Below are 57671 nucleotides of genomic sequence, written 5' to 3' on the forward strand. Positions count from 1 at the left end.
CATTGCGCGCGAGCGACGCGAGCCGTGTCGCGCCGCCCGCGAGCGTCAGCACGCAGGCGGCCACCGCAAGCCGGCCGACCAGCGCCGGCGCGAGCCACGCGGCGCACGCCGTCGCCAGCGTGCAGCCTGACGCGCAGCCGAGCAGCACGAAGTTCACGAGCGTCAGCGGGCTTGCCCATTCCTGCAGGAAGCGCAGGCACGCGTAGATCATCGCGGTGCACACGAACAGCGCGACGCTTGCAAGCGCGCCCACCGCGCCGATCAGCAACGTGCCGGGCCAGCCGAGCAGGTGCGCCGCGCCATACGCGAATGCGCAGGCGAGAAACACCGGCAGCGCGATGCATTCGCGTGACAGCCACGACGTGCGCCACATCGCGATCGCACGCCACGCGCGTTCGGGGTGGCCGAGATGGAAGAACGACGCCAACAGGCCGAGCGCGCCGAGCGCGACCGACAGCGCGGCGCCCGTCACGTAGAACGACGCGGCGATATCGACGCCTGCCGCGCGCGCCAGCGTCTCGACGATCACGAGCGTCAGCAACAGACCCTGTGCCGCACCGCACAGGGTGGTGAGGAAAACGACCGAAAAGGCTGGGCGCATGGGGACTCCGGTTTTTCGTATGAGTGAAGGGCTTGGCGTTCAGCGCTGCGTCGCGAGCGACACGAGATCGATGTCGCCGCGTGCCGCGCGGGCCTCGAATGAATCGTCTTCGCCGATGCCGTTCGATGCACTGCCGCACCCGCCGCTACTCCCGCACCCGCACGAGGCTTCGGTCTTCACGCGCGGCAGGTAGTGGTTCGACGGCCGCGTGCCCCATTCGGGCATCAGCTGATAGCCGCCGCGTTCGCGGATCGCGCGCGACACGTCCGACTCCGGATCGTGCACGTCGCCGAACAGCCGCGCCGACGTCGGGCACGCGAGCACGCAGGCCGGCTTGCGGTCACGCTCGGGCAACGCCTGGTTGTCGATGCGGTCCGCGCACAGCGTGCACTTCGTCATCTCCTTGCGGCCTTCGTCGAGCTCGCGCGCACCGTACGGGCATGCCCACGCGCAGTACTTGCAGCCGATGCACTTGTCGTAGTCGACCAGCACGATACCGTCCGACTTGCGCTTGTAGCTCGCGCCGGTCGGACATACCGGCACGCATGGCGGATCCTCGCAGTGCAGGCACGACTTCGGGAAGTGAATCGTGTCGGTCATCGGGAACACGCCCGCTTCGTAGGTCTGCACGCGGTTGAAGAACGTGCCGGACGGATCGTCGTCGTACGGGCGCATATCCGCGAGACTGCCGGCTTCGCCCGACGTGTTCCATTCCTTGCAGCTCGTCACGCAGGCATGGCAGCCGACGCACACGTTCAGGTCGATGACGAGGGCCATCTGGGTCATGGGGTGCTCCTTCGATCAGCGATCTTCAGACTTCGGGCCGGCGGACGCCGCGCGCCGCAACCGCGCGGCGAATGCGCCGGTTCCCGCGAAATACGCCTGCACGCGCTGCAGCACGCGCGGCGTGCCCGGCAGCGCCGGCATCGGCGCGAACTGCGGCAAGGTCGTCGCCGCATCGGCTTCGGCCGGATAGATCCGCACCTGCACGTCGTACCAGCCGGCCTGCCCCGTGACCGGATCGGAGTTCGACATCCGCGCACCGCCGCGCGCCGCATCCGGCAGCTCGTCGGTGATCACGTGGTTCAACAGGAAGCCGCGCTGCGATTCGCCCGCCTGCGGCCCCAGGTTCCACGCGCCGGCCGCCTTGCCGATCGCGTTCCAGGTCCACACGGTGCCGGGCTCGACCGCCTCGCTGTAGCGCGCACGGCAACGCACCTTGCCCCACGGCGATTCGACGTAGATCCACGCGCCGTCGTCGATCTGCTGGGCGGCGGCCGTGACCGGGTTCACGAACAGGTGGTTCTCGCCGTGGATCTGGCGCAGCCACGCGTTCTGCGAATCCCACGAGTGGTACATCGCCATCGGCCGCTGCGTGATCGCCGCGAGCGGATAGCGGCCCGCATCGGTCAGCCCGCTTTCGAGCGAGCGATGCCAGAACGGCAGCGGATCGAAATAGCGCGCGATGCGCTCGCGCAGATGGTCGGGCGGCTGGCGGCCCGATGTGCGGCCCTGCGCGGCGAGCCGGAATTTCTGCATCACGTCCGAGTAGAGCTGGATCACGATCGGCACGCCGAACTTGCGCATCCCGTTGTCGACCGCCCACTGCATGTACGGCCCGTTGCAGTTGCGCATGTACTGCAGCGGCTCCGGCAACCGGTGGTGGTACACGCAGTTGTTCTCCGCGTAGCGCTTCCATTGCTCGGGGTTCGGCTCGCCGACGACGGCCTTGTCGCCGTCCTTGCCGCGCCAGCCGATCAGGAAGCCGGTGCCGGAATCGGGCGCGGTCTGGAAGTTGATGACGAAATCCGGATAGTCGCGGTACTTGCGCCGCCCATCCGCGGTCGTGAAGGCCGGAAACTTCAGCCGGCTCGCGAGCTCGATCAGCACTTCCTGGAACGGCTTGCATTCACCGGTCGGCGGCACCACGGGCACGCGCACCGAGTCGACCGGCCCGTCGAATTCGGAGATCGGCCGGTCGAGCACCGACATCACATCGTGCCGCTCGAGGTAAGTCGTGTCGGGCAGGATCAGGTCGGCGAACGCCGTCATCTCCGACGCGAACGCATCGCACACGACGAGGAACGGGATCCGGTATTCGCCGTCGTCGCGCTTGTCGACCAGCATCTTGCGCACTTCCGTCGTGTTCATCGACGAATTCCACGCCATGTTGGCCATGAAGATCAGCAGCGTGTCGATCGGATAGGGATCGCCGCGCCACGCATTGGTGATCACCGAATGCATGAGCCCGTGCACCGCGAGCGGGTATTCCCACGAGAACGCCTTGTCGAGCCGCGCGGGCGTGCCGTCCGGATGGACGAACAGATCCTCGGGGCCGGCGGGCCAGCCGAGCGGGCCGGTGGCGAGCGGCGTGTTCGGCTTGATCTGCGCCGGGTCGTTCGGCGGTTTCGCCGATGGCGGCACCGCGCGCGGATACGGCGCCTTGTGCCGGAAGCCGCCCGGCCGGTCGATCGTGCCGAGCAGCGACATCAGCACGGCAAGCGCGCGGATCGTCTGGAAGCCGTTCGAATGCGCGGCGAGCCCGCGCATCGCATGGAACGCGATCGGCACGCCCTTCACCGATTCGTGTTCCTTGCCCCACGAATCCGTCCAGCGCACCGGCAGCGCGATCGCGTGGTCGCGCGCGACCGTCTCCATCTCGCGCGCCAGGCGGCGGATCGTGTCGGCCGCGATGCCGGTGATGTCGGCCGCCCATTCGGGCGTGCAATCGGCCACCTGCTCGCGCAGCAGCGTGAACGACGGCGCGACGGGCGTGCCGTCGTCGAGCGTATAGCGGCCGTCGAGTGCAGGCTCGGCGCCTTCCGTGTGATGCAGCACCGCGCGGTTCGTCTTCGTGTCCCACCACATCCGGTTCTGCGGATACAGCGCGTTGACCTCCGGCGCGCCGGCGTCGCGCACGAACAGCCCGAACGTGTCGGCGCCGTCGCGCTGGTCGACCAGCTCCGCCGCGTTCGTGAAGCGCGACACGAATTCGTGGTCGAATGCGTCGCGCGCGATCAGCTCGTGCATCAGCGCCATGAACAGCGCGCCGTCGGTACCGGGGCGAATCGGAATCCATTCGTCGGCAATCGCCGCGTAGCCGGTGCGCACCGGATTGATCGCGATGAAGCGCCCGCCCGCGCGCTTGAACTTGCCGAGCGCGATCTTCAGCGGATTCGAATGGTGGTCCTCGGCGGTGCCGATCATGAAGAACAGCTTCGCGTTGTCGAGATCGGGGCCGCCGAATTCCCAGAACGAGCCGCCGATCGTGTAGATCATCCCGGCCGCCATGTTCGCCGAGCAGAACCCGCCATGCGCCGCATAGTTCGGCGTACCGAACTGTTTCGCGAACAGGCCGGTGAGCGCCTGCATCTGGTCGCGGCCGGTGAACAGCGCGAAGCGCTTCGGGTCGGTGGCGCGCAGGTGCGCGAGACGCTTTTCGAGCACGTCGAACGCGACGTCCCACGACACCGGCTCGAACTGCGCATCGCCACGCTCGGCGCCCGGCTTGCGCATCAGCGGCTGCGTGAGCCGCGCGGGCGAATACTGCTTCATGATTCCCGACGAACCTTTCGCGCAGATGACGCCCTGGTTCAGCGGATGCGCGGGATTGCCGTCGATATAGCGCACCTCGCCGTCGCGCAGGTGCACGCGGATGCCGCAGCGGCACGCGCACATGTAGCACGTCGTCGTCTTGATCTCGGCCTGCTCGTCCCGCTCGCGTGCCCGATGTTCCATCGTCTGTCCTCGTTCGCGGATTCGCGGATGAGGGCGCGCCCGGCGGGGCGCACCCGTGAATCGGTTCATGCATGCTATGCCGGCACGCGGCCGACATAAAGTCGCATCCTCTGATCGATGCTATCGGTCGTCCCGATAGTTGCTCCGGCGATCAATCGGCTCGGGCCGGCATCCGCATGCACGAAGGCCCGGCACGCGGGCCGGGCATTCGGCGTCAGGCGTTACCGCGCATTACCGTGCATCACCGCGGCGGATAGGCGAGCAGTTCGCTGTCGTCGAGAGGCTCGCGGCGGCTGCGGCGCGTGAGCCCGTAGGCGACGACCAGTACGCCGAGGCTGGCGACACCGAGCCACAGCGGCTTGCGCTGGTCGGGGATGAACGCCATCGCGACGAGGATGCCGACCATGCCGGTGATCGCGACCCAGGTGAGGTACGGATACGCCCACATCCTGACGCGCAGCTTGCTGGCGGCCACCGGGTCGAGGCGCTTGCGCAGGCGCAGTTGCGAGAACGCGATCAGCACGTACACGAACAGCGCGACGGTGCCGTACGAATTGACGAGGAACGCGAACACGGTATCGGGCGACACGTACGACATCACCACCGACACGTAACCGAACACCGTGCCGAGCAGGATCGCGCGCACCGGCACGCCGCGCTTGTTGACCTTCGCGAGCGCGGCCGGCGCGTCGCCGTGGCGGGTCAGCGCGAACAGCATCCGCGACGCCGCATAGAGGCCCGAGTTGAGCGCGGACAGCACCGCCGTCAGCACGATCGCATTCATCACGTTGGCGGCAGCGGGCAGGCCCATCACTTCGAGCGCGCTCACGTACGGCGTGGCCATCTGATGCGAATTCCACGGCACCAGCGCGACGACGAGCGCCACCGAGCCGACGTAGAACACCAGCACGCGCGTGATCACCGAGTTGGTGGCCTTGGCGACCGCTTTCGCCGGTTCCTTCGCCTCGGCCGCCGCGATCGTGACGATCTCGGCGCCGAAGTAGAAGCCGGTCGCCGCGACCGCCCCGCTCATCACCGGCCCGATGCCGAGCGGCATGAAGCCGCCGTGGCCGAGCAGCGTCGGCAGCACCGACGTCGTGTGCATCGACGCGGGCCACAGGCCGAGCACGTAGAGGCCGCCGAGGAACAGGAACACGATGATCGCGCCGACCTTGATCGACGAGAACCAGAACTCGAACTCGCCGTAGCTGCCGACCGAGATCAGGTTCGTGAGCGTCAGCACGACCAGCAGCGCGAGGCTGATGATCCACGCGGGCGTATCGGGTAGCCAGAACTGGATCAGCTTCGCGCCCGCCACCGCTTCGAGCGCGACGACGATCACCCAGAAATACCAGTACATCCAGCCGGTCAGGAAGCCCGCCATCTTGCCGGGCCCGCGCCAGTTGCCGAACGCGAGCCGCGCGTATTCGTAGAACGAACCGACGGCCGGCATCGCGCATGCCATCTCGCCGAGCATCCGCATCACGAGCACGACGAGCCCGCCCGTGATCAGGAACGACAGGATCGCGGCCGGCCCGGTCTGCTGAATCACCACGCCGCTGCCGACGAACAGCCCGGCACCGATCACGCCGCCAAGCGCGATCATCGTCATGTGGCGCTGCTTGAGCCCACACTTCAGGTCACTCTGATTCGAGGGTTGCATGTCTTCTCCATATCCAGTTGTCCGGGCGCCGCCCGCTCGCCACCATCGGGTGAGCGCGGGCGCCGCCGGCGACGGCGCGTGCAGGGGCGCCTGCCGCCCCGGCCGCACGGATTTCTATTGCTTTTATTGTGTTCGACCGCCCGGCGCGCGTTGTGTCACGCCGGGCGATATGCACTACGTTCAGGGCTTTTCGTCGTTCCTGAAGTAAGACAGGTAGAGCATCCGTTGCCCGAGGCGCCGGAACGGCGCGAACGGGTGGCCAGGCAGCGGGGACGTGAAGATCGGCAGCGTCTGGCGGGCGCCCTTCCCCGCGATCTGCTCGGCCAGCCGGCGGCCGGCCTGCTGCGAGTACGACACGCCGTTGCCGCCGTAGCCGAGCGCGTAGTACACCGACTGCCGCGGGTCGGGCTGGCACACGCGCGGCATCATGTCGTGGCTCACGTCGACCCAGCCCCACCACGAATAGTCGATCTCCACGCCGCGCAGCGCGGGAAACTTGCGCGCCATCCCTTCCTTCAGCAATTCGAAGTGACGCGGGTTCGGCGCATCGTCCCCGGTGATCGCGCTGCGGCTGCCGATCTGCAAGCGGCGATCCGGCAGGAAGCGGTAGTAGAAACGCAGCGTGCGCGTATCGGTCAGCACCTGTGTCGTGCGGAAATTGCATGCGTCGATCTCCGCGTCGGTGAGCGGGCGCGTGACCATCGAGTTCGACAGGATCGGCATCACCTTGCTGCGCAGCGACGGATGCAGCGTCTGCGCGGTGTACGCGCCGGTTGCGATGCCCACCGCCCGGGCCCGCACGACGCCGCCGGGCGTGCGCAGGTGATGCACGCCGTCGATCGTCTCGAAGCCGAGCACCGGGCTGCTCGTATGCACCTTCGCGCCGGCTTCGCGCGCGAGGCGCAGATAGCCGAACGCGAGCTTCAGCGCGTGGATGCCGATGCCTTCCGGCTCGTGCAGCGCGCCGGCCGCTTCGTGGTCGTTGATGAATTCGCGGCGGAAGGTTTCCGCGCTCAGCAGCTCGGACGGATAGCCGAACACGTCCTTCCACACCTTCGCCTCGGCCGCGAGCTTGGCCATGATGCGCGGACGATGCGCGATCAGGAAATGGCCGCCCGGCTGCGGGTCGCAGTCGATTTCCGCGACAAGCGACTTGAAGTGCTCGAAGCCTTCGAGGATCTCGTCGTGCATCTTCAGCGCGACGTCCTTGCCCCAGCGCTCGATCCACTGCGAGCGCGACAGCCGGCCCGATGCGTTCTGCCCCTGCCCGCCGTTGCGGCTGCTGCAGCCCCAGCTCGTGCGGTTGGCTTCCAGCACGACGGCCTTGATGCCGTGGTCCCGCGCGAGGCACAGCGCGGTCGCGAGGCCCGTGTAGCCGGCGCCGATGATCGCGACGTCGACATCGAGATCGCGCGTCACGGGGCCGTCGTCGGGCGGCGGGGTGCCGGCCGTCGCGACCCAGTAGGTCGGCGCGTACTGCCTGCCGCACCCGGGCCCCGGCGACACGAGCGGATCGTAGGTCGGGTCGTAACGCGTATCGTTCGGCCGGCCGCCGGCGAAGCCGCTCGTGGTGCGTTCGATGGAAGGGGTCGACATGCTCAGACCTCCGACGCGGGCTGGCCTGCCGCGCCGCAACGGGCGCACGAGGCGATTCGACTGACTGATGCGGGGCGCGCGCTCGCCGCACGGGCGAATGCTGCCGACTGCCTGTTGGTCATGCCTGTCTCCTGATCGTTCTCTTCGGGTCGATCGTGTGCAGATGCTTCAATGCGGCGATCTGTCGAGGAAAGTGTAGGCAGGCCGATTTGTCGCAGGTAGGGCCAGTGGGCCGGATTCGCTTGGACCAGCACGGGGGCGGCGAACGGCGTGCGGCAGCGGGCGAGAGGGGGACCGTGACGGTCAAAAAGGATCAGCGGCGCGGGCGCGACGCCGCCGAGCGACCGGGACGCCGGATGGCGAGCAACAGCGGGCAGACGGTGTGGGTCGCAATCGGCAGGGGTGCACAGCGTGGGCCTGACGCCACCGGGAGACCGAACAGCCGGCAGCATCGGACGACCGGCTGACGGCAAGGGTCAGAGGCACGGCATAGGCATAGGCATGGGCGTCGGCGTGGCCGTGGCGGTGGCCGTGGACTCGGGTATGGGCACGGCACCGACCGACGACCGCACCGCCGATACGACCCGGCCCCCCACCCCACCCGCCGTCACATCGCGCGCACCGCGACGCCGTCCACGCCGCCGCGCTTCTCGATCGCCCGCGCGGACACGATCGACAGGAGTGCAGACAACATCACGTAAACCCCGACGAGCCACGGCGCCCCGCCGTTCACGCGCAGCAGCGCGGTCGCGACGATCGGCGTGAGCCCGCTCGCGAAGATGCCCGACACCTGGTAGACGAACGAGATGCCCGTGTAACGCACGTTCGCGTCGAACAGCTCCGCGAACAGCGCGGCCTCCGGCCCGTACGCCATCGCGTAGAAGATCCCGAACGGGATCACCAGCGCGAGCCACACGGCGAGCAGGTGGGTCGACTGCGTCTGCAACAGCCAGAACGCGGGCAGCACCGACAGCCCGCACAGCGTCGCGCCCCACCGGTACACGCGTGCGCGGCCGAGCCGGTCGGACAGCCCGCCGAACACCGGGATGAACACGCACATCACGACCGCCGCGCTCATCACGCCGAGCAGCGCGTCGCCGCGCGAGATCGACAGGTTGCGCGTCATGTAGCCGATCGAGAACACCGCGAACACGTTGAAGAACACGCCGTCGATATAGCGCGCGCCCATCCCGAGCAGGATCGCCCGACGATAGTTGGCGAGCAACTCGACGACCGGCAGCTTCGTCGCGCGCCGCTGGCGCTTGAGCGCGACGAACTCGGGCGTATCGGCCACGCGGGTGCGGATGTAGAAGCCGACCGCGACCAGCAGCAGCGACGCCGCGAACGCGACGCGCCAGCCCCACGCGAGAAAGGCGGCATCCGGCAGCGCACGCGACAGCGCCGCGACCACGCCGGCCGCGAGGCACAGCCCGATCGCGAGCCCGATCTGCGGCAGGCTCGCATACAGCCCGCGCCGGTGCGGCGGCGCGTACTCGTACGCCATCAGCACCGCGCCGCCCCACTCGCCGCCGAGGCCGATGCCCTGCAGCACGCGCAGCGTCAGCAGCAGCACCGGCGCCCACATGCCGATCTGCGCATAAGTCGGCAGGAACGCGACGCCGGCCGTCGACACGCCCATGATCAGCATCGTCAGGATCAGCGCGGACTTGCGCCCGACGCGGTCGCCGAGATGGCCGAACAGCAAGCCGCCGAGCGGGCGCGTGATGAAGCCGACCGCGAACGTCGCATACGCGAGCATCGTCGACACGAACGCGTCGCCGGCCGGAAAGTACTGCTTGTCGAACACGATGCCGGCGACCACGCCGTACAGGAAAAAGTCGTACCACTCGACGGTCGCGCCGATCACGCTGGCCGCGGCCACGCGTCGGACGACCCGGGAATCGATTGCCATGCGAGCTTCTCCAGGTAAGGATGCGCCGCAACCTGCCCCGACGCCGTACCGGCGGGGGCATCGATGAACGCGCGGCGGCCGTCCGGGCGCAGGCGCACGGGCCACGCGAGTGATGCGTGGCGACGCGCTACGCGAGCGCCTCGGCGGCCGGCGCGACGCTGTGGCCGCGATCGGCCTCGCGCGCGTCCTCGAGGATCATGTCGGACGCCTTCTCGGCGACCATCACGATCGGCACGTTGGTGTTGCCCGATACGAGGGTCGGCATGATCGAGCAGTCGACCACGCGCAACCCGCGCGTGCCGTACACGCGCAGCCGCTCGTCGACGACCGCGAGCGGATCGCTCGCGACGCCCATTTTCGCGGTGCCGGACGGATGGAAGATCGTCTGCCCGTATTCCCGGCAGAACTCGAGCAGTTCGTCGTCCGTCTGCGCGTCCGCGCCCGGCCGCACCTCGCGCTTCATCAGCGGCGCCATCGGCTCGGTGGCCGCGACGCGGCGCGCAAAGCGCACGCCGGCCACCGTCGTGCGGCGGTCGCGCTCGGTGTCGAGATAGTTCGGCTGGATCGACGGCGCGTCGCGCGCATCGTCGGTGCGGATGCACACGGTGCCGCGCGATTCGGGCCGCAGCTGGCAGATCGAATACGTGCAGCCGGGAAACGGATGCACGCTGCCGCCGGCCGAATCGGCCGACAGTGTCGAGAAATGGAACTGGATGTCCGGCGTCGCCGATTCGTCCGGCAGCGCACGGCAGAACATCCCGCCCTGGTTGATGCCGATCGCGAGCGGGCCGCCGCGGAGCAACGCCCACTGCAGCCCCATCTTCGCGCGGCCGATCCACGAATGCAGTTCGTCGTTGGTCGTGATCGGCTTCGTCACTTCGTAGATCAGACGAATCTGCAGGTGATCCTGCAGGTTCTCGCCGACGCCCGCGCGATCGGCGACGACCGGAATCCCGTGCCGGTTCAGGAGCGCGGCCGGCCCGACGCCCGACACCTGCAGCAGTTGCGGCGACTGCAGCGCGCCGGCCGCGAGAATCACCTCGCGCAGCGCGCGCACCTCGTGCACCTTGCCATGCTGGACGTACCGCACGCCGGCCGCCTGCGCGCCGTCGAACAGCACCTTCAGCGCCTGCGCATCGGTTTCGACATGCAGGTTCGGCCGCCCGCGCGCGGGCTTCAGGTACGCCACCGCCGTCGAGCAGCGCAGCCCGTTGCGCGTGGTGAGCTGGTAATAGCCGACGCCTTCCTGGTCGCCCGTGTTGAAATCGTCGACCGTGCGCACGCCGAGCCGGTTCGACGCGGCCACGAACGCATCGACGAGTTCGTGCCGCTGCCGGATCGCGGACGCCCACAGCGGGCCGCCGGTGCCGCGCGTGGGCCCTTCGCCGAGCGTGTTGTGTTCGAGCTTGCGGAAATACGGCAGGCACTCGCGCCAGCTCCAGCCGCGATTGCCGAGTGCGGCCCAATGGTCGTAGTCCTGCTGCTGCCCGCGCACGTAGATCAGCCCGTTGATCGAGCTGCAGCCGCCGAGCGTGCGGCCGCGCGGCCAGTACAGGCGGCGGTTGTGCATGTTCGGATCGGGATCGGTGTGGAAGCCCCAGTTGTACACGGGATGAAACATCGTCTTGCCGTACCCGATCGGCACGTGGATCCACATGTAGCGGTCGGCGGGGCCCGCTTCCAGCAGGCACACCGTATGGCGGCCGCCGTCGGACAGCCGGTTGGCGAGGACGCAACCGGCCGATCCCGCGCCGACCACGACATAGTCGAAGCTGCGTGTCATTCGTGTCTCCGTTCCGGGGTTTTGAAAAAATCCGGTATGTTTCGTCCAAATTTATTGAGCCCGCGGAACGCGTACAAGCCGATTTATTGTCCACGCCGCGAATGTGGTACAAAAACCGTTCAATTCGTTTCATTTCCCTCGCACACACCATCCCGGGACGCACGCCGATCCCGACGGAGGAGACACATGCGCGACACCGCCCCCGCGCCGCCCGATGGCGCGCCCGCCGACGACGCGCGCGTCCTGCGCGCGCTCGCGGTGCTCGAAGCACTCGCGTCGGCCGGCCAGCCCTACACGCTGTCGCAGCTCGCCGCGCGGCTGCACATTCCAAAGGCGACGCTGCTGCGCCTGATCGAATCGCTCGAAACGCGCGGCTACGTGATCCACCTGCCCGACTCGCGCGGCCACGATCGCGGCATCGCGCTCGGCCCGCGTGCCGCGCAGTTCGCGCTCGCGGCGCTGTCGAACAACACGTTCACGCGCGGCTGCCGCTCGGTGCTGCGCTCGCTCGTCGACGTGCTCGGCGAGACCTGCAACCTCACCGCGCTCGACGGCGACACGGTGCTGTACGTCGAACGCGTCGAGACGACCGAGCCGTTGCGGCTCGAGATGCGGCCCGGCATGCGCGTGCCGCTGCATTGCACGGCGAGCGGCAAGCTGTTCCTGTCGCAGCTGAACGCGCTGGAGCGCAACGCGATGCTCGCGCGGCTCACGCTGAAGAAGATGACCTACCGGACACTGACCGATGCGCAGTTGCTCGCGGCCGAGCTCGACCGGCTCGCCGCGCGCGGCGTCGGGATCGACAACGAGGAATTCGTGCGCGGGATGGTGGCGGTTGCAGTGCCGGTGAAGGAGGCAGCAAGCGGCCGCGTGCTCGCGGCGCTCGCCGTGCATGCGCCGACCGCGCGCGCGACGCTCAACGACCTGCTGGAGAACGTGCCGAAGATGCGGGAAGCGGCTACGCGGCTCGCGCCGCTGCTGCATGCGGCCGAAGGCGCGCCGCCGGGTTGATTGCCGTGATGCGCCAAAGCGTCGAAACGTTCACGCGAGGTGGTAGCGCAGCCAGAAAGTCTCGCGGCACGCGTTGTCGAACGTGATCCGCGTCGGGCCGATCGGTTGCGCATCGGGATGACGAAGCACGTCGTAGTCGATCCAGCATTCCGCGCACAGCAGGTCGGACGGCGCGCGATCCTGCTCGACCGAGCGGCGCACGATCGCGCCGTTGTCGAAGCGGTATTCGGTTTCGTCGCGCGTGACTTCGACCTCGTCGTCGGTCCAGCGGTCGTGCGACGTCGTGTGCGACACGATCGCCACCGGGCCCGGGAGTCCGTGAATCGCGGCAACGTAGGAAATGAGCTTGTCCATGGCGAGGCGGCAAGGAAACGAATGGCCGCATCGCGCAACGCGTGCTGCGCGATACGGCCCGAGCGGCGAGTATAGCCGCGTGCCGAAGACCTTGCCGCCGGCGGGGTTTCGCGCGCTACGCCTCCAGCGCGAGCAACGCGAACGTCGCGAGCCAGTGCTCGCCCATGTAGTCGCCAGCCACGTGCGCGAGTGCGCTCGCAAGATGCCGGTCGGCCGCGTCGAGCAGCTTCGCGCGCCGCGCATCGCCTTCCGGCAGCGCGCCGGCCAGCGAGCGCTGGCACCACGCGCGGCTCAAGTTCAGCCCGTCGAGGTGCGCGATCTTGCCGTCGCTGCGGTCGCTGACCGTCGCCGGCTCGAACAGCGTCGCCGGTTCGCCGCGCGCGAGATCGGGCAGGAAGCGCGCGAACCAGCCGTCGAATTCGGCAGCCGGCAGCACGCGCCGCATCAGCTCCGCCTCCATCAGCGCGGGCGACAGGAATTCGTCGCCAGACGGCTCCCACGCCTGGCATGCGACATCGTTCAGGTGCCAGCGCTTCGCGGTATCGACGATCAGCGCCGCGAGCCCGTCGCGCTGCGTGTCGCGCGCGAAGTCGAGCGTGAGCGCCAGCGCGAACGCGGTGTTGAAGTGCGTGCCGACGCGCAGCGGATAGGTCGCTTTCGGCAGGAAGGTCTCGAAGCGCGACACGAACAGGTCGGTCAGCGGCGCCATCGTCTTCGCCCAGCGCGCGGCCTGCGGCATCGCCCCCTTCAGCGCGAGCCGCTCCAGTTGCGCCGACAGCGCGAGCAGCCACGCCCAGCCGTACGGCCGCTCGAAACCGGCGTTGTGCGGCCGCGCGAGATACGCGCGCTCGCCGGCGACGTTCGCGTCGGTGAAGTGCGCGTCGACGATCGCGACGATGCGTTCGGCCTCCGGCAATGCCGGGTAGCGTTCGAGCACGCGCAGCACGAGCCAGTAGCCGTGCACGCACGAGTGCCAGTCGTAGCTGCCGTAGAAGATCGGGTGCAACGCGCGCGGCCCCTGCACGTCGTGCGGGCCTTCGAGCGCATGCGTGAGCTTGTTCGGATATTCGCGGGTCAGGTGCGCGAGCGCGAGCGACGCGAATTTCGAGGCGAGTTCGGGGGTCAGTCGGTCGGTCATGGGGATCTCGTCAGAAGCGGAATGCGAACGCGTACATCAGCAGCGTGTTCACGGCGAGCAGCAGCAAGGCCGTCGGCCACTGCACCTTGATCACGCCATTCTTGTCCTTCAGTTCGAGCAGCGCCGCCGGCACGATGTTGAAGTTCGCGGCCATCGGCGTCATCAGCGTACCGCAGAAGCCGCTCAGCATCCCGATCGCGCCGACGATCGCCGGGTTGCCGTGGAACTGGTGGACGATCAGCGGCAGGCCGATGCCGGCCGTCATCACGGGAAACGCGGCAAAGCCGTTGCCCATGATCATCGTGAACAGCGCCATGCCGACCGTGTAGGCCGCGACCACCGCGAACGGCGAATCGATCGGCACCCACTCCCTTACGAGCCCCGACACCACGCCGCCGACACCCGCGACCGCGAACAGCGCGCCGAGCGCCGCGAGCATCTGCGGCAGGATCGCGGCCCAGCCGACCGCGTCCATCGTATGGCGTGCCTCCTTCACCGCATGCACGGGCGAATCGCGCAGCATCGCGAGCGCGACGGCGAACGCGACGAGCGTGCCGAGCACGAGCGAGATCAGCGTCACGCTCTTCTGCTCGACGAACGGCACGAGCTTCAGCGCGAACGTGCCGATCAGCGTGACGACCGGAATCAGCAGCGCGGGCAGGAACAACTTGTTGCCGAAACGCTGCGCGAGCGTCTCGCGCCGCACGGCCGCGGCCTCCCCGGCTTCATCGGACTTGCCGCGCCCGAGCTTGCCCGAGCCGGCAATGACCGCGAGCGCGATCGCAAGGCAGCCCGTCACGAAATGCGGCAGCAGCGCGCCGAACAGGAACGTGAGCGCGTAGATCGCCCAGAACGCGAAATTGACGATGCGGCGCGGGTTCGTGCGGTCCGTCAGGTTGAAGAAGGCGAACGCGGCGAACATCAGCCCCGCGAGCGTGTACAGCGATTCGAGGCCGATCATCGCGTGCCCTCCTGCCCCACCAGGCCGAAACCGCGCGTGAGCCGGCGGTCGAGCAGCGCGAGGCGCGTGCAGTGGATCACGAGTGCGGCGATCGCGGTCGGGATCGCCCACACCGACAAATGCAGCGGCTCGATGGAGATGCCGTTCTGTTCAAGAAAGCCCTTGATCAGCAGGATCGACTGGATCGCGATGAAGATGTCCTCGCCGAAGAACACGGCGACGTTGTCGGCGCCCGATGCATGCGCGCGGATCTGCTGGCGCGCCGATTCGGGCAGCTCGCCATGCCGGTTGACCGCGGCGGCCTCGGCCATCGGCGCGATCAGCGGCCGCACCATCTGCGCATGGCCGCCGAGCGACGTGAGACCGAGCGCGGCCGTCGCCTGGCGCAGCACGAAATACAGCATCAGCACACGACCCGTGGTGGCCGCCTGCACGCGCGAGATCATCCGTTTCGCCTGCTCCTTGAGCCCGTTGCGCTCGAGCAGCGCGATCACCGGCAGCGTCAGCCAGATGAGCCCCATGTAGCGGTTTTCGGTGAACGCCTTGCCGAACGCGCTGACGATGTCGACGAGATTGAGCCCGCCCGCCAGCCCCGTCGCGAGCCCCGCGATCGTGACCACCAGCAGCGCATTGAAGCGCAGCGCAAAACCGATCACGACGATCGGCACCCCAATCAGCACCAGCATTGCTCCTCCTTGTGTCGAATGCACGGCGCCTTGGCAACGCGCCGCCTGCCCGGTTTCGACCGGATTCAGTCGGCGCAATCTAACACGAGACTTTATCGATAAATAGTCGACAATTTGCTGCTTCGGGTAAACGTTGAACGGCGTGAACACCGTGCCCGGGCCAGGTGTCGTCAATGTTTCATCCGGGGAATCGGTGGCGGATCAGTGGCCGGCCTGCCCGTGCGAATGCGCCGGTCGCGGCACGCGGATTGGATTGCCCCTCCGGGCCCGGGCCGCCGCGCGTGGCGGAGCCCCGGTGCGCCGACTACACTGGAAAGCATCGGCAACGGACGGGAGAGCCGCCATGATTGACGTATTCCAGACCATCGGCAGCCGCGCGTTCTCCGCTCATCTGGCGAAGGACGGGATGGTGACGCTGATGGAGCAGCGCCATGAGGTCGATCGCGTGACGCTCGCGACCGCGTATGCCGCGCTCGTCGAGGAATCCGAGCAGGAAGCCGACCTGCTCGACGCGACGGTCGAGGGGATGATGCGCGCGCTGATCCAGGGGTACGCGCGCAGCCATTGACGGCACGGCCGCACATCGGAGCGGATGACGGGCAGCCCCGGGCGCTACGCGGCCGGCGTACCGGCGCCCATGTCGAACCACCGGCCCGCGCGCAGTTGCCGGTAGTCGGCCTGCGTGAAGATCCTCAGCAGGTTCGCGACCGCGCCGTTGCTGGCGCGGTCGAGTTCCGTCATGAACGCTTCGACCTCGTCGCGGCCGGCAAACAGGATCGTGCGAAAGTAGCGTTCGCGTTCCGCGTCGGACAGGTTCGTTGCGCGCAGCTGGTACGGATGGTGAAGCGCCGCGAACAGGAAGTAAAACCGCTCGGCATCGTCGCGCAGCACGCGCACCGCTTCCGGATCGACCGGAAAATCGCGGTGGAACGACGCATGCCCGCTCTCGATGGGGATCCGGTACAGCAAGCGGCCGTCGTGCTCGGTCACGATCGGCGCATACGGATCGCGGCTGACCAGCAGGGTGTCGGGCACGGTCATCCGGCATTCTCCCGTCATTTTTATCGAAGCCGCCACGGTAACATGCCGGCTTCCGCGGCCGGTCGTGCCGAAACCGCCGGACCGGCATGCGCGGGCCGACCCGGCTCCCCTGCTGTCGGCAAACACCGCGCCGTCATAGAGGAAACGCACTGAAACGGCACCATGCGCGAATTTTTCGATTGCCGCCGCCCGCGCCGCATGACAGCATGCGGGCGTCGCCAACCGAAAAGAATGCCGTGCCGTCCGGCCGCCGATGCCGTCCGGCGGCGCCGAACAGGCAGCCCCTTCCATGAACCCGGCCTACCTCCAACACTACGAACCGACCGGAGAATTCCGCTTGTGAACATCGGCATCGTCAACGACCTCCCGCTTGCCGTCGAGGCGATGCGCCGCGCGATCGCGCGCCGGCCCGAGCACCGCGTGCTGTGGGTCGCGACCGACGGCGCGCAAGCCGTCGAGCTGTGCGCCGCGCAGCCGCCCGACGTCGTGCTGATGGACCTGATCATGCCGAAGTTCGACGGGATCGAAGCGACGCGGCGGATCATGCGATCCGAACGACCGTGCGCGATCCTGATCGTGACGAGCTGCATCGGCGCGAATGCCTGGCGCGTGTTCGAGGCGATGGGCGCCGGCGCGCTCGACGCGGTCGATACGCCGCGGCTCGGCGACGGCGCGGCCGGCGACACGACCCGCCTGCTGCTCGCGAAGATCGACCAGATCGGCCGCCTGCTCGACGCGCCCGGCGGCACGCGCGTCGCCGGCACGGCCGCCCGCGCCGGCGGCGGCACGCTGATCGCGATCGGCGCATCGGCCGGCGGCCCCGGCGCGCTCGCGTCCGTGCTCGGCGGCCTGCCGGCCGATTTCAGCGCCCCGATCGTGATCGTCCAGCACGTCGACCGCGCGTTCGCCGAAGGCATGGCGCAATGGCTCGACGGCCAGACGCCGCTCGCGGTGCGCGTCGCGCGCGAAGGCGACCGCCCGCAGCCGGGCGTCGCGCTGCTCGCCGCGACCGACGACCACCTGCGCATCACCCGCGCCGGCACGCTCGAATACACGCGCGAGCCGGCCGCCACGCCGTATCGCCCGTCGGTCGACGTGTTCTTCAACAGCCTGACCGAGCACTGGCCCGGCCGCGTGATCGGCGTGCTGCTCACCGGGATGGGCCGCGACGGCGCGATCGGCCTGAAGGCGCTGCGGATGAAGGGCTACCATACGATCGCCCAGGACGAGGCGACGAGCGCCGTGTACGGCATGCCGAAGGCGGCCGCGACACTCGGCGCGGCGCGCGCGATCCTGCCGCTCGGGCGCATCGCGGGCGAGCTGGCGGCGCTCGCGAAAATCTGAGCCCGACGATGAACACGCGCAACACCCATGCCGGCCCTGCAACAACCGCAACAACCCGCATCGACCATGACCATTGACCTGACTCGCCCGCCGGGCGGCCCCTACACGCCGCCCGTCGACGTGCCGGCGATGGTGCTGCTGGTCGATGACCAGACGATCGTCGCGGAAGCCGTGCGGCGCGCGCTCGTCGACGAGGAAGGCATCGATTTCCACTACTGCCCGCGTTCGGACGACGCGATGGCCACCGCGATCGAGACGCGGCCGACCGTGATCCTGCAGGACCTCGTGATGCCGGGCACCGACGGGCTGAGCCTCGTGAAGGCGTACCGCGCGAATCCGGCGACGCGCGACGTGCCGATCATCGTGCTGTCGACGCAGGAAGAGCCCGTGATCAAGAGCGCCGCGTTCGCGGCCGGCGCGAACGACTACCTCGTGAAGCTGCCCGACCGCATCGAGCTCGTCGCACGCGTGCGCTACCACTCGCGCTCGTACATGAACCTGCTGCAGCGCGACGAGGCCTACCGCGCGCTGCGGCAATCGCAGCAGCAGTTGCTCGAAGCCAATCTCGAGCTGCGGCGCCTCACGCATTCCGACGGCCTGACCGGGCTGTCGAACCGGCGCTATCTCGACGAATACCTCGCCGCCGAATGGCGGCGCGGCACGCGCGAGCGCAGCGAGCTGTCGCTGCTGATGATCGACGTCGACAACTTCAAGCTGTACAACGACACGTACGGCCACGTGTCGGGCGACAGCGTGCTCAAGCAGATCGCGTCGACCATCGAGCGCTGCCTCGGCCAGTCGGGCGATCTCGCCGCGCGTTTCGGCGGCGAGGAATTCGCGGTCGTGATGCCGGCCACGTCGCCGGGCGCCGCGCGGCTGCTCGGCGAGAAGATCCGCCTCGCGGTCGAGGCGCTGCGGCTGCGGCACGCGCATTCGTCGACCGGCGACACCGTGACGATCAGCATCGGCGGCGCGACCATCGTGCCGATGCCCGGCCTGCCGACGACGCTGCTGATCGAAGCGGCCGACCGCGCGCTCTATCGCGCGAAGCATGAAGGCAAGAACCGCGTCGAGATCGATGCGACGCCGACGACGCCGGTCCCCGGCGGGTTCGGCGGGCCGCGCGTCGACTGAGCGCCGAACGCCGAACGCGCGCCGCGCTCACACGGCGCCGAGCCGGCGCGCGTAGTCGCCCGGGTCCAGCGGGCGGCTGAACAGATAGCCCTGCTGCATGTCGCAGCCGATCTGCTGCAGGAACCACGATTGCGCCTGCGTCTCGACCCCTTCGGCCGTGACCTTCATCCCGAGCGAATGGGCCATCGCGACCACCGCCTGCGTGATCGCCACCGAGTCGTGATGATCGGGCACGCCCGACACGAACGAGCGGTCGACCTTCAGGTTGTGCAGCGGAAAGCGCTTCAGGTACGCAAGCGATGAATAGCCGGTGCCGAAATCGTCGACCGAGATCCGCACGTTCATGTCCGTGAGCGCCTCGAGCATCGGCAGCACGGTGTCCGTGTCGTTCATCAGCAGTCCTTCGGTAATCTCGAGTTCGAGCGCGGACGGATCGAGCTGAGCCTGCGCGAGACAGCGACCGACCGATTCGACGAGCCCTTCGTGGAACTGCCGCGGCGACAGGTTGACGGCCAGCATCAGGTCGGGCGCGATCGTGCGGCGCCATTCGGCCGCCTGCCGGCACGCGGTTTCGAGCACCCACTGGCCGATCGCGACGATCAGCCCCGTATCTTCCGCGACCGGAATGAACTCCGCCGGCGACATCGGCCCGAGCTCGGGGCTCGTCCAGCGCAACAGCGCCTCGGCGCCGACCGTGCGGCCGCTGCGCGCGTCGACGACGGGCTGATACGCGAGCCGCAGCATGTCCGACGACAGCGCGCGCCGCAGCGACTGCTCGATCGCGAAGCGGCGCTGCAGCCGCAGGTTGAGCTGCGCGGTGAAGAACGTGAAGTGGTTGCGGCCGCGCTGCTTCGCGTCGTACATCGCCGAATCGGCATTGCGCATCAGCGTGACGGCATCGTCGCCGTCGCGCGGCGCGACGCTGATCCCGATCGACACGCCGAGCCAGTATTCGTTGTTCGCGATCGCGAACGGCTTCGCGATCGCGTCGATCACCTCGCGCGCGAGCACCGCGAGCCGGTCGGGATCGTCGCAGTCGTCGACGAGGATCACGAACTCGTCGCCGCCGACCCGCGTCAGCGCGTACTGGCCGCCGCCGCACGCGGCGAGCCGCGCGGCCACGCTGCGCAGCAGCGCGTCGCCCGCGTCGTGGCCGGCCGTGTCGTTGACCTTCTTGAAACCGACGAGATCGATGAACAGGATCGCGACGCGTGCGGGCCCGCCCGCCGCATCGTGTCCGCCGAACAGCTCGCGCATGCGGTCGCCGAGCCAGCGGCGGTTGTAGAGGCCCGTCAGCGCATCGCGCGTCGCGAGGTAGCGCAACTGCTGCTGCGCTTCGCGCACGGGGCCGATGTCGTTGAACGACACGAGCACCGAATCGGCCTGCGTCTCGCCCGGCCTCACGATCGGCACCGCGTTGCCGCGCACCCAGATGATGTCGCCGTCCGCCAGGCCGAAGCCGACCGTGTAGCCGAGCATCGGCGTCGCCGTCTCGAGCGCGCGCCGGCTCGGCCAGTCGTCGGGTGCGATCGGCGTGCCGTCCTCGTGCAGCTTGCGCAGGATCACCGTCGACAGCCGGCGGCCGACGAGGTCGCCCTTCACGCGCATCATCCGGTTCGCACTCGGATTGCTCGCGACCACGACGCCGTCGCGCGACACCACGAGGATCCCTTCGTTCAGGCTGTTGACCACGAGCCGGTGATGTTCCTCGCTGCGCGCGAGCTGTCGCGCGATCCGGTCCTGGTGCACCGCGAGGCCGACGCTGTTGCCGATGTCGCGCAACAGTTCGGTGGCCTCGTCGCCCGGCCGACGCGGTGTGCGGTAATAGACGGCGAATGCGCCGAGCACGACGCCCGCGTCGTCGAGGAACGGCACCGACCAGCACGCGCGCAAGCCAAGCGGCAATGCGACGGCCCGGTAGTCGGCCCACAGAGGATCGGTTTCGATGTCTTCGACGACGACCATCCGGCGCAGGTACATCGCCGTGCCGCACGAGCCGGCGGCAGGCCCGATCGACGCGCCTTCGATCGCCGTGCTGTACCGCACGGGCAGCGATGGCGCGGCACCGACGTGCACGTGCACGCCGTCGGTGTCGAGCAGCAGGATCGTGCATGACGCGCCGTCGCCGAGCAACGCCTCGGCGCGCCGGCAGACCTCGACGAGCAGTTCCGGCAGCGGTGTGTTGCGCGTGATCAGCCTCAGCACGCTTTGCTCGGATGCGAGCACTTCCGCCGCGAGCCCGGGACTGTAACGAGAACTTTGCGGTTCGGTATTCAAGATGAATCCTGCCGTCTGTCCGATCGGGTCTGATGCGCCCGATTCGTTTTCGATCCTTCGTGCCGTATTTCGCTCCGGGTTTACGCCGATGCCCGGTGCGCCCCGTATTGCGCGCGGTGCCAACACGCGCCGAAATATATTTAACACCAATCCGTGGCAAGCGGCGCGTCCACGTGCATCAGGGGTTACGCGTGGTCGGCGCGGCGGTTGCACGCGGTAGTCAGCTCGCCGAAAGACTTGCGCGCGACGCGACGGCCCGGGGCACGGCCGCGTGGGGTGCGCGGCGGGCATGCAAACCGTTCGTCAGATTGTGGCGGCGCGCGGCTCCGTTCGCCTTCATGGCACCGCGCCGGGTTCCGTGCGCGTCACGGCCTTCAATGCATCGATCGCGGCCGCGACCGACACGCCCGCGGGCGCCGAATACAGCGCGCCGACCGTTTCCGGCATCGTCGACAGCTTCAGTGGCAACCGGCCGACCCGCTCCCCCGCGCGCACGGCCAGCTCGAACGCGCGGGCCGACTGCACGAACAGGCACGGCGACTGCCCGGCCACCACGCGGTTGGTCTGCCATGACACCGATTCCATCAGCACGGGCGGTGGCGGCAAGCCCGCATTCGCGAACTCGGCGTCCAGCGCCGCGCGCGCGGGCGAGCCGAGCGGCGGAGCGATCCACGGGAACGCGGCCGCGTCGCGCCAGCCGATCCGCGCGCGCCTGAGCAGCGGATGGCGCGGCCCGCACACGACGATCATGTCGTCGCGGTACAACGGCGCGACGTCGAGCCCCGCGCTCAGCGCCGACGCGTCGAGCCGGCACACGAGCAGGTCGAGCTCGTGGCGCTGCGCCTGCGCGAGCATCCGGTCGAGCGTGTCCTCGCGCACGTTGAGCTGCACGGGACGGCCGGCTTCGCGCAGCCACGCCAGCGCGCCCGGAATCAGTTGCGGCGCCATGTTCGGCAGCAGGCCGATCGACACCGGGCGGCCGGCGCCGGTGCGCAACGCGTCGAACGCGGGCGCGACGCCGCGCATGTCGGTCAGCACGCGGCCGATGCATTCGAGCAGCGCATCGCCGTAGACGGTCGGCGCGACGCGCCGCGACGTGCGTTCGAACAGCGGCAGGCCGAGCGCGTCCTCGAGCTCGCGCAGCCATTTCGACAACGCGGGCTGCGTGATCGACGCGGCCTCGGCCGTGCGCGCGAAGCTGCGTGTGCGCCCGAGCGAGTCGAGCGTTTCCATGTCGCGCACGCGCAGCCGGCGCAGCGCCTGCGCGATGCGCTGCTCGTGGGCCGGCGCGCCGGGCGGCGCGAGCGGTTCCGGCCGCGTGCGGCGGGCCGGGCCGCGTGGATCGTAGGTCACGGGCGCCTCCGTCATTCATATTCGTCAGGTTATCGATCGACCCTGATCTTTCATCGATCGATACACGATCCTGCCGCATAGTCGTCCGCATGAAAACCCCCGGCACGAGCCGGCATGACCAGGAGACAGCCGACGTGAAAGACGATCAGGACACCCCCGCCGCCGAACCCACCCCGCGGCGCCAGTTCCTCAAGCGGGCCGGCGCGGCCGTCGCGGCAGCCGGCTTCGGCGCCGAAGCGCTGGCCGCGAGCGCGCCGCCGGCCGCCCCGGTCGCCACCGGCGCGGGCGTCGATCCCGCGCCCGCGTTCCACGGCGCAACGACCGCGCCCGCCGCGCCGCCCGCCGGCTACAACATCCTGTTCATCCTGACCGACCAGGAGCGCCACTTCGATCGCTGGCCGTTCCCGGTGCCGGGCCGCGAAGCGCTGCGCCGCGACGGCATCACGTTCATGCACCACCAGATCGCCGCCTGCGTGTGCTCGCCGTCGCGCTCGACGGTCTACACCGGGCAGCACATCCAGCACACCGGCGTGCTCGACAACGCGGGCGTGCCCTGGCAGAAGGACATGTCGCCGGACGTGCGCACCGTCGGCCACATGCTGCGCGACGCCGGCTACTACGCCGCGTATCTCGGCAAGTGGCACCTGAGCGCGTCGATGCACGAAACCGCGAGCCCGTACACGGCCCCCGTGGCCGACTACAACCGCACGATCCGGTCGTACGGCTTCGACGACTATTTCGGCGTGGGCGACCTGATCGGGATGGTGCGCGGCGGCTACCAGTACGACGGGATCACGGCCGAGGCGGCGGTGAGCTGGATGCGCAACCACGCGCCGCGTCTCGCGAAGGAAGGCAAGCCGTGGTTCCTCGCGGTGAACCTGGTGAACCCGCACGACGCGATGTTCGTGAACACCGACACGAACGGATCGACGGTGCAGGACGCGAACCACCCGATGCTCGGCAACGCGCCGCCGCCGAACGACGCGCTGTATCGCACGTCATGGCACGACGTGCCGCTCGCGGCTTCGCGGCGGCAGCCGTACGACGAGCCGGGGCGGCCGCCGGCGCACGGGATGTTCAACGCCGCGCATGCGAACCTGGTCGGACGCTATCCGTTCACCGACGAACGCCTGCGCATCTATCAGGACAACTACTTCAACTGCGTACGCGACTGCGACACGCATGTCGTGCGCCTGCTGCAATCGCTGCAGTCGCTCGGCCTCGACGAACGCACGATCGTCGTGATGACGGCCGACCACGGCGATCACGTCGGCGCGCACCAGCTCGTCGGCAAGGGCGCGACCGCATACCAGCCGCAGAACCACGTGCCGCTCGTGATCCGCCATCCCGCGCATCCGGGCGGCATGCAGTGCGATGCGCTGACGTCGCACATCGACATCGCGCCGACGCTGCTCGGTCTCACCGGTCTCGACGACGCGCGGCTCGCATCGATTCGCGGCAGCGCGCTGAAGGGGCACGACCTCACGCGCTGGCTCGCGAAGCCGGCCGACGCGAAGCGGCACGCGGCCCGTTATGCCACGCTGTTCAACTACGCGATGCTGCTCTACTACGACAGCGAATGGATGCTGAAGGAACTGGGCACGATGCGCCAGAAAGGCGTGCCCGAGGACGAGCTGCTGCGCCGCGCGCTCGCGCAGCAGCCGGATTTCCGGTTGCGCGGCACGATCCGCAGCGTGTTCGACGGCCGCTACCGGTTCACGCGCTACTTCTCGCCGCTCGAATTCAACCGGCCGACGACGATGGAGGGCTTGTTCGCGCGCAACGACGTCGAGCTGTTCGACATCGCGAGCGATCCGGGCGAGATGCGCAATCTCGCGATGGACCGGAAAAAGCACGGCGAACTGCTGCTCGCGATGAACGGCCGCCTGAACGACCTGATCGCGAGCGAGGTGGGCGACGACAGTCCCGACGTCATGCCGATCCGCGACGGCAAGGTGCAGGTGCAGATTCGCAAGGGGCATTGAAGGCGGCCACCTGCCCTCCCGAACCGGCAATCGTCGGATGATTCCGCCTCCCGTGATCCGCTGCCGTGCGGTCGCGTCATGCGATCGCACGCGGGGCGTCTCTTTTCGTCATCGGTCGGGACAGGTAAGCATCGAGTAAGCATGACGCCCTACAGTGTGCTGATTCTCCAAGGCGGATCATCGCGGCGAGCGCGCGCTTCGCCCGGATCCGGGCTACATGAAGGGAAACGGCATGCAGAACCGGCCAGCGTTGAACTATGTATGTGTGAAACATCCCGACGGACGCCGGTCGAACTGGCAACCGCCCGCGAGCTGGAAACGGCAGCTTGCGACGCCGTCGCGCGGCGTCGTCGCGATCGATCACTACATCGCGAATGCGTCGGAGGTGATCGATCTCGAGACGACCGAGCCCGTCTTCACACTGCACTTGCGCGCACCGACGGGACTGGAGATGCGCACCGACGGCAACGGCTGGGCCGCGCACGTGATGCGCACGCCGTTGACCTACGTGCCGCCCGGCTTCGCGTGTTCCAGCCGGTGGTCGAACGATATCGAGTGGCTCGCCGTCCACTTCGACGTGGCCTGGCTGTCGCGCTCCGGCCTGCTGGCCAGCACGCCGACCGTGCCGGCCGTGCCCCGCTTCGACGTCAGCGACGATCTGCTCGTGCAGATCATCCGGAGTATTCATGAAGATGCGGTCGCGGGGATGCCGTCGGGGCCGACCTACGTCGAAACCCTCGGCGCGGCCGCGCTCGGCCGCATGTCGTATCTCGAGTCGACGCGCAAGGCCCGCGAGTACACGCATGCGCAGGGCATGCGACGGGCCGTCGAGTACATCCGCGACAACTTCCGCGATCCGCTGACGCTCGTGACGCTTGCCGAAGCGGTCGACTACCCCGGCGACCTGTATTCGTTCATCCGGAACTTCAAGAAGGCCAACGGGATGACGCCGCATCAGTACATCGTCGAAACCCGGCTGCAAGCCGCCCGCGACCTGATCGAACGCGGACGATGCGATGTGACCGAGGCCGCGCTCGCGTGCGGCTTCTCGACCACCAGCCACTTCTCCGCAACCTTCCGCAAACGGTGGGGATGCTCGCCGTCCGGGCTCAAGCCGCATGCCGCGAACGTCACGCGAGCGGCAGCGACAGGATCCACAGGCCGCTGATCGTCAGCGCGATCGTCAACACCAGCAGCGGCAACTGGTTGAGCACCACGGTGCCGGCCAGCACGCGATGACGGACGGCGATCGCGTGCGTGACGACCACGCTCAGCACATGGCCGGCGAGAATCAGCAGGACCTGCGCGTGCCAGATGGTGCCGACGTTGATCAGGAGCGCGGTCGGCGCGACCTGCGCCGGTTCGATCGACAGCAGGTTCCAGCCGATGCCGAGCGGATCGGACAGCAGTGAAACGACCTGCCGCCCCTGATCGATGAACAGCGTGAAGTAGTGGCACACGTTGTAGAACAGCGCGATCGGCAACAGCAACAGGCAGAACTGCCGCGCAAACGGGCCGCCATCCAGCCCTGAACGCGACCCCGCCGCGCCGAGCGCGCAGAAGCCCCGGAACAGCCCATGGTAGGCCAGCCCGACCGCGGCAAACGTGGCCCACTGCCCGGCGAGCACGAGGTCTCCGGCAATCGCGTAGTTGTTCTTGAGCGCCGGAAACACCGCGACGATCAGCGGATAGATGCCGCGCCAGAAGAACGTGTTCCACACGGCCGTATCGCGCAGGCCGTCGTAGGCCGTCGACGACAGCATGAACGACAGGAAGATCACGACGCTGGTGTCGAACGGCGGCTCCGCTGCCATCGCGGCGACCGGATTCCTCAGCCTGATGCCGATTTCGCGCGCCGACCCGCGACGCCATTCGAATGGCGACAGTCGTGCGCACAATCCGCACAGGATGCCGAATGCATCGCAATGCCTGAGCCACACGTCGCGGCCGAAACAGAATGCACCGCCCAGTGCGTAGATTGCATAGCCGGCAAGAAACAGGCTGGCGTCTCGCGGCCGTGCCGCGCCGAACAACTCCAGCGCGATCAGCGCGACATACACGAACAGCGCGGGATACGATGCGAGGCCACGCGGATAGCGATACCGGCCCCGGTCGATTGCCGGGGCGCAGCGCGCCGCGATCCGCAGCATCAATGCGAACGGATTCGTGAACGCGTAGAGGTCGCCGAACACCGCACTGACATAGATCGACCCCAGGTAGAACCACAGCCAGAATCCCGACATGCCGAGATTGACGAACGGATTCTGGGTGCCGAAGAGGCCCGACACGATCAGCAGGATGACGAAGCTTAGGCTGACGGCCTGCACCGCAGCGAGCGCCACGGCCGGTATCCGCCATGCCCGCCACCAGCGGATCGCCGGCGCGCGCGTGACCGGCACATGCGCGCCCGAGCCCGATGCGAACGCCAGGATCATGAAGGACACCACGAGCGTGCCGGTCGCCGCGTATGCATAGAGCCACAACGGCACCGGCAGGTAGTAGGGAATATTCCATGCATGCGCGTCGGCATCGGTCGGCGCGCAGGCGAGGAGCGCGGCCGCCCCCGCGGCCCGCCACGCGTTACGGCGCGGTGCGTGGAGGCTGGGCGGGTGGCTCGCACCGGATTCGAAGTCGTCGTGCATGTCAGTAATCGGATGACGCAATCAGTCCCGTGACCTTCCAGCCGGCCCCGCTTCCCTGCTCCGACACCACGCCGATCGTGTCGTACGGTGCATCGAGCAGCTTGATCAACGCGACGGCGCGCTTGTTGCCGTCCGCCGAATCGGGCAGCGGAAACACCAGGAACGGCAGGATCGGCGACGGCTTGTCGCCCTCCACGATGAGCGGCAGCACCGCATCGTTCAACGACTTGAAGACCGCGAACGACACACGGTTGCGCAAGATCGCGCTGGCGCTTGCCGTCGGCTGCGACGGGGTTCCGATGGCGAGATAGGCACCGTGATCCCGCAAGCGCCAGCCGGTCAACTGCTCGACCAGCGCGCCGTCGGGCTTGCCGGCGCGGCCGGTAGCCAGGGCGGGCAGCCAACGCCTGTCCACCGGCGACGTCGTGACCCAGTCGCTGAAGAAGCGCGCGTAGAAATCGGCGAGCCTCTTGTCGACGCCGGGTTGCGCGCCCGGCGAGGCCGGCTTCGGCACGTCGCGCCGGCCGTGCCAGCGGACCGCCTGCCAGGCGGGGCCGTCCGGCAGGCTCGTGCCGTCGAGAAACGATGTGTCCTTCACGCCGTTCGAAGCGAACCAGCCCGCTTTCGCCTGCTTGGTTCGCGCGTCGATGAAACCGGCGAGCATCGGCCGGACCTGCTCCCACGGCAGCGCATTTCTCGACGCGCCGTTGATCTCCGGATAACGAATCATCTGCAGATACGTCGACTTCGCCATCGCCTCCGTATCGACGGGCCAACGCCAGGTCATCTCGGCGGCGTGGCCGGGCGGCCCACCGCGCTCGACCGGCGCGGCCATCGCCAGACCGGCGTCGCATTCGATCCCGTAGCGGCGCCAGTCCGGTACGGACGGCGTACCCTGGTGCGCCCACGCATCCTGCAGCGCATGCAGCGCCCGGCCGAACTCGCCCAGCATGAATCCCGCGTTGCGCCCCTCCGCACGCCGCAGCGCGGCGTCGACCAACGACCGCGGCGCCGGGCCGTCCGGCACCACGACCCGGGCTGCCGCTGCGGCCGGCACCCGCGTCTCGCTCGGATAGTGCGCCACCTGGGTGTCCCGCGCATCGGGCGCGAAGCGCGACAGGCACGCGAACTGCAGCGGCGACGTCATGTATTCGATCGAGCCGGCATCCAGCCGCTGGTCGGCGAGCGCAATCGCGTCGGCTTCACCGGGCGCGAACCCCGCCTGCCGCGCGAGCCAGAACGTGAGGCCGAAGTGCACGTCCGCTTCGAACCCCGAGCACGTCAGCGGCATGGCAAGCGCCGCCAGCAGGGCCAGCCCGGCCACGCCCGGATTTCTCCGGGCGCGGCCTCGCACGCCGGCCCTGCCGGTTGCGATCGCTTCACGCGACGACCCGCGAGCAACCTGTCTGCTGTGCATCAATTGCCGATCTCCGTCGCTTTGGTGCTTTCGGGAAACGGCCACGCGCCGTTTTCGAACGACAGCACCAGCAGGCCGTTGTCCTGGCACGCCGTGGTCAGCAAATGGCGGTCGAAGTCGAAATCGAGGCGCGACGCACACCAGTCCGGGCCGCCCGGGCGGTACTGGCCGAACATCAGGTGCGCGGAACCGGCGCCGGGCGACTTTGCCGAAGGCGGGTTGTAGTACGCGATTTCCTTCGGCTTCGCCGGATCGCGAATGTCGAACACGCGCACGCCGGAGTTGAAGTAGCTGCACGCGAGCGCGGTGGCGTTCTCCCGGTTGTCGACGCTGCAGTAGTGCGATCCGTACGTGAAGGTGGAAAGGCCGAGGATGTCGGGCATCACCTTGCTGCAGTTCTGCACCGCATGCGTTTCGAGCCGCAGCTCGGACACGAGCTCGGGCGCCGCCTCGTTCGACATGTCGTAGATATGGCCCAGCGGGAACGGCGTCATCCCGGCGTTGCACGCGGCCTTCACGCCCGCCGCGCCCGGATCCTGGATCCCGCCCGAGCCGCCTTCATCCACTTCGACCAGATAAGGCTTGCCGCCCACCTTGAACGGAATCGTGTGCTGCCCCGCACTGCCGTCGCGCACCGGCACCGTCGCGATCCGGTGCATCTGCGCATTGGGGCGCCGGCTCTGCACTTCGCTGGTGTCGATGACGAAGAACCCGTTGTCGCCGTTCGAGTTCGCGTTGTCCAGCGGCGGTGCGCCCGCGCCGGCCGCCGCGCCCGTGTTGCCGAGGCCGATGAAGTACGCGCGGTTGCCGTCCTGGCTCACCGACAACCCGTGCGGAACCGCCCCGAAGCCCAGGTCGGCCATCGTGATCGCCGAGATCAGCTTCGGCCGCGTCGGGATCGTCACGTCGACTGCGTAGTAGGACTTCGAATAGGCACCGCCGATGTAATACGTGAAGCCGTCCGGCGAGAAACCGCCTTCATGGCCCATCGGCTTGGCACTCGGGAGAATGCCGCCGTCGGCGCCCGTGCCGATCGGTACGCTCGCGAGCAGTTGCGGGTGCGTGCAGTCGGTCGCCACGTCGTACAGGTCGACTTCGGGGCCGGCGCCGCCGCCGAGCCCGTTATCGGCGGCGAGAATCCCGCGCGCGACGTTCACGCGCAGCGATTCCCACGGATCGATCATCGCCGTGGACGTCAGCGAACTCACCCGCACCGGCTTGGCCGGGTCGGTGATGTCGATCACCGGCACGCCCGGGTTCACGCGCGGCGGCGCATCGGGGTTGTTGAATGCCGGCGTGGCGCCCATCGTCGCATGGTAGAAGCAGGTCTTGCCCTGCCGGTCGGTGTAGGTCGCGGCCGACCACGACGCGCCTTCGCCCTGCACCTGGCTGACCCGCTTCAGGTTGCAGTTGAAGCCGCCGAATCCCGATTGACGCAGTGCGGCGGGCACCTGCCCTTGCAGCGCCGTCTCGGGCGTATCGCCGGGGCTGCAGCCGGGCACGCGCGGCACGACGTAGTCGGCCACCGATACGGCGGGCGTCGCGCTCGTCGTGACGTTATCGTCCCCGCCGCAGCCGGCGAGCATGAGTGTGCCGAGCGATAGCGTGATCGCCAGGCGATTCAGTGCGTGCATCTTTGCCTCCTCCTGTTTCGAACTTCGTTTCGAGTTTCGTTACGTTCCGTTCCATCTTTATCATTAGTTATCCGGATAGATCTCGATGACCGCCACCTCGATCTGCTCGCCGGTCCGGCTGTGAAAGTGCAGCGAAAAGCGCCCGGTGATCCCGACCGGGAGAATGTCCATCGACTGATCGGTTCCGGATGTGCAGGCCGCGAGCGCACCCGGGATTTCATGCGCCATCAGCACGCCCGCCTCGCGCGAACGCACGCGGATATGCGCCGGCACGCCTTCGCGAATCGCAATCACGGATCGCTCCCAGGGTGCCTTGTCCCGATCGACGTCGACGGAAAAAACCTGTTGATCCGGGGGGCGTGTCGACGCGTGCGACAGATGTCGTGCCACACCGTAGGCGAACACCAGCGCCGACACGGTCGCGATCAACGCGACGAGTCGACGCCGCGGTCGCGGATTCCTCTCCTCCATGGCGGCGCTCCGTTTCATCGGCTCTCACGCTGCGCGGTGTGGTTTTGCCCGCAGGCCGGCCATCGGCGCGGCGCTCAGCCGTTCGACAAATGGTAGAGAGCGGCCCGATGCGGCGATATCTGCTTATTGCGGGTTGTCGGAAAATTGCGTCCGGAGTAACCCGAGCCGGGGCGGCGAGACGGGAGTTGCGCGCAGGATGCCAGGTGCGTCACCCGCGAATCTCGCGGGCCGCCGGCGTCCAGGGAACAGTTCACGCGCGACGCGGCCGGGCCGTTCGACCTGGCGATCGTCCCAACCCACTTTCCGTATCCGTGATTCAATGACGATCGAACCGGCGCCGCGCAATCGGGCGGCACGGCGATTCACCACCTCATCGATCGACCCTCACGGGATCACCATGACGAACCCTGCCGAAATCAAGGCGCTCGTTTTCGATGTCTTCGGAACGATCGTCGACTGGAGAAGCGGCGTCGCACGCGGCGCCGCCGCGTTCCTCGACCGCCATGCCCCCGCGCTCGACCCGCTCGAATTCGCCGATGCGTGGCGGGCCGAATATTCGCCGTCGATGGAAGAAATCCGCAGCGGCCGCCGCCGCTACGTGCGCCTCGACGTCCTGCACCGCGAGAACCTGGTGCGCACGCTCGACCGCTACGGGATCGACGACGTGCCCGACGCCGACATCGACGCGCTCAACCTCGCGTGGCACAGCCTCGACCCGTGGCCCGACGCCGTCGCGGCGCTGCAACGACTGAAGCGACGCTTCATCATCGCGCCGCTGTCGAACGGCAACATCCGGCTGATGGTCGACGTCGCGAAACGCGCGGGGCTGCCGTGGGATGCGATTCTCGGTGCGGAGGTCGTCCGCGCGTACAAGCCGTCGCCGCAGGTGTATAGCGATACGGTCGAGATTCTCGGCGTCGAACCGGCCGAGCTGTGCCTGGTCGCCGCGCACAACGGCGATCTTGCGGCCGCGCGCCGGCAGGGGCTGTCGACCGCGTTCGTGCTGCGGCCGACCGAACACGGGCCCGGCCAGACGACCGACCTGAAAGCCGATGATGCGTGGGACTTCGACGTCAGGGATCTGAACGAACTCGCGGACCGGCTCGAGTGCCCGGGTTGAAAACCGGGTTCCGGTGCGCGATCGCGGGGTGACCGGCGGCTCGTCGGGCGCCGGCTCCAAGGGCCTAACGCGCCGGCGCCATCTCGGCCGCCCGCCCCTGCGCCGCCATCGCCAAGCGCCGCCAGTTGCGGGCCGCATACCGGTGCGCCTGCTGCAACGCGAGCCACAACCCGATCTGCCGAACCGGCTTGAAAAGGCCGCGTGCGCGAAACACGGTGCGCCGCTCGACGCGGGTCCTGCCGCCTTCGACGGGCGTCAGCGTGAATTCGTCCTCGAGCAGCCCGACCCAGTCGCGGCACCACACCGTCGACGCCACCATCCGGTAACGCAGCCGGCGGTGCTCGTCGAGCACGAGAATCCGCTGGTCGATGGTGCCGCGATCGGTCGTGCACTGCCGCGTGTTGCCGACGGCCGGCACGCCTTCCAGCACGCGGCAACTGACCGGCTTCGGCACGCCGAGGCGGAACAGCAACGGCCGCGTGTCGTCCATCCGGGCATGGAGAAAATGCGGCCAGACATGCTCGGGCCGGCAATCGAACGTCCACTGCGAATGAATTTCCACGACCGTCTCCTGGCGGCTGTCGGTGCGGCCATGATGGCACAACCGCGCCGCCGCCTCCGTTACTTCACGACCGCGCGCCAGGCCGTTCGCGCGTAGATGAGCAGCAACGGCAGCAGCGCGAGCGCGAACAACAGGCTGAGCGCCAGCACCCACACCGGCCAATCTTCCGGATTCCCGCGCGCCCAGTAGCGGTAAGGCACGCTCAGGAACCCGATTTCCATCAGCAGCGCGCCGAGCGGCACGAGCCCGTTCATCACCACCGCCACACCGAAGCGGGCCGCGCGGTCGAGGTTCCGGCCGGCGCCGTACGCCGCGATCAGGTAGAGGAAGTACCCGATCATCGCGACCATCAGCCCGCCGCCGGCCAGCAGGCCAACACTGCGCACGCTGCGTTCGTGCCATTGATCCGCACCGGGCGGCAACACGACATCGATCCGCTCGCCGATTTCCGGCGCACCGCCGGAACGGACGTTACCCGGCATCACCACGCGCTTGCCCTTGGGCAGCGCGGCTTCCAGGATCGGCGTGTATTTCAGGCACTGATACCGTTCGGTCCGCCCGTCGCTATCGTGGCGCTCGCAGGTATCCCACTCGGACGTGTAGGACACGACCGTCGCCTCGTATTTCGGCGAGACGGTCAGTACGTAGAGTTCGTCGCCGATCCAGTACGCGAACGGGAAGAACAGCGACAGCAGGCAAAAGCACACGAGCCACCAGAATGCGACCGCGCCGCGATTCGGCGCCCCCTTCGCACCGTGCCTGGCGCCGGACTGGCGGCGCACCATGCGCGACGCGAGCCAATAAGCGGCCACGGCAAAGACCGCCACACACACCACGAAGACCTTGCCCGCATGCGTCAATGCCATCTGTCTTGCCCCCGATTCCCCGATTCTTCAATGCTTCGCTTGCCGGCCGGTTCGCCGCCGGGTCGTGTTCACGCAATGAACCGCACAGCCGCCTTCGCCGCGGCCACGTCACGCACTATTCCGGCTCGCCGACGAACCTCAGCTTCCCCGACTCCCCCGACAGCAGCGCGCGATTCGCGTCCGCCGCCGCGCGCAGGTAATCCCACAGCGCGGTCACGCGCCGCAGCTTGCGCAGATCCTCGCGGCAGGTCAGCCAGAAGCACCGCGTGACGACCACGTCGTCCGGCAGCACCGGCACCAGCGCCGGCTGCGTGGCCGCCATGAAACACGGCAGGATCGCCAGCCCGCCGCCCTGCAGCGCCGCGAAATACTGCGCGATCACGCTCGTCGTGCGCAGCCCGGCCGTCGCGCCCGGCACCGCGCGGTCCAGGTACAGCAGCTCGTTGCTGAACGCGAGATCGTCGACGTAACTGATGAACGCGTGCCGCGCGAGATCGTCGGTGCAGGTGATCGGATCATGGTTCGCGAGATAGTCGCGCGTCGCATAGAGCCGCAGCTGGTAGTCGCACAGCTTGGTGACCACGTAAGGCCCGCGCTCGGGCCGCTCGAGCGTGATCGCCAGATCGGCCTCGCGCTTCGGCAGGTTGACGAAATGCGGCACCGGCAGCAGGTCGACTGTCACGTGCGGATGCTCGGCGCGAAACTGCGCGAGCTGCGGCGCGAGGAAAAAGCAGCCGAACCCTTCCGTCGACCCGATCCGCACATGGCCCGACAGCGCCTCGCCCGTGTTCGCGACCTGGTCGCACGCGGACTGCACGGTCGTCTCCATCGCGTCCGCATACGCGACGAGCCGCTGCCCTTCGGCCGTCAGCGTGAAGCCGCCGGAGCGCGACTTGTCGAACAGCAGCGTGCCCATCGCGGCCTCGAGCGCGCGAATGCGCCGCGCGACGGTCGTGTAGTCGACGCCCAGCCGCTTCGCGGCGCCGCTCGCGCGCTGCGTGCGCGCGACTTCGAGGAAAAAGCGCAGGTCGTCCCAGTTCAGGTTGCCGGAAACCGGCTCGGTGGCAGTTCGCATCGACGAGGGAAAAAGGGGCTGGAGTCTCCGGGCCGGCCGTCGATATGCAGAAATGCACATCCAACCGGTTTCTTTATCGGTACATGATGAATCTGCGCATAACTATACTCGACCGTGACCTGCGGACCACGAGCCGCGGCACCACCACGGAGACACCATGCAGACCCGATCCACCCTCGATGAGCATGCGACAGTCGCGGCGCCGGCGCCCGCGCGCACCGCGAAGCACTACCTGCTGGCCGGCTGGGCCAGCATGGCCGGCACCACGATCGAGTGGTACGACTTCTTCCTCTACGGCACCGCCGCCGCCCTCGTCTTCAATCGCATCTTCTTCCCGTCGCTGGACCCGGTCGTCGGCACGCTCGCCGCGTTCGGCACGTTCGCGGTCGGCTTCATCGGCCGGCCGATGGGCGGCATCGTGTTCGGCCACTTCGGCGACCGCATCGGCCGCAAGTCGATGCTGATGATCACGCTGCTGCTGATGGGCGTGCCGAGCATGATCATCGGGCTGATCCCGTCGTACGACCGCATCGGCTACTGGGCCGCCGCGCTCTTGATCGCGATGCGCTTCCTGCAGGGGATGGCCGTCGGCGGCGAATGGGGCGGCGCGGTGCTGATGGCCGTCGAACACGCGCCGAAGGGCCGCAAGGGGCTGTTCGGCAGCCTGCCGCAGACGGGCGTCGGGCTCGGCCTGATCCTGTCGTCGGTCGCGATGGCCGCGGTGGCCGCGCTGCCGGAAGCCGACATGCTGTCGTGGGGCTGGCGCGTGCCGTTCCTCGCGAGCATCGCGCTCGTCGGCCTCGGCTGGTTCATCCGCGCGAAGGTGCCCGAATCGCCCGACTTCGAGAAGATGCAGCGCCAGGGCAAGGCCGAGAAGTCGCCGGTGACGGCCGCGCTGCGCCGCCATCCGCGCGAGGTGCTGACGATCGTCGGCGCCCGCGCCGCCGAGAACACCTGGTTCTACATGGTCGTCACGTTCGCGCTCGCCTACGCAACGCAGCAGCTGCACCTGCCGAAGGCCGAGATGCTGCATGCGATCACGGCCGGCGCGGCGCTGTCGCTCGTCACGATGCCGCTGTGCGGCCACCTGAGCGACCGCATCGGCCAGCGCCGGATGTTCGCGATCGGCCTCGTGCTGATGTGCGCGTTCGCCGCGCCGTTCTTCATGATGCTCGGCACGCAGCAGGTGTCGTACGCGTGGTGGGCGATCGTGCTCGGCCTCGGCGTCGTGTTCCCGATCCTCTATGCGCCGGAATCGCTGCTGTTCGCGCAGCAGTTCCCCGCGGAAATCCGCTACAGCGGCATCTCGCTGTCGGTGCAACTCGCCGGCGTGATCGGCGGCGGCTTCGCGCCGATGATCGCGACGTCGCTGCTCAAGGCCGGCGGCGGCCAGCCGCATTACGTGATCGCGTACCTCGTCGGCTTCGGCGTATTCGCGCTCATGTGTACCGCGTTGATGCGACCGGCACGCGCGTGAGCGCGCCGGCCCGCATTCGATCGACTTCAGTTCAGCCTGCCGCCCGCCGCGCATGCACGCGCGGCGCAAGCAGACACCCTTTTCGTCGTCACACCGCTTTACGGAGACATCCATGAACGCCGCAGTTCCCCAGACCACCCTCGCCCTGCCCACCGCCAAGCTGCTGATCGACGGCGCGTTCGTCGAATCGCAAAGCGCCGAATGGGGCGACATCGTCAACCCGGCGACGCAGGAAGTAATCGGTCGCGTGCCGTTTGCGACGCTCGACGAGGTCGATGCCGCGATCGCGTCCGCGCAACGCGCGTTCCAGACCTGGAAGACGACGCCGATCGGCGCGCGGCTGCGCATCATGCTGAAGTTCCAGGATCTCGTGCGCCGCAATCTCGAACGGATCGCGCACACGCTGACGGCCGAGCAAGGCAAGACGCTGCCCGACGCGCAGGGCGACATCTTCCGCGGCCTCGAAGTGGTCGAGCATGCGTGCTCGATCGGCACGCTGCAGCAAGGCGAATTCGCGGAGAACGTCGCGGGCGGCGTCGATACCTACACGCTGCGCCAGCCGATCGGCGTGTGCGCGGGCATCACGCCGTTCAACTTCCCCGGCATGATCCCGCTGTGGATGTTCCCGATGGCGATCGTGTGCGGCAACACGTTCGTGCTGAAGCCGTCGGAGCAGGACCCGCTGTCGACGATGCAGCTCGTCGAGCTCGCGATCGAGGCCGGCGTGCCGCAGGGCGTGCTGAACGTCGTGCACGGCGGCAAGACGGTGGTCGACCGTCTCTGCACGCATCCGGACATCAAGGCGATCTCGTTCGTCGGCTCGACGCGCGTCGGCACGCACGTGTACAACCTCGGCAGCCAGCACGGCAAGCGCGTGCAGTCGATGATGGGCGCGAAGAACCACGCGGTCGTGCTGCCCGATGCGCACCGCGAGCAATCGATCAACGCACTCGTCGGCGCGGGCTTCGGCGCGGCCGGCCAGCGCTGCATGGCGACGTCGGTCGTCGTGCTGGTGGGCAAGGCACGCGACTGGCTGCCCGAACTCGTCGCGAAGGCGAAGGCGCTGAAGGTCAATGCGGGCGCTGAAGCCGGCACGGACGTCGGGCCGGTCGTGTCGAAGGCGGCGAAGGAACGCATCCTGTCGCTGATCGATGCGGGCGTGAAGGAAGGCGCGACGCTGTTGCTCGACGGCCGCAACGTGAAGGTGCCCGGCTACGAGCAGGGCAACTTCGTCGGCCCGACGATCTTCTCGGGCGTGACGACCGACATGTCGATCTACACGGAGGAAATCTTCGGGCCGGTGGTGGTCGTGCTCGAAGCCGACACGCTCGACGAAGCGATCGCGCTCGTCAACCGCAATCCGATGGGCAACGGCGTGGGCCTGTTCACGCAGAGCGGCGCGGCCGCACGCAAGTTCCAGAGCGAGATCGACATCGGCCAGGTCGGCATCAACATCCCGATCCCGGTGCCGGTGCCCTACTTCAGCTTCACCGGCTCGCGCGGCTCGAAGCTCGGCGATCTCGGCCCGTACGGCAAGCAGGTCGTGCAGTTCTATACGCAGACGAAGACGGTCACCGCGCGCTGGTTCGACGACGACGCGACGGCCGGCGGCGTGAACACGACGATCGCGCTGCGCTGACCCGGAGAGCCTGCACATGGAAATCGCATTCATCGGACTCGGCAACATGGGCGGCCCGATGGCCGCCAACCTGCTGAAAGCCGGCCACGCGCTGACGGTGTTCGACCTCGACGCGCACGCAGTCGACGTCGCGGTACGCGCCGGCGCGACGGCCGCCGGCTCGCCGCGTGAAGCGGCCGCGCGCGGCGCCGTCGTGATCACGATGCTGCCGGCTGCGCAGCACGTGCGCGCGGTCTACCTCGGCGACGACGGCGTGCTGGCCGGCGCACGCGCCGGCGCTGCGCTGATCGACTGCAGCACGATCGATCCGGGCACTGTGCGCGCGGTGGCCGAGGCCGCCGCGCAGCGCGGCTTCCCGCTCGCCGACGCGCCCGTGTCGGGCGGCACGGGCGGCGCGCAGGCCGGCACGCTGACCTTCATGGTCGGCGCCGACGCCGCGCTGTTCGAGCGCATCCGCCCCGTGCTGCTCGACATGGGGAAAAACGTCGTGCAGTGCGGCGGCACGGGCACCGGGCAGATCGCGAAGATCTGCAACAACCTGCTGCTCGGGATCTCGATGATGGGCGTATCGGAAGCGATGGCGCTCGGCGCGGCGCTCGGGATCGATCCGGCCGTGCTGGCCGGCATCATCAATACGTCGACCGGCCGCTGCTGGAGCTCGGACGCGTACAACCCGTATCCGGGCGTGAGCGACACCGCGCCGGCCGCGCGCGGCTACGCGGGCGGGTTCGCGGCGAACCTGATGCTGAAGGATCTCGGGCTCGCGACCGAAGCGGCGCGCAGCGCCCATCAGCCGGTGTGGATGGGCGCGCTCGCGCAGCAGCTCTATCAGTCGATGAGCCAGCAGGGGCTCGGGACGCTCGACTTCTCCGCGTGCGTGAAGCTGTACGAGGCGCAGCCGGCGTAACCGCCGCCGCCCGCACCGGACGTGCGTCGACCCGCGATGTGCCGGAACGGCATCGCGGGTCGTTTTGCATGCGGGGGAAGGAAAACGTGCGGCACGGACGCGGCGTCAACGCCGCCGGTCGCTCAACCGCGCGGGTTCGACGCCGTCTCGAAGGTCGGATGGCACTCGAACGCGAGTTCGGAGCGCGCGCCGACACGGCTGCCGCTGGTCAGCGATTCCTGCTTCATGCTCGCGCGCATGCCGCGCTGCGTGCAGTAGTTGGTGGCTTCGTCGACGGCCTTCGTATGGGCGTCGGCCCACGTCGTCGACACGCCGACCGTGCGCGTCGTCACGGTAAACACGTTCGGGTTCGACGTCGCGGTCACGTCGGAAGCGGTCGAACACGCGGCGAGCAAGCATACGGCAGCCGCGACGGTCAACCATCGCAAGGTTCGAAAGGATACTGGAATGGACATGGGGGGCAGGCGCGCGCCGTTCGACGCGCATTGAGCAACATAGGCGACAGTATGCCTGCTCGATCGCCGGAGATCATGCCCCTTTCAGTGAACACATTGTTTCGAATGGTTAAACGATGATGAAAATGGGGCAATATTTCCGCCCCCGTTCCGGGTCGGATCGCGCCAACGGGTAGTTTTGCCCGGTTGCCCGGTTGCCCGGTTGCCCGGTTGCCCGTCGCCCGTCGCCCGTCGCCCGTCGCCCGCAGCCCGTTGCCTGGCAGCCGATCAGTGTGCAACTTCCTGGCGGATTCGTGCCGACGCCTCCGCCAGGTTCCGCCACGCCGGCTGCCCCGGCGCGTAGCGGGCACGGATGTACGCGGCCAGCTCGGCCATCTGCCGGTCGTCGAATGCGTCGCCGAAGCCCGGCATGTAGCCGAGTTCGCCGGTGGCCGGCTGGTCGATCCCGTGATGCAGCACGCGCAGCAGGTTGTCCGGCGCGGCCTGGCTGACGCTCGTGTTGAGCCCCATCAGCGGGCGTACGCCGAAATGCCCGACGCCGCCCGATTCCGCATGACAGACCGCACACGCGGCGTCGAACGCCCGGCGACCGTTCTCGAGGCCGAGCGTCGCGACGGTTTCCGCGCCGCGCGCCTGCCGGGCGGCCGCGTCGGCGGCGGCCGCTGTGTCGACCGGCGGCGACAACGACGCGAGATAGTGTGCGATCGCCTGGACGTCGGCCTCCGGCAGCGACGCGAGCCCCGCGACGACGGGCGCCATCGGCCCGGCCGCGACGCCATGCTGCGCGGAGAAGCCCGTGCGCAGGTAATCGAACAGCGCGCCTTCGGTCCACGGCACCGGCGAAGCCGGCGACGCGACGAGCGGCGGCGCGACCCAGCCCTCGGCCTCGCCGCCCGACAGGTACGCCAAACCGCCCTTCTCCGCACCCAGCGCATTGCGCGGCGTATGGCACGCGCCGCAATGCCCGGCGCCGTCGACCAGATACTTGCCGCGATTCCACGTCGCGGAGCGTGCCGGATCCGGCGCGAACGGCCGCGCATCGTGAAACAGCCAGTTCCAGCCGGCGACGAGGCGCCGCTGGTCGAGCGGAAACGGCAGCTTGGTCTTCGGCGGCTCGTGCTTCACCGGCGGCTGCGACATCAGGTACGCATAGAGCGCGAGCAGGTCGGGTTCGCTCAGCTTCGCGAACGCCGTGTACGGGAACGCCGGGTACAGGTGCGTACCGTCGCGCGAGATGCCTTCGCGCATCGCGCGCGCGAACGCCGGATACGACCATGTGCCGATGCCGGTGTCCGGATCGGGCGTGAGGTTCGTCGTGTAGATCGTGCCGAACGGCGTATCGAGCGCGAGCCCGCCCGCGTTGGTCGCACCGCCGGGCGCCGTGTGGCACACCGCGCAGTCGCCGGCGAGGGCGACCAGGCGGCCGCGCTCGAGCGTCGCCGCGCTCCACATCGCGCCGTCCGCGCCGCCGGGCGCAACGGGTGCGATGGACGCAGGGCCCGGCAGGATCGCGCAGGCCAGGCCGATCAGCCCGCCGACCACCCCGCCCACGCCGCCGCCGGCCAGCCAGCGGCGCCAGCGTGAGGCGCGACGCGGGTCGCGGCGCCCCGCTTCCGCGGAATCGGCCGCCACCGGTCGCGCGAGCGCCGCGCGAATGCGCGCGGCGTCGAACGGCGGTGCGCGAAACCGCACACCCGTCGCGTCGTACAGTGCGTTCGCGATCGCCGCCGCCGCGGGCGCCGCCGCCTGCTCGATCCGGCGCGCGTCGTGCACGGACAGCTCCCCGTGCGCGCGATGGGCCGTGTCCGTGCCGTCGAACGCAATCAGTTCATGAGCGACCGCATCCGGCTGCGCACCCATGCCGGTTTCGTCGTGCGCGGGCCGCGCGGACAGGCGCGCCCCCATCACGCGCGAAATCGCCGCCTCGATCTGCCATGCGGGCAAGCCGGCCATCGACGCGTCGCCCGGTGCGCCGGCACCCTGCCCGGCCACGACGCGCCGCACCGCGACGTCGCCCGTCGCGCGGTCGACATCGAGATCCACGACCCATGCGGACCAGCGCGCATCGTCGTCGCCTGTTGCGTCGGCGGCCGACTGCGGGTTGCCGGAAGGCGCCGCGGCGCCATCGAAAGCGAAGCCGCGCCCGCTCAGGCGCGCATGAGCATCCGGGTCGACCGCGGCCGGTGCGCCCCATGCCGCACGCTCGCTGACCATCCGGATGATCTCGCGCGGCCCCGCGTCCCGCGCGGCATCGAGATGCTGCAGGCGCAACGCAACCGGATCGCGCCGCAACGCGCCTGCGAGTTCGTCGACGAAGGATTCGCGCGCGAACACGTGCGCGTGCCCGGGAATCGTGTGGCCGGCATCGGCGAGTTCGATCGACGTCTGCGCGTGCCGGTAGACGAACGGCTCGGTCGGGCCGGAATCCGCGCGTTCGGTCTGCGCACCGTGCGGCGCGTGACGATCGTCCGTGGCCGCCTGCGCGCGATAGCGCCAGGTCGTCATCCGCCCGTCGGCCGCGGTCCGCGTTTCGACGTCGAGCGATACCTGCGCGTCTGCGTGTGTATCGCCGATCGGCCAGCTATAGCGCGCGTGGTGCGCGCGCCATGCATCGGCGCCGACTTCGTCGCGCGGCTCGGCGCCCGTCACGCGCTCCGGTGCGACGGGCAAACCCGCGTCAGGCTTCATCGCCGCCTCGCAGGTAGCGTGCCGCGCGATGCACGGCGCGGATGATTTCCAGGTGCGTGCCGCAGCGGCACAGATTGAAGCGCAACGCATCGCGGATCGCCGCGTCGTCCGGCGCGGGATGGCGGTCTAGCAGCGCCTTCGTGCTCATGATCATCCCGTTCAGGCAATAGCCGCACTGCGCGGCCTGCTCGTCGATGAACGCGCGCTGGATCGGATGCGGCGCGTCGTGCGACCCGAGCCCTTCCAGCGTCGTGACGTCGCGCCCGTGCGCGGCGGCGGCCGGCACGACGCACGAACGCGTCGCCTGCCCGTCGACCAGCACCGTGCATGCGCCGCACTGCCCGAGCCCGCAGCCGTACTTCGGGCCATTGAGCGCGCAGTCGTTGCGCAGGACCAGCAGCAGCGGTGCGTCGGGCGCGGCATCGTCGAAGGTGTGCGGCGTGCCGTTCACGCGAAACGTCAGCGGCCGCGATGGGGAAGCGGGATGGGACATGAAGGGATCCGGAATGCGGCGGGCGACCGGCAGCGGGCACTGCCGCCGGCGCGCGCCTGACATATAACACGCCGAAAAACACACGGCCCGGCGCATCGGCGCTCGCGACGCCGACGGCTCAGCAGCGGCCGGCGCGGGCACCGCGTACGCGTCAGGCCACGGCCGCGACGATGTTGCGCGACGGCGAGACGAGCGGCACGTCGAACACGTCGTAGCCGAACACCCACGAGGGATCCTCGTTCGTGCGCAGCCACGTGTTGTTGTGCGACACGAGCTGCACCTTCGACGCACGCGCCGCGCGATTCGCCTCGTACAACGCGAACGCACCCGCGTAGTCGCTGACGCCGACTTCATCGAGGCAGCGCGCGAGCATCGCCGCATCCTCGATCGCCATCGCGGCGCCCTGCGCCATGTGCGGTTTCATCGGATGGCACGCGTCGCCGAGCAGCACGAGGCGGCCGCGGCTCCACAACGGCAGCGGATCGCGCTCGAGCAGCGGCCACTTGGTGATCGACGGCGACACGTCGATCAGGTGCTGGATGTCGGCATGGAAACCCGCGAACGCCTCGCGCATTTCATCACGGCTGCTGTCGACCATCGACACGCCTTCGGGCCATTCGGCCTGCGGCACGCCGGTCACGTAGTAATACTCGTCGCGCTTCTCGGTCACGTAGTAGACCATCATGTGGCGATCCTCCGACCACCACTTCACGCACATGTCGTACGGCTTGTTGCCGAGCAGCGACGCCGGGAACACCGCGCGGTGCGCGACGTAGCCCGTATAGCGCGGCGGTTCCGCGCCGAGCAGGTGCTCGCGGATCCGCGAATTCACGCCGTCCGCGCCGATCACGATGTCGGCCGTCTCGACGCTGCCGTCGGTGAACGTCAGGCGCACCGCGTCGCCGGTGTCCTCCACCGCCGCGAGCCGCTTGCCGAAGCGGATCGTGCCGGGCGTCACCGCCTGCGTCATCAATGCATGGAAATCGCCGCGATGCACGGTCAGGTAGCGCGCGCCGTAGGCGTTGCGCGCGTAGTCGCCGAGCGGGATCTGCGCGAGCACGTCGGCCGTCTTCCAGTCGCGGCTGTACCAGTAATCCGGATGCGAACCCATCGTCTCCAGCGCGTCCTCGCAGCCGATGCGCCGCATGATCTTCATCACGTTCGGGCCGAGGTGGATGCCCGCGCCGAGGCGCGAGAACGCCGGCGCCTGCTCGTACAGCGCGACGTCGTAGCCGCCGCGCTGCAGCAGCGCCGCGGCGGCCGTGCCGCCGAGACCGGCGCCGATGATTGCGATACGGGGTGTGCTCATGCGGATCTCCTGATCGTGGGCCCGTGGCCGAGCGCGGCGCGAGAACGGGCGGATTGAATGGCGTTTATGTAGCGTACACACTCAATTTATTCAGGACAAGCGGATTGTCGTCAGCGGCAACTGCATTCGGGAAAACACCAATAATTCCATGAATAACCGCACCACAAAGCGATACACGCAAGATCGACGTCATTTTGATCCATTGCCATTTTAAAATGTACACACTAGACTTTGCTCGACATCCGGCGATCCCGCACCCGCGTGCCGCCCCACCCTTACCGACACGGAGCCTTCCGTCATGAGCAAGACCTACCGCATCGGCCAGATCGTGCCGAGTTCCAACACGACGATGGAAACCGAGATTCCCGCGATGCTGCGGCTGCGCGAAGCGATCCGCCCCGAGCGCTTCACGTATCACTCGAGCCGGATGCGGATGAAGAAGGTCGTCAAGGAAGAACTCGCGGCGATGGACGCCGAATCCGACCGCTGCGCGGTGGAACTGAGCGACGCGCGCGTCGACGTGCTCGGCTACGCGTGCCTGGTCGCGATCATGGCGATGGGGCACGGTTATCACCGCGTGTCACAGGCGCGCCTGACGAAGCACACGGCGGACAACGGCGCGCAGGCGCCGGTGCTGACGAGTGCGGGCGCGCTCGTCGACGCACTGAAGGTGATCGGCGCGAAGCGGATCGTCGTCGTCGCGCCGTACATGCTGCCGCTGACCGAACTCGTGGTCGACTACATCCGCAACGAAGGCTTTGACGTGCTTGCGTACCGCGCGCTGGAGATCCCCGACAACCTCGACGTCGGCCGCCACGATCCGGCGCGCCTGCCCGACATCGTGAAGACGCTGCCGTACCAGGACGCCGATGCGATCGTGCTGTCCGCCTGCGTGCAGATGCCGTCGCTGCCGGCCGTCGCGAAGGTCGAGGCGATGACGGGCAAGCCCGTGATCACGGCCGCGATCGCGACGACCTACGCGATGCTGCGCGAACTCGACCTCGAGCCGATCGTGCCCGGCGCCGGCGCGCTGCTGTCCGGCGCGTACTGAGCACGGCCCTTTAGACGGAGTCCCTTCATGCCCTCGACTTTCCTGTATGGCGCGAACATCCGCGCGAACGGCATCCGCCAGCACTACCTGCGCTACGGCGGCGCGACCGGCGCGCGCGCTTCGCGCCCGGCGATCGTGCTGATTCCCGGCATCACGAGCCCCGCGATCACGTGGGGTTTCGTCGGCGAAGTATTCGGCGCGGCGTTCGATACCTACGTGCTCGACGTGCGCGGCCGCGGGCTGTCCGACGCGTCGCCGTCGCTCGACTACAGCCTCGACGCACAGGCCCACGACGTCGCGGCGCTCGTCGCCGCGCTCGGCCTGCCGCGCACCAGCCTCGTCGGCCATTCGATGGGCGCGCGGATCGCCGCGCGCGCCGCGCGGCGCGGCATCCACGGGCTCGAATCGGTCGTGCTCGTCGATCCGCCCGTGTCGGGCCCGAACCGCCGCGACTATCCGGGCAAGCTGCCGTGGTACATCGACTCGATGGCGCTCGCGCGCGCCGGCACCGACGCCGAAGGCATGCGCGCGTTCTGCCCGACCTGGACCGACGCCGAACTGCAGTTGCGCGCCGAATGGCTGCACACCTGCGACGAGCGCGCGGTGCGCGCGTCCTACGAAGGCTTTCATACCGACGATTTCCACGCGGACGCCGCGCAACTGGCCGTGCCGTCGCTGCTGATCACGGCCGAACGCGGCGACGTGGTGCGCGACGACGACGTCGCCGAACTGCAGCGCGCGACGCCGTCGATGCGGCACGTGCGCGTGCCCGACGCCGGCCACATGATTCCGTGGGACAACGCAGCGGGCTTCTATGCGGCGTTCGGCGACTTCCTCGGCGCGCCGCTCGCGGCCTGACCCTGACCTCCCTTCCCCTCACGCCTTTACCGGAGCCGACGATGCCAGTCAGCGATTCCCAACTGATCGACGCGTGGAAGCAGGTGCTCACGCTGTCGCGCCTCGAACCGGGCCAGACCGTCACGATCCTGACGAGTGCGGCCACCCATCCGCAGACGCTGTCGTGCGCGCTGATCGCGACGCAAACGATGGGCGCGATCGTCAACCGCCTCGACTTGCCGCCGGTGAACGGCGACAAGGCGTTCAGCCGCGACCCGCTCGCGTATCTCGGCACGACGCCGCTGACCGGCAACAAGGCCGCGATCGCCGCGCTGCGCGAGAGCGACCTCGTGCTCGACCTGATGACGCTGCTGTTCTCGCCCGAGCAACACGAGATCCTCAAATCCGGCACGAAAATCCTGCTCGCGGTCGAGCCGCCCGAAGTGCTCGTGCGGATGGTGCCGACGCTGGCCGACCGCACGCGCGTGCTCGCCGCGGCGAAACGGATCGCCGCCGCCCGCGAGATGCGCGTGACGTCGGCGGCCGGCACCGCGCTCGTGTGCCCGCTCGGCGAGTTCCCGCCGACGGCCGAATACGGCTTCGTCGACGCGCCGGGCCGCTGGGACCACTGGCCGAGCGGCTTCGCGCTGACCTACCCGAACGACCGCACCGCGCGCGGCACGATCGTGATCGACCGCGGCGACATCCTGCTGCCGCAGAAGCACTACGTGCGCGAACCCATCGCGCTGACCGTCGAAGGCGGCTATGCGACGCGCATCGAAGGCGGTGTCGACGCCGATCTGCTGCGCGACTACATGGAGACCTTCGCCGACCCCGAAGGCTATGCGATCTCGCATATCGGCTGGGGGCTGCAGCCGCGTGCGCGCTGGTCGACGCTCGGGCTGTACGACCGCGAGGCGACGATCGGGATGGACGCGCGCGCGTTCGAGGGCAACTTCCTGTTCTCGCTCGGCCCGAACAACGAAGGCGGCGGCAACCGCACGACCACCTGCCATATCGACATCCCGCTGCGCCGCTGCACCGTAGAACTCGACGGCGCGACCGTCGTGCGCGACGGCCGCGTGATCGATCGACCCGCTCAACCCGCCTGACCAACGAGTGCCCCACACCATGAACGATCTTTCCCGTCACGCCGAAGCGAACGTCTATCGCCAGCAGGGCTTCGGCACGCCGCTGCCGCCGCACGGCAACCTCGGCCTGCTGATCGTCGACTTCGTGGTCGGCTTCGCCGATCCCGCGACGTTCGGCGGCGGCAACATCGCACCGGCGATCGCGCGCACGACGCGTGCGCTCGCGCTCGCGCGCGAACGCGGCTGGCCCGTCGCGCACAGCCGCATCGTGTATGCGGAAGACGGCAGCGACGACAACGTGTTCTCGCTGAAGGTGCCCGGCATGGCGACGCTGACCGAGCACCATCCGAACAGCGCGATCGTGCCGGAGCTCACGCCCGCGCCCGGCGAACTCGTCGTGCGCAAGACGGTGCCGTCGGCATTCTTCGGCACGCAACTGGCGCCGTGGCTCGCGCAACGTGCGGTGCAGACGCTGCTCGTCGCGGGCGCCGTGACGAGCGGCTGCGTGCGCGCAAGCGTGGTCGACGCGATGTCGCACGGGTTCCGCCCGCTCGTGCTCGCCGACTGTGTCGGCGATCGCGCGATCGCGCCGCACGACGCGAACCTGTTCGACATGCAGCAGAAATACGCGGCGGTGATGCCGCTCGACGATGCGATCGCGGCGATCGATGCGGTGCAGGCACGCGCACGCTGAATCGTCACGGCGGGCCTACGGCGTGACCAACCGACGCCCGCCCGCGCGATTGACGCTGCGCTTTTGGCGGCCTAGATTGGGGACGCGCGCGCTCGCGACGGTCACCGTCATGGCGCTCGACGCACACCGCGAACAGGACACCCGGGCCGCCGCCCGCCTCGCCCCGCGTACGCTGCATCCGGCCGCGCGCCGCCTCTCCCTCGATAGGATCCTTCATCCGTGAACCGCTCCGAACTGCTCGCGCGCAACGGCTGCCTTACCGTGATCCGGCCGCCCGCGCCGCCCGTCACGCCGGCGCCCGGCCAGCCGGGCAGCCTGTCGTCCTACGTGCCGGCGCTGCCGGAAGTATTCGTCGCGATCCTCGACGACGGCCGCATCCTCGCGTTCAACGGTCACGTCGATCTCGGCACCGGCATCCGCACGTCGCTCGCGCAGATCGTCGCCGAGGAACTCGACGTGCCGGCCGCGCGCGTGACGATGGTGCTCGGCGACACGGCCGCGACACCGAACCAGGGCCCGACCATTGCGAGCGCGACGATCCAGATTTCCGCGACGCCGCTGCGCTGCGCGGCCGCGCAGGCGCGGCATGCACTGCTGGCGCTCGCGGCCGAACGCTTCGGCGTCGCTGCAGAACGGCTGGCCGTCGACGATGGAACGATTTCGTCCGATGGACAGGCGATCACGTTCGCCGCGCTCGTCGCCGCGCACCGGATCGCGCTGACGCTGGACCTGAACACCCGCACGAAAGATCCCGCCCTGTACCGGATCGTCGGCAAGCCGTCGCCGCGCGTCGACCTGCCCGCGAAGGCAACCGGCCAGCTCACGTTCGTGCACGACATGCGCGTGCCGGGCATGCTGCACGGCCGCGTCGTGCGGCCGCCGTATGCGGGGCATGACAGCGGTTCGTTCGTCGGCACGTCGCTCGTCGACGTCGATCGCGCATCGGTGGCCGACGTGCCGGGGCTCGTGGCCGTCGTCGCGATCGGCGATTTCGTCGGCGTGGTGGCCGAGCGTGAGGAACACGCGATCCGCGCGGCGCGCCAGTTGCGCGTGACATGGCGTCCGCTCCCCGCGCTGCCGCCGCTCGACGAACCGTCTGCCGCGATCGCCGCCGCGCCGGCCAGACGCCGCGTGCTGCTCGACGAAGGCGACGTCGACGCGGCGCGAGCGCAGCCCGACACGATCACGCTGTCGCGCACCTATGCGTGGCCGTTCCAGATGCACGGCTCGATCGGCCCGTCCTGCGCGCTCGCCGACTATCGCGAGCCGGGCAACGGCCGGATCACCGTGTGGTCCGGCACGCAGAATCCCGTATCGCTGCGCTACGACCTCGCGACGCTCGTCGCGCGCGACGAAGCCGATTTCGACGTGGTGCGGATGGAAGCGGCCGGTTGCTACGGCCGCAACGGCGCGGACGACGTGTGCAGCGACGCGCTGCTGCTGTCGCGCGCGGTCGGCCGCCCGGTGCGTGTGCAACTGTCGCGCGCCGACGAACATCTGTGGGAACCGAAAGGCGCGGGCCAGCTGATGCAGGTGACCGGCACCGTCACGCGCGACGGCCGCCTGCTCGGCTACGACTTCACGACGCGCTACCCGTCGAACGACGCGCCGCTGCTCGCGGCGCTGCTGACCGGCACGATCGCGCCCGCGCCGCGCGTGTTCGAGATGGGCGACCGCACGGCCGTGTCGCCGTATGCGAGCCCGCATCGCCGCTTCGTCTGCGAGGACCTTGCCCCGCTCGTGCGTGCGTCGTGGCTGCGCGGCGTGTCGGCATTGCCGAACTCGTTCGCGCATGATGCGTTCGCCGACGAATGCGCGGCGCTGACCGGCGTCGACCCGCTTGCGTTCCGGCTGCGCCACCTGCAGGACGCGCGCGCGACCGAACTGCTGCAGGCCGTGGCCGATCGTGCGGGCTGGACGCCACGCGTGCGGCGCACGCCGCATGAACCCGAGCCGTCGCGGCTGGTGCGCGGCCGCGGGATCGCCTACGCGCGCTACGTGCACAGCCGCTTCCCCGGCTTCGGCGCGGCGTGGTCGGCATGGGTCGTCGACCTGAGCGTCGATCGCGTGTCGGGCGAGGTCCGCATCGAACGCGTCACGGTCGGCCAGGACACGGGCACGATGATCAACCCCGACGGCGTGCGCCACCAGATCCACGGCAACGTGATCCAGGTATTGAGCCGCACGTTGAAGGAGCGCGTGCGCTTCGCCGACGGCAAGGTCGCGTCGCGCGAATGGGCGAGCTATCCGATCCTGACCTTCGCGGAAGTGCCGGACGTCGACGTCGTGCTGATGCCGAGGCAAGGCGAGCCGCCGCTCGGCGCGGGAGAATCGGCGTCGGTGCCGGGCCCGGCCGCCGTCGCGAACGCGTTGTTCGATGCGACCGGCGTGCGGTTCTACACGCCGCCGTTTACGCCGGAGACGGTCCGGGCGGCGTTACGCGACGCAGGCAGGTTGATGACGGCCGACGCGGCCGGTACGCACGCGGCAACCCGCACGGCTTGAAGGCGGCCCGCTGCATCGCGGGATCAAGCCGGCCGACGAACGGGCCAACAAGCGGGCGGGCCAGACGGGCATGCCGCCCCGCGAGCGACACGCATCACGCGTCGCCGTCTTCTTCCATCATCTTGCGCAGCAGGAACTGCAGCGCGACCCGCTCGCCCGGATTGAGCGCGCCATACGTGCGCTCCGTCACCTGCCGCGCGAACGGCACCGTGCGGTCGATCAGCGCGAGGCCGCTCGCGGTGGCGCGCACGATCAGCTTGCGGCCGTCGTTCGGATCGGGCAGCACCTCGATCAGAGCGCGCGCCTTCAGCCGGTCGACCACGCCGCGAATCGTCGCCTGGTCGATCGCGGTCGCCTTGACGATGTCGTTCAGCGAGCACCCCTGGCGCTCCTTGACCGCGCACAGCGTGACGAACTGCGCGGCCGTGAGATCCGAATCGGGGATCGCTTCCTGGAAGATCGACACGTGCCGCTGATACGCGCGGCGCAGCAGGTGACCGACCTGGTCGTGAAAGTCGTAGGAATCCTTCGAAGACGCCATGAAAGTGCAGGCCCGCGCCGCATGTAAGGGAAAGACAAGCAGTGTACACCCTCAATTTGGCCCGACCGGCAGCCGGGGGGCCGCTTCATTGCGGTGCATCAGGATTCGCGGCACCCGGCGCGCCGCGTGCCTGACGATCGCCGGACGGCTGCGCGTTGCCCGCCGAGTACCGCGCAGCGACGGCAGGCAATGCGCGTTCGAACCCGCTGCCGCGCACGTGCTTGCGTGCATCGGCAGCTTTCCGTGCACACGCTGTATTTTTAAGCGCATACGCACGAATTTTGTGCATGACCTTGCGCGTTGGCCCCTCTTTAAAACCGCGTTCATTTCCCCAAAAAACCTCATCAAACACGCGGCTTTTCTCACGCAAACGCTTGCCTTCTCGCGGCCGGAATCGTGCCTGTGCGATTCGGTATTTTCTAGTGTGTACGCTATTTAATTGCCGTGATATACAGACTCCAGAGCGCAGCGGAGCGTCCGCTCGCGTCGATCGGCCACCCATTCATCCGTCACATTCGAACAGGGGCAATCCCATGTCTACCGCACACCCGAGCGCCGCCGTTTCCCCCGACGACGCGCTGCACGGCAATCTCTATCGCAAGGTCACGCTGCGCCTGATTACCCTCTTCTGCCTGTGCTACTTCGCGGCCTATCTCGACCGCATCAACATCGGGCTCGCGAAACTCCAGATGCTCGACGCGCTGAAGTTCAGCGATACCGTGTACGGGCTCGGCGCCGGCCTGTTCTTCGCCGGCTACATCCTGTTCGAAGTCCCGAGCAACCTGGTGCTGCAACGCGTCGGCGCGAAGCTGTGGATCGCGCGGATCATGATCACGTGGGGCCTGCTGTCGGGTGCGACGATGTTCGTGCACACGCCGACGCAGTTCTACCTCGTGCGCTTCCTGCTCGGCGCGGCCGAGGCCGGCTTCCTGCCCGGCGTGCTGCTGTACCTGACGCAGTGGTATCCCGATGCGCGCCGCGCGCGGATCGTCGCGCTGTTCATGGTCGGGCTGCCGTTGTCGAGCATGATCGGCAGCCCGATCTCCGGGTGGATCATGCGCGCGTTCGACGGCACGCACGGGCTCGGCGGCTGGCAGTGGCTGTTCCTGCTCGAAGCGCTGCCTTCGGTGCTGCTCGGCTTCGCGGTGCTGCGCTGGCTGCCGAACAGCATCGAATCCGCACCGTGGCTGAACGCCGACGAGAAGCACGCATTGCGTGCGAACCTCGACGCCGATCCGTCCGGCAACAAGAGCCATGCGCTCGGCAAGGCGTTCTCCGATCCGAAGGTATGGGCGCTCGGCCTGATCGACCTGTGCGTGCTGCTCGGCCTCTATGCGGTGAGCTTCTGGCTGCCGACGATCCTGCGCGACACGGGCGTCAAGGATGCGTATCACATCGGCTGGCTGATGGTGATCCCGAATGCCGCGGCCGTGCTCGCCACGCTGTACTGCGGCGCCAGTTCCGACCGCGCGCGCGAACGCCGCTGGCATATCGTCGTGCCGTTCATGGTGTCGGCCGTCGCGCTGGCGATCGCGGCCTCGTCGTCGCACGGCACGTTCGGCACGGTGCTGCTGTTCTCGCTGATCAACGCGGGCGCGGCCGCCGCGATGCCGGTCGTCTGGGCACTGCCGTCGACGTTCCTGAAGGGCTCGGCCGCCGCCGGCGGGATCGCATTCGCGTGCTCGATCGCCAACCTCGGCGGGTTCGGCAGCACCTACTTCATCGGCTGGCTGCGCGACACGTTCCATTCGCAAAGCGCGGGGCTGTACGGTTTCGCCGCGTGCATGGTGATCGGCTGCGCCCTCGCGCTCGCCTATCCGGCCCGGCTCGTGAACCGCTGACGCAGCGCGTCGCGCACGCGACGCGGTCATTTTTACAACCGGCAACCGACAACCGCGCCGAGCGCGCGGTTCGCCCCGCGCCCCCTCTCACCCGCGCACGCCGCCCCTCCGGCGCGTGCGCGCCACCCGCCGCCGCTTCCCGCCCCCTTCCCGACGCCGTTCGCCGCACAGGCACATCGCTTGCGTCATGCACGCGCCCGCCGCTCCGGCGGACGGCATCCTTCCCTCAATCGGCGCTGCGCACCGCGCGACCCTTCGCGCGGCGATCCCGCATCGCAAGCAGGTTCCCTGAACGAGAGGACAACATGAAATCAATACGAACGCTGGTCGCCCTTTGCTCGGTCGTTTCCGTGCTCGCGGCGTGTGGCGGCGGCGACGACGCCGGGACCGAACTCGGCATCTCGAAGCCGCAGGCGCGCTTCATCAACGCGGTGCCGGCCGGGCCCAACCTCGACTACTACCTGAACGCGAAGCTCGACCAGGGCAATATCGCGTACAAGGGCGTGACGCGCTATCACGACGTCGACTCGGGCACGCAGAACGCGAGCTACGACGTCTCCGGCACGACGTCGACCATCGCCGCGCAATCGTTCAGCGCGGCAAACGGCCATCACTACACGACGATCGCGCTGCCGAGCACGACGTCGCTGATCTCCGTGATCGACGATCCGTACGCCAAGGGCCTGCTGTCCGACAAGGCGCGCGTGCGCAGCTTCAACGCGTCGCCGAATGCGCAGAACGTCGACGTGTACGTCGTCCCGCCCGGCACCGACATCACGACGCAAAGCCCGACGCTCGCGGGTACGGCTTACCAGAACGCGGTGCCGGCATCGACGCAGGATTCGATCTACCTGAACGGCGGCAGCTACCAGGTGATCGTCACGACGGCCGGCAGCAAGACGCCGATCCTCAAGACCGCGCCGGTCACCATCAACAACAACGCCGACTGGCTGCTGCTGACGATCCCGTCGGGCGGGGTCGGCGACGTGACGCCGAACGACATCCACGTGCTGGTCGCGCAGGGCAACGACGCCGATGCGTCCGCGCAGGAACTGGGTCCGCAATAAGGACCGCTCATGATGGCGGCGGGCGGCGCGATCGTGCCGCCCGTCGCCTCTTCCCGTCACGCGGTCAGTTGTTCCGCTCCAGGACGATCACATGCTCGGCGCGCGTGCCGTCGCCGTGCTCGACGTCGACATCGCCGACATGGCGTACGCGCCAGCCCGGCCGCGTCGCGATCTGCGGCATGTTGCCGGACGGACGGCTCTCGATCCCGCCGAGCCCTTCGTCGGGCGTCTCGACCGCTTCGTCGAGCGACGCGTTCGAATAAATCACGTTGTCGTGCCACTTCGACGCGCCCGCGGCGGCTTCCATGCCCTTGCCGTCGACGTCGACCGTGTTGTCGGTCATCGCCATGTTCGCGTTGTCGAGCGTCGGGATCCGGGCGGCCGCTCGCCGCACGGGGTCGGCGCTGTCGGGCGCCTGCGTGCCGCGCTCGATCGGCGGCAGGCCGGTCGGCATTTTCCCGGCGATCCTCTCGGGCGTCAGCGGACGCTGCGCGACCTGGGCCGCCTGGGTTGCCGCATCGGGCATGTCGCCGGCCGCGGGCGTCTTCACCGGGCTCTTCTCGATCTGTTCCCGCTGCTGTTCCGGGGTCGGGTTCGATTCCGCGTTCTGCATTGCACCTCCTTGTCCGGCCGGCGCGCGCCGGCATCAGGGCTGCCGCCGCCGGTCCGGGAATCGCTACAACGGTCCTTGCAAATCTTTCATGGGCTTGGCCCGACGCGCACGCCTCCAGGCGCACGTGCCAGGCCGGCCCGGTACCCTTCATACGGACGGCGCGCCCGCGCGCAGCCGGCGCGAGGTCCGCCCCACGCGTGAGCCGCGCGTGAGCCGCGCGTCAGCCGCCGCTCGCGCCGCCCGGCGCGGAAGCCGCGCCCGGCATGCTCGCGCCGCTGTCGCCGCTGCTGCCGGCCGCCCCGCTGCTCGGCATACCCGACGGCGCGGTGGACGGTGCGGCCGACATGCCGCCCGTGGCGCTCGATTCCGAGCTTGCGCCGCCGTTGTCGCTCTTCTTCTGGCAGCCCGCACCTGCCGCCAGGCCCGCAATCAGGATGCCGGCGAAGACGGCTCGCGATACAAGTCGAAGTGAATATCGCTGCATGACACCTCCGCTGATGTCGATGTGGATGGAGCCCGCAGGCGCGCAATTCGCGTGCCGCACCCCGCCGCCACGGCCGCCCGCTTCCATTCATTTTTCAAATGACACCCAACCGAATATTTAATTTCCCATCGCGTTGCCGGCCTTCCATACTCGCGAACAAATCCGAGACATAACGTCCACGGCGGCCGGGCCGGCGCAGCGTTCCCACGTTGCCGGTCACGCGCCCCGCACATGGAAGGAGACAACGGCGTGCAACTGGAAGCCACCCACCGCCCGGGCATCGTGCCCGGCGCGGACGACGCATCGCATCGAACCGGTTCGGCCGCGCGCGACCCCGCGCTGAGCCCGCGGCTGCACAACGCCGACCTCGCGCCGACCCAGGCCGAGGGCCGGACGTGGGGCCGCTACAGCATCTTTGCGCTGTGGACCAACGACGTGCACAACATCGCGAACTACTCGTTCGCGATCGGGCTGTTCGCGCTTGGCCTGTCGGGCTGGCAGATGCTCGCATCGCTCGCGATCGGCGCGGTGCTCGTCTACTTTTTCATGAACCTCACCGGCTACATGGGCCAGAAGACCGGCGTGCCGTTCCCGGTGATCAGCCGGATGAGCTTCGGCATCTACGGCGCGCTGCTGCCCGCGATGATCCGCGCGGTGATCGCGATCGCATGGTTCGGAATCCAGACCTATCTCGCGTCGGTCGTGCTGCGCGTGCTGCTCACCGCGGTCTGGCCGGGCCTCGCCGCATTCGACCAGAACGCGATCTTCGGACTGTCGACGCTCGGCTGGGTCACGTTCGTCGCGATCTGGCTCGTGCAGATCGGCATCCTCACGTACGGGATGGAAATGGTCCGCAAGTACGAGGGGCTCGCCGGCCCGGTGATCCTCGTCACGACGCTGTCGCTCGCCGCATGGATGTATAGCCGCACCGGCGGCCATCTCGCGATGTCGATCGGCAAGCCGCTGACCGGCTTCAGGATGTGGACGGAGATCTTCGCGGGCGGCTCGCTGTGGCTCGCGATCTACGGCACGCTGGTGCTCAACTTCTGCGATTTCGCGCGCTCGTCGCCGAGCGCGAAGACGGTGCGCGTGGGCAACTTCTGGGGCCTGCCGGTCAACATCCTCGTGTTCGCGACGATCAGCTTCGTGCTCGCCGGCGCGCAGTTCAAGCTGAACGGCCACATCATCCACAGCCCGACGGAAATCATCGCGACGGTGCCGAACAAGCTGTTCCTCGTGCTCGGCTGCCTCGCATTCCTGATCGTGACGGTCGCGGTGAACATCATGGCGAACTTCGTCGCGCCGGCCTTCGTGCTGACGAGCCTCGCGCCGCACCGCCTGTCGTTCCGCCGCGCGGGCCTGATCAGCGCGACGGTCGCCGTGCTGATCCTGCCGTGGAACCTGTACAACAGCCCGATCGTGATCGTCTACTTCCTGTCCGGCCTCGGCGCGCTGCTCGGCCCGCTGTACGGGATCATCACGGTCGACTACTGGCTCGTGCGCAAGCAGCGCGTGAACGTGCCCGACCTCTATACCGAAGCGCCGACCGGCGCCTACTTCTACACGCGCGGCGTGAACCGCAAGGCGCTCGCGGCGCTGGTGCCGTCCGCGCTGATCTCGACCACGCTCGCCCTCGTGCCGGCCTTCAGCGCGATGACGCCGTTCTCGTGGCTGCTCGGCGCGGCCATCGCGGGCAGCGTGTACTGGCTGCTGGCCGATCGCAACCGGCATTACGAGGCGCGTTCGGGCGAATCCATCGCGGTCGCCTGCGCGCAACACTGACACACCTGCATACGGAGTCGCAATGAGGATCCTGGTAGTCAACGTCAACACGACCGAGTCGATCACCGACGCGATCGCCGCGCAGGCGCAGGCCGCCGCGTCGCCGGGCACGGAGATCGTCGGGCTGACGCCGCGCTTCGGCGCCGAGTCGGTCGAAGGCAACTTCGAGAGCTACCTCGCGGCGATCGCCGTGATGGATCGCGTCATGCACTACGACGAGCCGTACGACGCGGTGATCCAGGCCGGCTACGGCGAACACGGCCGCGAAGGCCTGCAGGAACTGCTGACGGTGCCCGTCGTCGACATCACCGAAGCGGCCGCGAGCATCGCGATGCTGCTCGGCCATCGCTACTCGGTCGTCACGACGCTCGACCGCACGGTGCCGCTGATCGAGGATCGCCTGAAGCTCGCCGGGCTCGACGCGCGCTGCGCGTCGGTGCGCGCAAGCGGCCTCGCGGTGCTCGAGCTCGAGGAGAACCCGGCCCGCGCGATCGAGTCGATCGTCGGCCAGGCGCAGCGCGCGGTGAAAGACGATCACGCGGAAGTGATCTGCCTCGGCTGCGGCGGGATGGCCGGCCTCGACCGGCAGATCGAGGAATGCACGGGCGTGCCGGTCGTCGACGGCGTCTCGGCCGCGGTGGCGCTCGCCGAGTCGCTGGTGCGCCTGAAGCTGAAGACGTCGAAAGTCCGCACGTACGCGCCGCCGCGCCCGAAGCGGATCGTCGGCTGGCCGGGCACCTTCGCACAATGACGTACGGCCGGCCCGCTGCTGCGTCGCACGCGCGCATCGGGGCGCCGGGAGGCGGATCGGCATGTGGGACCCACTAGACCCGAACACCCTGCCCCGCGGCGCGTCCGACGCCGCGGGCGCGCTCGACGTGCTCGATGCGCGGCTGATGCGTATCCTGCTCGTGCTGCTGACCGAGCGCACCGTGTCGCGTGCGGCCGTGCGCCTGAACATGTCGCAGCCGGCCACCAGCGCCGCGCTCAAGCGCCTGCGCACACTGCTCGGCGATCCGCTGCTGGTGCGCAGCCGCTACGGGATGGTGCCGACCGAATTCGGCGCGCGGCTGATCGAACCGCTGCGCAACGCGCTGCGCGTGATCGACTTCATCCGCATCCAGCAGCCGAGGTTCGATGCGCGCACGTCGGTGCGGACCTACCGGATCGGCTGCCCCGACTACCTGAACGTGCTGTTCGTGCCGAAGCTCGTCGCGCTGTTTCGCGAACGCGCGCCGAATGCGCAGCTCGTGTTCCATCCGCTCGGCGACGGCTTCGACGACGAGCGCGCACTGGCCGACGGCGAGCTCGACGTCGTGATCGACAATCGCCCGGCGCGCGCGTCGCGGTTCCGGCAGGACGACCTGTTCGACGACCGCGTCGTGTGCCTGATGCGCGCGACGCATCCGCTCGCACGGCGCGGCACGATGACGGCGACCGAGTTTGCCGACGCGCCGCAGCTGTGCCCGACACCGTCGTGGCTGGAGGCGTCCGGCGCGATCGACCGGCAACTCGAACGCGTGGGCCTGCAGCGGCGGATCGTCGTCACGCTGCCGCACTTCGAACTCGCCGCGCATGCGCTCGTGCGCACCGACATGCTGCTGACCACCACGTACCGGCTCGCGCGGCACTATGCGAAGCTGCTGCCGCTCGCCGCCGTCGCGCTGCCGGCCGAACCGCCGGACATCGTGTACCGGATGACCTGGAACGAATCGGGTGAGTGCGTCGAGGGCGTGCGCTGGTTACGCGGGCTGATCGCGGAAGCGACGCGTGCGTGGCTCGATGTGGAGGCGATGCAGCCGGCGGTGGCGGCGGTGGCGGCGGTGGCCGCCG

The 57671-nt window shown here is 68.8% G+C and carries 49 protein-coding genes (2 of these 49 running past the window's edge); 21 read left to right on the forward strand and 28 right to left on the reverse strand.

Features of this window, described 5'->3' with window-relative positions; translation table 11 throughout:
• The 7 genes from CFB43_RS26760 to CFB43_RS26800 all read right to left on the reverse strand — a co-directional run.
• On the reverse strand, nt 1-601 hold the 5' portion of the coding sequence (locus tag CFB43_RS26760; protein ID WP_089497263.1) for a dimethyl sulfoxide reductase anchor subunit family protein. It extends 347 nt beyond the left edge of the window; only the first 601 of its 948 coding nucleotides appear in the window; the start codon lies at nt 599-601; its stop codon lies beyond the left edge, outside the window.
• A gap of 39 nt (nt 602-640) precedes the next feature.
• Entirely contained in the window at nt 641-1387 is a 747-nt protein-coding gene (locus CFB43_RS26765; RefSeq protein ID WP_089432470.1) for a 4Fe-4S dicluster domain-containing protein, read from the reverse strand.
• A gap of 15 nt (nt 1388-1402) precedes the next feature.
• Entirely contained in the window at nt 1403-4339 is a 2937-nt protein-coding gene (locus CFB43_RS26770; RefSeq protein ID WP_089497264.1) for a molybdopterin oxidoreductase family protein, read from the reverse strand.
• Nucleotides 4340-4580: 241 nt separating this feature from the next.
• Nucleotides 4581-6002, reverse strand: coding sequence for an amino acid permease (locus tag CFB43_RS26775; RefSeq protein ID WP_089497265.1), 1422 nt, complete (start codon nt 6000-6002; stop codon nt 4581-4583).
• Between the two features lie 180 nt (nt 6003-6182).
• Nucleotides 6183-7598, reverse strand: a complete 1416-nt coding sequence (locus CFB43_RS26785) for an NAD(P)/FAD-dependent oxidoreductase (protein WP_089497266.1) — start codon at nt 7596-7598, stop codon at nt 6183-6185.
• A gap of 607 nt (nt 7599-8205) precedes the next feature.
• Nucleotides 8206-9510 (reverse strand): MFS transporter, encoded by a 1305-nt coding sequence (locus CFB43_RS26795; RefSeq protein WP_089497268.1) that lies wholly within the window; start codon nt 9508-9510, stop codon nt 8206-8208.
• Nucleotides 9511-9637: 127 nt separating this feature from the next.
• Complete coding sequence (locus CFB43_RS26800) at nt 9638-11293, reverse strand: GMC family oxidoreductase (protein ID WP_089497269.1); 1656 nt, start codon at nt 11291-11293, stop codon at nt 9638-9640.
• A 186-nt stretch (nt 11294-11479) separates the two neighbouring features.
• Here CFB43_RS26800 and CFB43_RS26805 point away from each other — a divergent pair, with 186 nt between their 5' ends.
• Complete coding sequence (locus tag CFB43_RS26805) at nt 11480-12304, forward strand: IclR family transcriptional regulator (RefSeq protein ID WP_089497270.1); 825 nt, start codon at nt 11480-11482, stop codon at nt 12302-12304.
• A gap of 30 nt (nt 12305-12334) precedes the next feature.
• Here the strand turns inward: CFB43_RS26805 and CFB43_RS26810 are convergent, their stop codons facing one another.
• The 4 genes from CFB43_RS26810 to CFB43_RS26825 form a co-directional block, all read right to left on the reverse strand.
• A complete protein-coding gene (locus CFB43_RS26810; protein ID WP_089497271.1) occupies nt 12335-12658 on the reverse strand; it encodes a hypothetical protein in 324 nt (107 codons plus the stop codon).
• 115 nt (nt 12659-12773) lie between these two features.
• The gene (locus CFB43_RS26815) at nt 12774-13796 is read right to left on the reverse strand and encodes a DUF2891 domain-containing protein (RefSeq protein ID WP_089497272.1); all 1023 of its coding nucleotides are present in this window, start codon (nt 13794-13796) and stop codon (nt 12774-12776) included.
• A gap of 10 nt (nt 13797-13806) precedes the next feature.
• On the reverse strand, nt 13807-14757 hold the full coding sequence (locus CFB43_RS26820; protein ID WP_089497273.1) for a DUF979 domain-containing protein: 951 nt from the start codon (nt 14755-14757) through the stop codon (nt 13807-13809).
• On the reverse strand, nt 14754-15443 hold the full coding sequence (locus CFB43_RS26825) for a DUF969 domain-containing protein (RefSeq protein WP_089497274.1): 690 nt from the start codon (nt 15441-15443) through the stop codon (nt 14754-14756). The genes CFB43_RS26820 and CFB43_RS26825 overlap by 4 nt, the downstream gene beginning before the upstream one ends.
• A 343-nt stretch (nt 15444-15786) precedes the next feature.
• Between CFB43_RS26825 and CFB43_RS26830 the strand changes: the two genes are divergently transcribed.
• On the forward strand, nt 15787-16011 hold the full coding sequence (locus CFB43_RS26830; protein WP_039357299.1) for a hypothetical protein: 225 nt from the start codon (nt 15787-15789) through the stop codon (nt 16009-16011).
• A gap of 44 nt (nt 16012-16055) precedes the next feature.
• Here CFB43_RS26830 and CFB43_RS26835 read toward each other — a convergent pair whose 3' ends face one another.
• Entirely contained in the window at nt 16056-16484 is a 429-nt protein-coding gene (locus tag CFB43_RS26835) for a hypothetical protein (RefSeq protein WP_089497275.1), read from the reverse strand.
• Between the two features lie 339 nt (nt 16485-16823).
• Between CFB43_RS26835 and CFB43_RS26840 the strand changes: the two genes are divergently transcribed.
• Together CFB43_RS26840 and CFB43_RS26845 are read left to right on the forward strand one after the other, a co-directional pair.
• Nucleotides 16824-17828 (forward strand): chemotaxis response regulator protein-glutamate methylesterase, encoded by a 1005-nt coding sequence (locus tag CFB43_RS26840; RefSeq protein ID WP_089497276.1) that lies wholly within the window; start codon nt 16824-16826, stop codon nt 17826-17828.
• A 66-nt stretch (nt 17829-17894) separates the two neighbouring features.
• The gene (locus CFB43_RS26845) at nt 17895-18962 is read left to right on the forward strand and encodes a diguanylate cyclase domain-containing protein (protein WP_089497277.1); all 1068 of its coding nucleotides are present in this window, start codon (nt 17895-17897) and stop codon (nt 18960-18962) included.
• A 27-nt stretch (nt 18963-18989) separates the two neighbouring features.
• On the opposite strand, the gene CFB43_RS26850 is transcribed toward CFB43_RS26845, so the two are convergent.
• Both CFB43_RS26850 and CFB43_RS26855 read right to left on the reverse strand, forming a co-directional pair.
• Nucleotides 18990-21239: a putative bifunctional diguanylate cyclase/phosphodiesterase gene (locus CFB43_RS26850; protein WP_089497278.1), complete on the reverse strand. Its 2250-nt coding sequence runs from the start codon at nt 21237-21239 to the stop codon at nt 18990-18992.
• Nucleotides 21240-21575: 336 nt separating this feature from the next.
• Nucleotides 21576-22592 carry a LysR substrate-binding domain-containing protein gene (locus CFB43_RS26855; RefSeq protein WP_089498155.1) on the reverse strand — a complete coding sequence of 339 codons (1017 nt, stop codon included), beginning with the start codon at nt 22590-22592 and terminating at the stop codon, nt 21576-21578.
• A gap of 134 nt (nt 22593-22726) precedes the next feature.
• On the opposite strand from CFB43_RS26855, the gene CFB43_RS26860 reads away from it, so the two are divergent.
• Both CFB43_RS26860 and CFB43_RS26865 read left to right on the forward strand, forming a co-directional pair.
• Nucleotides 22727-24577, forward strand: coding sequence for a sulfatase-like hydrolase/transferase (locus CFB43_RS26860; RefSeq protein WP_089498156.1), 1851 nt, complete (start codon nt 22727-22729; stop codon nt 24575-24577).
• Between the two features lie 232 nt (nt 24578-24809).
• Nucleotides 24810-25745, forward strand: a complete 936-nt coding sequence (locus tag CFB43_RS26865) for an AraC family transcriptional regulator (protein ID WP_089498157.1) — start codon at nt 24810-24812, stop codon at nt 25743-25745.
• Here CFB43_RS26865 and CFB43_RS26870 read toward each other — a convergent pair.
• The 4 genes from CFB43_RS26870 to CFB43_RS26885 all read right to left on the reverse strand — a co-directional run bounded on the left by CFB43_RS26870 (nt 25708) and on the right by CFB43_RS26885 (nt 30741).
• Complete coding sequence (locus tag CFB43_RS26870; RefSeq protein ID WP_256990122.1) at nt 25708-27219, reverse strand: hypothetical protein; 1512 nt, start codon at nt 27217-27219, stop codon at nt 25708-25710. The two genes, CFB43_RS26865 and CFB43_RS26870, sit on opposite strands and share 38 nt — an antisense overlap.
• Before the next feature lies 1 nt (nt 27220).
• Nucleotides 27221-28543 carry a DUF6765 family protein gene (locus CFB43_RS26875; protein WP_256990123.1) on the reverse strand — a complete coding sequence of 441 codons (1323 nt, stop codon included), beginning with the start codon at nt 28541-28543 and terminating at the stop codon, nt 27221-27223.
• 92 nt (nt 28544-28635) lie between these two features.
• Complete coding sequence (locus CFB43_RS26880) at nt 28636-30270, reverse strand: LVIVD repeat-containing protein (RefSeq protein ID WP_089497279.1); 1635 nt, start codon at nt 30268-30270, stop codon at nt 28636-28638.
• Nucleotides 30271-30333: 63 nt separating this feature from the next.
• A complete protein-coding gene (locus tag CFB43_RS26885; protein ID WP_226203860.1) occupies nt 30334-30741 on the reverse strand; it encodes a hypothetical protein in 408 nt (135 codons plus the stop codon).
• Between the two features lie 397 nt (nt 30742-31138).
• Between CFB43_RS26885 and CFB43_RS26890 the strand changes: the two genes are divergently transcribed.
• A complete protein-coding gene (locus tag CFB43_RS26890) occupies nt 31139-31861 on the forward strand; it encodes a haloacid dehalogenase type II (protein WP_089497281.1) in 723 nt (240 codons plus the stop codon).
• Between the two features lie 64 nt (nt 31862-31925).
• Here the strand turns inward: CFB43_RS26890 and CFB43_RS26895 are convergent, their stop codons facing one another.
• From CFB43_RS26895 to CFB43_RS26905, 3 genes are all read right to left on the reverse strand, one after another.
• Nucleotides 31926-32423 (reverse strand): SRPBCC family protein, encoded by a 498-nt coding sequence (locus tag CFB43_RS26895; RefSeq protein WP_089498160.1) that lies wholly within the window; start codon nt 32421-32423, stop codon nt 31926-31928.
• A gap of 59 nt (nt 32424-32482) precedes the next feature.
• Nucleotides 32483-33289, reverse strand: coding sequence for a uracil permease (locus CFB43_RS26900; RefSeq protein WP_089497282.1), 807 nt, complete (start codon nt 33287-33289; stop codon nt 32483-32485).
• Between the two features lie 115 nt (nt 33290-33404).
• On the reverse strand, nt 33405-34364 hold the full coding sequence (locus tag CFB43_RS26905) for a LysR family transcriptional regulator (protein ID WP_089497283.1): 960 nt from the start codon (nt 34362-34364) through the stop codon (nt 33405-33407).
• 157 nt (nt 34365-34521) lie between these two features.
• Between CFB43_RS26905 and CFB43_RS26910 the strand changes: the two genes are divergently transcribed.
• The 3 genes from CFB43_RS26910 to mmsB all read left to right on the forward strand — a co-directional run bounded on the left by CFB43_RS26910 (nt 34522) and on the right by mmsB (nt 38387).
• Nucleotides 34522-35841 carry an MFS transporter gene (locus CFB43_RS26910; RefSeq protein WP_089474560.1) on the forward strand — a complete coding sequence of 440 codons (1320 nt, stop codon included), beginning with the start codon at nt 34522-34524 and terminating at the stop codon, nt 35839-35841.
• Nucleotides 35842-35953: 112 nt separating this feature from the next.
• The gene (locus CFB43_RS26915) at nt 35954-37480 is read left to right on the forward strand and encodes a CoA-acylating methylmalonate-semialdehyde dehydrogenase (protein ID WP_089497284.1); all 1527 of its coding nucleotides are present in this window, start codon (nt 35954-35956) and stop codon (nt 37478-37480) included.
• A gap of 16 nt (nt 37481-37496) precedes the next feature.
• A complete protein-coding gene (gene mmsB, locus CFB43_RS26920; RefSeq protein WP_089497285.1) occupies nt 37497-38387 on the forward strand; it encodes a 3-hydroxyisobutyrate dehydrogenase in 891 nt (296 codons plus the stop codon).
• Between the two features lie 122 nt (nt 38388-38509).
• Here the strand turns inward: mmsB and CFB43_RS26925 are convergent, their stop codons facing one another.
• The 4 genes from CFB43_RS26925 to CFB43_RS26940 form a co-directional block, all read right to left on the reverse strand.
• Complete coding sequence (locus CFB43_RS26925; RefSeq protein WP_089474557.1) at nt 38510-38842, reverse strand: hypothetical protein; 333 nt, start codon at nt 38840-38842, stop codon at nt 38510-38512.
• A 267-nt stretch (nt 38843-39109) separates the two neighbouring features.
• Complete coding sequence (locus CFB43_RS26930) at nt 39110-41530, reverse strand: cytochrome c (RefSeq protein ID WP_089497286.1); 2421 nt, start codon at nt 41528-41530, stop codon at nt 39110-39112.
• Nucleotides 41520-42023: a (2Fe-2S)-binding protein gene (locus tag CFB43_RS26935; protein ID WP_089497287.1), complete on the reverse strand. Its 504-nt coding sequence runs from the start codon at nt 42021-42023 to the stop codon at nt 41520-41522. The genes CFB43_RS26930 and CFB43_RS26935 overlap by 11 nt, the downstream gene beginning before the upstream one ends.
• 151 nt (nt 42024-42174) lie before the next feature.
• Entirely contained in the window at nt 42175-43332 is a 1158-nt protein-coding gene (locus CFB43_RS26940) for an FAD-dependent monooxygenase (protein WP_089497288.1), read from the reverse strand.
• A 298-nt stretch (nt 43333-43630) separates the two neighbouring features.
• Here CFB43_RS26940 and CFB43_RS26945 point away from each other — a divergent pair, with 298 nt between their 5' ends.
• The 5 genes from CFB43_RS26945 (at nt 43631) to CFB43_RS26965 (ending at nt 49510) form a co-directional block, all read left to right on the forward strand.
• The gene (locus tag CFB43_RS26945) at nt 43631-44383 is read left to right on the forward strand and encodes a maleate cis-trans isomerase family protein (RefSeq protein ID WP_060212471.1); all 753 of its coding nucleotides are present in this window, start codon (nt 43631-43633) and stop codon (nt 44381-44383) included.
• Nucleotides 44384-44410: 27 nt separating this feature from the next.
• Nucleotides 44411-45241, forward strand: coding sequence for an alpha/beta fold hydrolase (locus CFB43_RS26950; RefSeq protein ID WP_089497289.1), 831 nt, complete (start codon nt 44411-44413; stop codon nt 45239-45241).
• Nucleotides 45242-45282: 41 nt separating this feature from the next.
• Complete coding sequence (locus CFB43_RS26955) at nt 45283-46332, forward strand: 2,5-dihydroxypyridine 5,6-dioxygenase (RefSeq protein ID WP_089497290.1); 1050 nt, start codon at nt 45283-45285, stop codon at nt 46330-46332.
• 19 nt (nt 46333-46351) lie between these two features.
• Entirely contained in the window at nt 46352-47005 is a 654-nt protein-coding gene (locus CFB43_RS26960) for an isochorismatase family protein (protein WP_089497291.1), read from the forward strand.
• 219 nt (nt 47006-47224) lie between these two features.
• Nucleotides 47225-49510 carry a xanthine dehydrogenase family protein molybdopterin-binding subunit gene (locus tag CFB43_RS26965; RefSeq protein ID WP_089497292.1) on the forward strand — a complete coding sequence of 762 codons (2286 nt, stop codon included), beginning with the start codon at nt 47225-47227 and terminating at the stop codon, nt 49508-49510.
• 94 nt (nt 49511-49604) lie between these two features.
• On the opposite strand, the gene CFB43_RS26970 is transcribed toward CFB43_RS26965, so the two are convergent.
• Both CFB43_RS26970 and CFB43_RS38540 read right to left on the reverse strand, forming a co-directional pair.
• Nucleotides 49605-50051, reverse strand: a complete 447-nt coding sequence (locus tag CFB43_RS26970; RefSeq protein WP_089497293.1) for a MarR family winged helix-turn-helix transcriptional regulator — start codon at nt 50049-50051, stop codon at nt 49605-49607.
• 85 nt (nt 50052-50136) lie between these two features.
• Nucleotides 50137-50421 carry a hypothetical protein gene (locus CFB43_RS38540; RefSeq protein WP_179254911.1) on the reverse strand — a complete coding sequence of 95 codons (285 nt, stop codon included), beginning with the start codon at nt 50419-50421 and terminating at the stop codon, nt 50137-50139.
• Between the two features lie 163 nt (nt 50422-50584).
• Between CFB43_RS38540 and CFB43_RS26980 the strand changes: the two genes are divergently transcribed.
• Both CFB43_RS26980 and CFB43_RS26985 read left to right on the forward strand, forming a co-directional pair.
• Complete coding sequence (locus CFB43_RS26980; RefSeq protein WP_089497294.1) at nt 50585-51892, forward strand: MFS transporter; 1308 nt, start codon at nt 50585-50587, stop codon at nt 51890-51892.
• A 305-nt stretch (nt 51893-52197) separates the two neighbouring features.
• Nucleotides 52198-52959: a DUF4397 domain-containing protein gene (locus CFB43_RS26985; RefSeq protein WP_089497295.1), complete on the forward strand. Its 762-nt coding sequence runs from the start codon at nt 52198-52200 to the stop codon at nt 52957-52959.
• A 64-nt stretch (nt 52960-53023) separates the two neighbouring features.
• Here the strand turns inward: CFB43_RS26985 and CFB43_RS26990 are convergent, their stop codons facing one another.
• Nucleotides 53024-53572, reverse strand: a complete 549-nt coding sequence (locus CFB43_RS26990) for a DUF3005 domain-containing protein (RefSeq protein WP_089497296.1) — start codon at nt 53570-53572, stop codon at nt 53024-53026.
• Between the two features lie 263 nt (nt 53573-53835).
• Between CFB43_RS26990 and CFB43_RS38940 the strand changes: the two genes are divergently transcribed.
• The 4 genes from CFB43_RS38940 to CFB43_RS27015 all read left to right on the forward strand — a co-directional run.
• A complete protein-coding gene (locus CFB43_RS38940) occupies nt 53836-54177 on the forward strand; it encodes a hypothetical protein (RefSeq protein ID WP_256990124.1) in 342 nt (113 codons plus the stop codon).
• A 110-nt stretch (nt 54178-54287) separates the two neighbouring features.
• Nucleotides 54288-55838, forward strand: coding sequence for an NCS1 family nucleobase:cation symporter-1 (locus CFB43_RS27005; protein ID WP_089497297.1), 1551 nt, complete (start codon nt 54288-54290; stop codon nt 55836-55838).
• Between the two features lie 22 nt (nt 55839-55860).
• Nucleotides 55861-56589, forward strand: a complete 729-nt coding sequence (locus CFB43_RS27010; protein ID WP_089497298.1) for an aspartate/glutamate racemase family protein — start codon at nt 55861-55863, stop codon at nt 56587-56589.
• A gap of 61 nt (nt 56590-56650) precedes the next feature.
• On the forward strand, nt 56651-57671 hold the 5' portion of the coding sequence (locus CFB43_RS27015) for a LysR family transcriptional regulator (protein ID WP_089497299.1). Its footprint extends 167 nt past the window's final position; 1021 of the gene's 1188 nt are visible here — the first part of the coding sequence; it begins with the start codon at nt 56651-56653; the stop codon falls past the right edge of the window.

The organism is Burkholderia sp. AU15512 (assembly GCF_002223325.1).
Lineage (GTDB): Bacteria > Pseudomonadota > Gammaproteobacteria > Burkholderiales > Burkholderiaceae > Burkholderia.

Coding starts and splice junctions, on each gene's coding strand:
- CFB43_RS26765 (WP_089432470.1), bottom strand. CDS start 1,387: ATGACCCAGATGGCCCTCGTCATCGACCTGAACGTGTGCGTCGGCTGC.
- CFB43_RS26770 (WP_089497264.1), bottom strand. CDS start 4,339: ATGGAACATCGGGCACGCGAGCGGGACGAGCAGGCCGAGATCAAGACG.
- CFB43_RS26775 (WP_089497265.1), bottom strand. CDS start 6,002: ATGCAACCCTCGAATCAGAGTGACCTGAAGTGTGGGCTCAAGCAGCGC.
- CFB43_RS26785 (WP_089497266.1), bottom strand. CDS start 7,598: ATGTCGACCCCTTCCATCGAACGCACCACGAGCGGCTTCGCCGGCGGC.
- CFB43_RS26795 (WP_089497268.1), bottom strand. CDS start 9,510: ATGGCAATCGATTCCCGGGTCGTCCGACGCGTGGCCGCGGCCAGCGTG.
- CFB43_RS26800 (WP_089497269.1), bottom strand. CDS start 11,293: ATGACACGCAGCTTCGACTATGTCGTGGTCGGCGCGGGATCGGCCGGT.
- CFB43_RS26805 (WP_089497270.1), top strand. CDS start 11,480: ATGCGCGACACCGCCCCCGCGCCGCCCGATGGCGCGCCCGCCGACGAC.
- CFB43_RS26810 (WP_089497271.1), bottom strand. CDS start 12,658: ATGGACAAGCTCATTTCCTACGTTGCCGCGATTCACGGACTCCCGGGC.
- CFB43_RS26815 (WP_089497272.1), bottom strand. CDS start 13,796: ATGACCGACCGACTGACCCCCGAACTCGCCTCGAAATTCGCGTCGCTC.
- CFB43_RS26820 (WP_089497273.1), bottom strand. CDS start 14,757: ATGATCGGCCTCGAATCGCTGTACACGCTCGCGGGGCTGATGTTCGCC.
- CFB43_RS26825 (WP_089497274.1), bottom strand. CDS start 15,443: ATGCTGGTGCTGATTGGGGTGCCGATCGTCGTGATCGGTTTTGCGCTG.
- CFB43_RS26830 (WP_039357299.1), top strand. CDS start 15,787: ATGATTGACGTATTCCAGACCATCGGCAGCCGCGCGTTCTCCGCTCAT.
- CFB43_RS26835 (WP_089497275.1), bottom strand. CDS start 16,484: ATGACCGTGCCCGACACCCTGCTGGTCAGCCGCGATCCGTATGCGCCG.
- CFB43_RS26845 (WP_089497277.1), top strand. CDS start 17,895: ATGACCATTGACCTGACTCGCCCGCCGGGCGGCCCCTACACGCCGCCC.
- CFB43_RS26865 (WP_089498157.1), top strand. CDS start 24,810: ATGCAGAACCGGCCAGCGTTGAACTATGTATGTGTGAAACATCCCGAC.
- CFB43_RS26870 (WP_256990122.1), bottom strand. CDS start 27,219: ATGCACGACGACTTCGAATCCGGTGCGAGCCACCCGCCCAGCCTCCAC.
- CFB43_RS26880 (WP_089497279.1), bottom strand. CDS start 30,270: ATGCACGCACTGAATCGCCTGGCGATCACGCTATCGCTCGGCACACTC.
- CFB43_RS26885 (WP_226203860.1), bottom strand. CDS start 30,741: ATGGAGGAGAGGAATCCGCGACCGCGGCGTCGACTCGTCGCGTTGATC.
- CFB43_RS26890 (WP_089497281.1), top strand. CDS start 31,139: ATGACGAACCCTGCCGAAATCAAGGCGCTCGTTTTCGATGTCTTCGGA.
- CFB43_RS26900 (WP_089497282.1), bottom strand. CDS start 33,289: ATGGCATTGACGCATGCGGGCAAGGTCTTCGTGGTGTGTGTGGCGGTC.
- CFB43_RS26905 (WP_089497283.1), bottom strand. CDS start 34,364: ATGCGAACTGCCACCGAGCCGGTTTCCGGCAACCTGAACTGGGACGAC.
- CFB43_RS26910 (WP_089474560.1), top strand. CDS start 34,522: ATGCAGACCCGATCCACCCTCGATGAGCATGCGACAGTCGCGGCGCCG.
- CFB43_RS26915 (WP_089497284.1), top strand. CDS start 35,954: ATGAACGCCGCAGTTCCCCAGACCACCCTCGCCCTGCCCACCGCCAAG.
- mmsB (WP_089497285.1), top strand. CDS start 37,497: ATGGAAATCGCATTCATCGGACTCGGCAACATGGGCGGCCCGATGGCC.
- CFB43_RS26925 (WP_089474557.1), bottom strand. CDS start 38,842: ATGTCCATTCCAGTATCCTTTCGAACCTTGCGATGGTTGACCGTCGCG.
- CFB43_RS26930 (WP_089497286.1), bottom strand. CDS start 41,530: ATGAAGCCTGACGCGGGTTTGCCCGTCGCACCGGAGCGCGTGACGGGC.
- CFB43_RS26935 (WP_089497287.1), bottom strand. CDS start 42,023: ATGTCCCATCCCGCTTCCCCATCGCGGCCGCTGACGTTTCGCGTGAAC.
- CFB43_RS26940 (WP_089497288.1), bottom strand. CDS start 43,332: ATGAGCACACCCCGTATCGCAATCATCGGCGCCGGTCTCGGCGGCACG.
- CFB43_RS26945 (WP_060212471.1), top strand. CDS start 43,631: ATGAGCAAGACCTACCGCATCGGCCAGATCGTGCCGAGTTCCAACACG.
- CFB43_RS26950 (WP_089497289.1), top strand. CDS start 44,411: ATGCCCTCGACTTTCCTGTATGGCGCGAACATCCGCGCGAACGGCATC.
- CFB43_RS26955 (WP_089497290.1), top strand. CDS start 45,283: ATGCCAGTCAGCGATTCCCAACTGATCGACGCGTGGAAGCAGGTGCTC.
- CFB43_RS26960 (WP_089497291.1), top strand. CDS start 46,352: ATGAACGATCTTTCCCGTCACGCCGAAGCGAACGTCTATCGCCAGCAG.
- CFB43_RS26970 (WP_089497293.1), bottom strand. CDS start 50,051: ATGGCGTCTTCGAAGGATTCCTACGACTTTCACGACCAGGTCGGTCAC.
- CFB43_RS26980 (WP_089497294.1), top strand. CDS start 50,585: ATGTCTACCGCACACCCGAGCGCCGCCGTTTCCCCCGACGACGCGCTG.
- CFB43_RS26985 (WP_089497295.1), top strand. CDS start 52,198: ATGAAATCAATACGAACGCTGGTCGCCCTTTGCTCGGTCGTTTCCGTG.
- CFB43_RS26990 (WP_089497296.1), bottom strand. CDS start 53,572: ATGCAGAACGCGGAATCGAACCCGACCCCGGAACAGCAGCGGGAACAG.
- CFB43_RS38940 (WP_256990124.1), top strand. CDS start 53,836: ATGCTCGCGCCGCTGTCGCCGCTGCTGCCGGCCGCCCCGCTGCTCGGC.
- CFB43_RS27005 (WP_089497297.1), top strand. CDS start 54,288: ATGGAAGGAGACAACGGCGTGCAACTGGAAGCCACCCACCGCCCGGGC.
- CFB43_RS27010 (WP_089497298.1), top strand. CDS start 55,861: ATGAGGATCCTGGTAGTCAACGTCAACACGACCGAGTCGATCACCGAC.